Source organism: Paenibacillus arenilitoris, assembly GCF_014705655.1.
GTDB classification, from domain to species: Bacteria; Bacillota; Bacilli; order Paenibacillales; family Paenibacillaceae; genus Pristimantibacillus; species Pristimantibacillus arenilitoris.
In genome coordinates this window covers 1-49,895 of the sequence record NZ_JACXIY010000048.1, presented here as the reverse complement: position 1 = coordinate 49,895, position 49,895 = coordinate 1, and the positions used below count along the sequence as shown (strand labels likewise).

Below are 49,895 nucleotides of genomic sequence, written 5' to 3'. Positions count from 1 at the left end.
TGCTAGCTACGAGGCGGCTTGGCCCCTACCCCGACCGGACTTTCACCGGCTAGTTGTACCCAGCTTTGCTAGGCGCGCACGGACCCGGAAGCCGTTATTTGACCGACAATTGCCTTTTTGAGAATGTAACGGACTTGAGCGACCTTATTCCGCCTAATCGAAGCATGGAACAGAAGATTTCGTGCCAATAGCGTCGCTCGGGTCCTTTACAAATAGAAATAGGGCCGTTTCATCGAAACAAGAGCGTCTCGGTCCGTTAGAGGCCACCGGCGGGCGTCCGGAGACCCTCCCCTTCTCTTCCTTCATCCGCGCGGCCCTTATGGTATACTGGGGACAATACGGGGAATGAAGGTGATTTCGATTCAGTTTGTTGCCATGCTGACGATGCTTATCGACCATATCGGCCTCATCTGGTTTCCGGAGGAAACGGCCTGGCGCATCATCGGGCGGCTGGCGATGCCGCTCTACGCCTACGCCATCGTGCTCGGCTATTTCCGAACGAGTAATATAAACCGCTATTTGGCGCGCATCGCGGTGCTTGCCCTAATCTCGCAGCTGCCGTATCAATTCGCCTTTCACCTGATCGAAGTCAACACCGTCGGCTCGTTGTTCATGTGTCTGCTGCTTCTGCGCCTTCTCGACAAATATAAAGAAAAGCGCGCCGTCCCGTATTTGATCGCGGCGGCTTTCGTCGTCCTGCTTGAGGCGCTGCCGTTCAGCTACGGCGCCTATCTGGTCCTGCTCGTCCTGATCTACCGATACGCCGGCTCGCAATGGATGACGCCGCTTCACTTCATCCTGAACGTCGCGAGTGTGTTCGCCAAAGGCTGGCTTTTGCAAATTTTCAGCGTGTTCGCGACCGTGCTCCTCGTCTATGCGCCCGATTTCATGCGGAGCATCGACAGGATCCGCGTTCCGCGGATCGTCTGGCGAAGCTTCTACCCGCTTCACCTGGCGATTCTGGCCGTCGTCTCGTTCTATACGGGCAACTTGGGCTTCCTCGACCTGCTCGACCGCGTTTATTGAAGCTCGGCCATAAGCCTATCCAGCTCTTGCAGGCACTGATCGGCCGATTGCCAGCCCGGCTCTTCCAGCTCGAGCAGCCGCCGCACGAACAAGACGACTGGGCGCGGAAGCGCAAGCTCCTCCTCCCAGCTGCGCTCCGCCTGCCCTTCTTCCGGCTCGTAGCCGGCATACATGATGAACAAGAACAGGTGGCCGAGCCCATACAGGTCGCTGGAAGGAAGCGGCCGCCTCATCTTCCGCTTAAAGGCGGACCAGCTGTCGCTGCCGGCCGCAGCCCCCGGGGCCGCCATGTCCGGATCCGGCTCGTTCAGTCCTAAGCGCAGCGGCTCCGGGAGCTGTTCGCCGATCCGGCAAGCAAGTCCGTAGTCGATCAAATAAATGGCTCCGTCCTTCGCCATGACGTTCGGAATTCGGACGTCCCGGTGCACGAAGCCCGCTCCGTGCAAATAACCGAGCGTCCGCAGCAGCTCCTTCGCAATGCAGAGCGCCTCCCGCAGCGTAAGCGCGCGTCCCTGCGCCATCAAGCGACTCTCCAGATCGTCGCCCTCTACGAGCTCCATAATAAGCGCTTCGTCGCGGCCTCGCGTCTCGTAGCCGATCCATTTCGGAATCCGCGGATGCCGCAGCTCCCGCAAGATTCGGCTCTCCCGCCGAAGCAGCAGCCTGCCGATTTCCTTCTTGCTCGGCTTATTCCGTTTGAGCAGCACCGTCCGGCCCGACCCTGTATCCGTGCACGCATAGGCTTGCCCGTAGCTGCCCATGCCGAGAAACCGGTCAATGCGGTACCGGCCCATCCAGACGATCCCGTTCCGGAGCGGATAGTCCCGCCACCGGCGGATCATTGCCGAGCATTTTCCAGACACAACCTTCCACATATTCGCTCTCTCCCGGCACCGTTTTTGCCGCGACTGAGACGGCTTCTCCCGCGGAGTCCGGCAAACGCCTAGAAACCTTAACGGCAAAACGGCGTACTAATTACTATATGAAAGCTTACGCTTTCGCAGCCCGCTTTGCTTCACAAAACTTATGAGCATGCATTCGAAGCGAAGTTTTGCTTCACAAAATTTTTCGGCGTATGCTTTCGAAGCGAAGTTTTGCTTCACAAAACTTTTTAGCGTATGCTTTCGAAGCGAAGTTTTGCTTCACAAAATTTTTCGGCGTATGCTTTCGAAGCGAAGTTTTGCTTCACAAAACTTTTTAGGAGGTCAAATTCATGCTTAAACAACTGCTTAACCGTTTACTGCACTCCGTCACAGGCCATAAGAACCACCACGGTCATCACCATTATAGCAGCAGCGATTACAAGAAGGGCTACCATCATCCGCAGAACCGTCCGCCTCATTACCCGCCTAAGGGACACGGATATTATAAGAAAAAATACAGCAGCTTTTCCAGTTAATCGAAGGCAGTTCCCGAATCGTGTCGAATTTTGTTGATTGTTAGGAATTTATGAAATTAATAAACAAAATTCTTACGACCGTTTCATAAGGGGCTAAAAGGTTTAAGTTAGAATGGGGGAAATCGATCGGAGGTGCAGCAGCAATGATGAAAGTCATAACCTTCAAACGTCGTTCCGTCCCTGTCTACTACCCTAACGAACAATCCGCATCCGTAGATCTGCTTTCTCATAAATTGTACGAAATGGAACTAGACTTTGATTTCCGCAAAAAATGGAGACGCATCAAATCCGTGGAAATGGTACGCGACGTCGCTATTTTTCAGTATAACGACGGCACGAAGCTCTACCTTGAAGTATCCTGACCGCATGGCCAAGTGCAAACGGCTGACTCCGTCTTTTGGCGGAATAAGTTCGTTTTGCGATGAAATATACGCTGTCTATAAGTACAAAACTTATAAATTGTTATATTTCAAGTAAATAAGACCTGTCGACACGCCGCGCGTGCCGGGACAGGTCTTTTTTTGCGCGCCGCCCCGGTCCTGTACAGGAGGTGCCGGAGCAGGCGGCGAATCAGTACAGTGCCTGACAACCATTCCATTCAGGGAGGCTTTCGAGATGATGAACGATCGCAGCAATCCGTTAAAGCCCGAAGTACGCGCCTATCTCGAGAGGATTGGGTACAAAGGCCCAATCGACACGAGCGCCGCGGCGCTGGCCGAATTGCAGGAACGCCATTTGCACGCCGTGCCTTACGAGAACTTCGATATTTTGCGGCGTCAGCCGCTCTCGCTCGATATCAACGATCTGGTCGACAAAATCGTCGTCCGCCGCCGCGGCGGCTACTGCTTCGAGCTGAACGCCCTATTCGGCTGGCTGCTGAGGGAGCTCGGGTATCCCGTGACCGACCTCGTCGCCCGCTTCTGGCGCGACGAGCCGAATCCGCCGCCCAAGCAGCGGCATCAGGTGCTAAAGGTCGAAGCGGACGGACAGAGCTATCTGTGCGACGTGGGCGTAGGAGGGATCGTGCCCCGGCGGCCGATCGAGCTGACGCCGGGTCTGATCCAGCAGCAAGGAGACGAGCGCTACCGGATGGAGAGAGACGAGCAGTACGGCTGGGTGCTGTGCGAACACCATCGCGACGACTGGCGGTGGCTGTATTCCTTCACCGAGGAGCCCAAGCTTCCGAAAGATTTCGTGATGGCTTCCTATTGGTGCGAGAATGCGCCCGACTCGATCTTCGTAAGCAATCCCATGGCCGCCATCCGTACCGCCGAGGGGCGCAACACGATCGCCGGGGAGGAGTTCCGCATCTTTAACGCCGAAGGCGTGAAGACGATCGCCCCGCGGTCGGAGGAAGAATATAACGAAGCGCTGCGTTTATATTTCGGCATCGTGCTGTAACGGTCCGCGCCGCTCGCGCCGGCTAGCTGCGGCGGATGACGGACAGGTCGAGGGCGCCTAACTCCATCGGCTTGCTGAGCAGATAGCCCTGCACGTAATCGCAGCCCCATTCCCGAAGACGCGAATATTGCTCTTCGAATTCGACGCCCTCGGCCAGAACCTCGAGCCCAAGCTTATGGACGAGCTGAATGATGCCTTCGACAAGAATTCGTTCCGCGCTGTCCGCGTCGATTTTGCCGATAAACGATTTGTCGATTTTCAAGCATTGCACGGGGAGCTGAAGCAGGTTCGCGAGCGAGGAGCTGCCCGTGCCGAAATCGTCCAGCGCGACGCGCACGCCGGCGGCGCGAAGCCAGCTGAGCGCCGTAATCGCCGCATCGGAGGCGTAAAGGCTCGAATGCTCCGTTATTTCGAGCTCGAGCGCCTCGGGAGGCAGGCCGTACTCTTTGAGCGTATGCAGGACGGTCCTCGAGAAGGTCGGATCCTTCAGCTGATGCGGCGAGACGTTGATGCCCATGATCAGGCTGTCCGCTCCATTCGCGTTCAGGGACGCAAGCATGCGGCACGCTTCCCGCAGCACCCACTCGCCGATCGGGATAATGAGCCCGTTGTGCTCGGCAATCGGGATGAATTCCGACGGCTCGACCGTCCCAAGCTCGGGATGAACCCAGCGGATGAGCGCTTCGAAGCCGCGAAGCCCCCCGTCCGCCGTTCGGTAGACCGGCTGATAGCTAAGATGGAACTGACGCAAATACAGGGCAGGCCGAAGCGCGGCTTCGATATCGATCCGCCGATTCAGATGCCGCGTATCCTCCGTATTGTAAAACCTCGCCCGATTGCCGCCCATCTCCTTCGACTGATGCAAGGCGAGTTCGGCCCGGCATATGAGCTGCTCGCTCGTCCGCCCGTCCTGCGGGTACAGCGTCGCGCCGATGCTCGAAGTGACGTACAGCTCCGTACCGTCGACCTCGATGGGGCGCTCGACCGCGTTTTTGATTACTTCGACCGCCCGCAGGCTTTGCGTTTCGTCTTGCCCGACGGGCATCGCCACGAGGAACGTATTGCCTCCGATCCGGTTAACGGTGGACGATCCCCTCGCTTCCGACAGCCTCTTGCCGATCATGCTGAGCACGTAGTTGCCGAACTCCGTGCCCTTCGTTTCATTCAAGCCATGAAACCGGTCCAAGTCGATAAGCGCCACGACCATCCGCTTCCCCGCCGCTCGCACGGCATTCACCGCCACTTCAAGCTGCGCGAAAGCTTCCTTCCGGCCTGGCAAACCGGTCAACGCATCCATTATTCCATTCACCGCCCGTTTACATTAATTAATCCCATATTGGCATGAAAATATTAGAAAAATGCACGGGCCGCCTTTAGGAGATTGTTAAAGTTTTTAACAGCCGTCCGGCCCGCGTTCCTACCATGCAGTTGTTAGGAAAGCGTGAGCTTGGGCGGCGCCTGCGCGCCTCCGATCGCGGTAAAAGAAAACGCCCCGGCGTCCCGGAGCGGTCCTGATCCATATATTCAGCTCGGGCTCAAACTGGAATGCTGGGCCGTATACTTGTAGCCGAAGCCCCATACCGTCCGGATCAACCTGGGCTCCTTCGGATTCTGTTCGATTTTTTTGCGCAGATTGACGATATGTACATCAATGGCACGATCCGTCACGAATGAATCGAAGCCGCGTATCGCATTAATAAGCTCCTCCCGGCTGAACACTTTGCCGGGGTGGGCCAGAAAGAGCTTCATCAGCTCGTATTCCGAAAAAGTCGTCTCCACCAGCTGGCCCCTCACAAGCAGCAGCCTTCGCTCGAAATCAAGCTGGATCGGATTGGCATCGTCCGCAGCTTCCGTTGCGGCAGCCGTCTGCTGGGCGGTCTCGGCCTGCACCGAATTCGAGCGGCGGATCAGCGCCTCGACCCGGGCGGTCATCTCATGCATGCTGAACGGCTTGCACATATAGTCGTCCGCGCCGGCTTTCAATGCCTGCACCCGTTCGGACACTTCGCTCTTCATCGATAGAATCATAATGGGAACGTTCGAACGCTTCCGAATTTGCGCGCAAACCTCCATTCCGTCCAGATCGGGCAATATCAAATCAAGCAGCACCAGATCGGGGGCGAATTCCTCGGCCAGGCGCAGCCCTTCGTCCGCGCGGTAAGCCTGCTTCACGGAATAGCCCTCTTCCGATAAATACATAGACAGCATATCGCTCATCATGACGTCATCTTCGATAACTAGAACCTTATACATCGTCGTCACCCTTTTTGAGGATTGCAGATTTCTGTCAATTATGATTGTAACTCTACTATACAATACCCTCAATAATGGGACAACAATTTGTTAGAAAATTGTTAGGCATTTTTGTCGAACTGCTCCAGCGCGCCGTTCAGTCCTGCCAGCAGCCGCTTAAGCGCCGCCTCCAGAGCGTCGATCGCCGTCGTCAGCTGCTTCCTGACCGGCTTCGGCTGCCTGACGATCCGCTCCACCTCGAGTACCGCCTCCTGCAGCTCGTATGCGGACAAATAGCCAGCCGCGCCCTTCAGCGTATGAATCATCCGCTTCATATTCGTAAGCTCCGGCTGATGAAGCATGATGCGCAGCTGGTCGGCGAACAGCGCGTAGTCGATCGCGAACTGCTCCATCATGTGCAGCAGGATCGGCAGCTTGCCGTTCACCCTGGCCAGCGCGCTGTCCACGTCCATGCCGGCTACCGCCGGCAGCGCGCGCTCTTCCTCCCGCGCCGCGGCCGCCTGGCTGGCGGCCGCTTCCGTATCATGCTGCGTCATGGGCCTCTGAATCAGCTTGCAGCCCTCCTTCAGCCAATACGAAATGACGGTATGGAGCCGCTCGGAGGCGACCGGCTTCGTCACGACGTCGTTCATGCCGAGCTTCAAGTAGCGCTCGTGATCGTTGCGCAGCACGTTCGCCGTCACCGCAACGATCGGAATCTCGTCATATTCCGATTGGGCGCGGATTTTGCGCACCGCCTCCGCCCCGTCCATCAGGGGCATATGGATATCCATCAGAATAAGATCCCACCTCTCTTCCTTCAGCTTCTGGAGCACCTCCAGCCCGTTCTCGGCGAGGCCGACCTCGTAGCCCTGCTCCTTCAATATTTCGATCGCGACGAGCTGATTGATTTTATTATCCTCCGCGAGCAATATCCGCGTGCGTTCCCCTTCCCCGTAGGACGGCGCCGGCGGGACCTCGCCTTCCTGCCCGTTCCCGTCGATCGATTTCTGATCGATGGCGTTGTCGATCGCCCGCAGCATCGAAGTCCGGAGAATCGGCTTGATGAGCAGCGTCAGCGGCCGTTGCTCGCTCGGCAGCTGCATCATTTCGTCGCGGCCGTAGGAGGTCGTCATCGCGATCGTCTTCACGCCGACCGCTTCCGCTTCCCGGTGGAATTCGAGCCACGTCTCCGCCCCGTACATATCCGGCATTTCCATATCGAGCACGATCAGCTTCGGCAGGGCGCCCGCCCCGATCCGGCGCAGACGGTTCCTTGCCGTCTTCCAGGAATGGAAGACGATCGGCGTTAAGCCGAACGCTTCGACGATGCCGCTCCAATGCTCGGCCATCTCCTTGTTGTCTTCGACAATCCAGAGCGGCTGCTCCCGCATCTCGTCGCATATTTGCCTGCGCGGCTCGCTGTACTTGTGCGTAACGGCGAACGGCGCCGTAAAATAAAATTTGCTGCCGACGCGCGCCTCGCTGACGACCTTGAGCGTCCCGCCCATCAATTCGACCAAGGAATTGGAAATGACGAGGCCAAGGCCCGTGCCGCCGAATTTGCGGGTCGTCGAACCGTCCGCCTGCGTGAACGGCTTGAACAGCTTCTCGACCTGCGCCTCGCTCATGCCGATGCCCGTGTCCTCGATAATAAACCGGATCTTCACGAGCTCCTCCGATTCCTCCGCGATGTCCAGCTTCAGCTTCACCCGGCCTCTATTCGTAAATTTAATCGCGTTCATGCACAGGTTCAGCAGCACCTGCTCGAGGCGCAGCATGTCCCCGATCACCGTCTGCGGCAAGTTCTCCGGCAGGTCGATCATAAATTCGAACTGCTCCTTGCCGCCCATGAAGACGCTCAGCTGATCGGTCAACCGGTTCATGAGCTCTTCCGGCTGAAACGGCAGCCGCTCGAGATCGACCTTGCCCGCCTCGATTTTGGAGAAATCGAGAATGTCGTTAATGATCCGCAGCAGCGTCTCGGAGGAGGTGTTCATCTTGTCCACGTAATCCTTCTGCGACGCGGACAGGCCGGTCTTGCGCATCAGCTGCGCAAGTCCGATGATCCCGTTCAGCGGCGTCCGGATTTCGTGGCTCATCAGCGCAAGGAAGCGGCCTTTGGCCTGACTCGCCTCTTCCGCTTCGAGACGCGCCCGGACCAGCTCTTCCTGAACGGCCTTCTGCTCGGTGATGTCGCGCGCGATGCAGGAGAAGTACAGCTCTCCCGTATGCTCGTTATGATGGGCGACGACGACCATGGACACGTGCAGCGGTTCGCCGTTTGCCTTCAGCAGCTGGACGCCGCTCTCCCAATAGCCGTGCTCCCGGGCCTGATTCGCTCCCTTGACGAGCTCGACGAACATTTGCCGGTGCATATAATCCGCAACCTTATATTCTTTGCCTACGACGCTGTCGATCCCGATCATCTCGCGGCCGGCGCGGTTCATATAGATGACCTTGCCGTCCGTATCCGCCGACGCGATCAAATCCTTCGCCGACTCGACGATATCGAGCAGCCGGTTGCGGGCGAGCTCGACATGCTTGCGGTCGGAAATATCGAGCACCATGCCGACGACGCCGGAGAACTTGCCGTTCCTATCCCGCAGCCCGTTCGAGCTGTGCAGCGTCGGAATCCGGGTGCCGTCCTTGTGGATGAACGTCCATTCCCGCTCGTAGGAGAAGCTTTCCTTGCGAAGCTCGCGGAACACGTCCAGCCCCGGCTTCACCTCGCGCCCGAGCCTGGCCGACAGCATCTCCGCCTCGGCGTAGACTTCGTCCATATCCATGAACAGGAGCGGCGTCGCAACGCCCGCAAGCTCCCCCGTCTTGTAGCCGAGCATCTCTTCGGCGGTCCGGTTCAAATACGTCACCTTGTATTGATCGTCCAGCACGATAAACGCGTACTGATTCTGGTTTATGATCGCTTCCAGACGATCGAACATTTCCTGCAGATGCACCATCATGCCGTTGACGGAATGGGCCAGCTGGCCGACCTCGTCATGCGGCTCCACCGCCAGATGCTCCGCTTCGAACTTCCCCGCGGCCGCCTGCTCCGTGACGCTCAAAATATGTTCGAGCCGCTTGACGATCCGCTCGAAGTAGAGGAAGAAGAAGATGACGACGATGATTTCCGCCACGGCGATCATCGAGAAGATGCGCCAGAAGATCGGGGTTACGATCTCTTCCAGCTTGGACATCGGCTCCTGCAGCGCGATCCGCCAAGGCGTCCCGTGCACCTTCGTATGGAAGACGGCGAACGAATGGCCGTCGATCTTCGTCTTCGTCATCCCCTCCCCGGAGCTCAGCATGCTCCGGTTAATCTCGTTATACGCGCTCCCTTCGCCGACAAGCTGACGGACGTCTTCCGTCTCCGATCCCGTCCGGTAGAGCAGGTCCCCGTCGTCATTGAACATCCGGGTGACCGTGCCCTCCCCTTCATCTTCAATGTAGGACCTCAGCTTCGAGAACGAAATCGCAACGTACACGACGCCGTTCACCGCATAGTCGTCCCCGTAGACGGGAACGGCGATGATCGACTGGGCTTCGTTCGAGAAGCCCGGTTCGTACGGGTCGGTCAGCATGGTCTTGCCTCCCATCGCAACCCGGTAGAAGGTCTCCCCGCTCATGTCCCGCGACTCGCCGTCCGTTCTCACGCTTACTCCGTTCGCGTCTATGTAACCGATCGCATGATACTTGAAGCCGCTGCGGACAAGCTCGCGGCCGAAATAGTCGAGCCGTTCCCGGTCCGTACCGGAGCGGACCACCTCGGTGCGGCTCATTACCTGCGCCTCGGCCTTGCGCACTTCCATCCAGGACGCCAAGTCGTTCGCGCGGCTGCCGAGCCTGCTGGTCGTCTTCTCGATTTCCGATTGAAGCATCGCCCGCTTCACCGCCGTATAATTGCCGATGCCGGCCATAAGCAGCGGAATGAAAGAAATAAGGACGATTAGAATCAAGCCCTTGGTCCGTAACGACATCCCGTTCAAGCTGCTGTCCCCCCCTGCGCCCGTCCTTCTTGCCCCATGCTGTCCCTATTATACCTTCCGGCGGCGGTTTGGAGAAGAAAAAACGCCGGAACGAGAGCGGCGCTTCTCGCGCAGGCACGTTCCGGCGTTCCATCTATCGGATGAAACTTCTATCTGCTTCCTCTTGCCTATTTCTCCGCGAGAATCGCTTCGATCCGGCCCAGCTCTTCTTCGCTAAAATCCGGCTTGTTCAGCGCCTCGACATTATCGTCGATTTGCTCGGGCCTGCTCGCGCCGATCAGGGCGGAGGTGACCTTGCCGCCTCTCAGCACCCAGACGAGCGCCATCTGGGCAAGCGATTGTCCCCGCTCCCGGGCGAGCGCATCAAGCTGCTTCACCTTGTTCAGCTTGCTCTCCGTAAGCGCGTCCGCATTCAGGAACACGCTCGGGCCCGCCGCCCGGGAATCGGACGGCACGCCGTTCAAGTAACGGTTCGTGAGCACGCCGCCGGCCAGCGGCGAGAACACGATCGAGCCGATGCCCTCCCGCTCCAGCACGTCCTGCAGCCCGTCTTCGATCCATCGGTTCAGCATGGAGTAGGAAGGCTGATGGATGAGGCAAGGCGTGCCGAGCTCCTTCAGGATGGCGGAGGCGCGCGCCGTCTGCTCGGCGCTGTAATTCGAGAGGCCGACGTACAGCGCCTTGCCCTGGCGGACGACGTGGTCGAGCGCCATCATGGTTTCTTCGAGCGGCGTGTCCGGATCGGGGCGGTGGTGATAAAAAATATCGACGTAATCGAGCTTCATCCGCTTAAGGCTCTGATCCAGGCTGGAGACCAAATATTTGCGCGATCCCCAGTCGCCGTACGGGCCCTGCCACATATAGTAGCCCGCCTTCGTCGAGACGATCAGCTCGTCGCGGTAAGCCGCGAGATCCTGCTTCAAAATAAGTCCGAACGTCTCCTCGGCCGAGCCCGGCGGCGGGCCGTAATTGTTCGCCAGATCGAAGTGGGTAATGCCAAGGTCGAAAGCCCGGCGGACCATCGCCCGTCCGTTCTCCAGCCGGTCGACGCCGCCGAAGTTATGCCACAGCCCAAGCGAAATCGCCGGCAGCTTGAGGCCGCTCCGTCCCGTTCGGTTGTACTTCATCCCCTCGTACCGGTTGTTAGCCGCCAAATACGTCATGTTCATCTCTCCTTTGTACTTGTTCGTATCGATCGCTTTAGGTTCTCACCTTGCGCTCCAGCTTCAAATGCGGGCTGTTCCGCACCGTTTGCTCGAAGAAAGCGGGCTGCTCCTGGACAAGTCTCTCCCAGGCTTCCACGCAGCGGGGGTCGAAATGTCTCCCGCTCTCCTTGACGATGATTTCCATCGCCGCTTCATGCGACATCGCTTTGCGGTACGATCTCGACGAGGTCAGAGCGTCATAGACGTCCGCCACCGCCGTTACGCGGGCCAGCAGCGGGATTTGCTCTCCCGCCAGCTTGTCCGGATAACCCGTGCCGTCCCACTTCTCGTGATGCGAACGGATGACGGACAGCTCCTCCGGCATGAACCCGAGCCGCTTGCACAGATCGTAGCCGGATACGGGATGGACCTCGATCACCTGCCTCTCTTCCGGGGTAAGCTTCCCGGGCTTGTTCAGGATCAGATCGGGAATGCGCAGCTTCCCGACGTCGTGGACGAGGCCGCCCTGCGCGATCGCCCGCAATTCGCCGGAGGTCAATGCCATCTCCTCGCCCAGCTTCAAGGCGTACAAAGCGACGCGGTAATTGTGGCCGGCCGTGTAGGAGTCGCGCGCTTCCGTCGTCATGACGAGCTCCCTCACGCTCGTAGACATGTACGTGTTGATCCAGTCGCGCGGATTGGCCCGAAACATCAATTTGACCGAGGCCGAAATCGAGCGCGAGCTGACGTATTGGCAGACGATGCCGGTCACCATGACGATGACCGAGGCCAGCAGCAGAAAGTGGTAAAGCCACCAGCTTGCATACCACATCTTCCCCGTCACGATAATGAGCTGGGCGACGACCAGCCAGCCCGAGCTGTACACGACGGCGAGCTGCAACGGAAACCGGGAGGATAAGTAGGTTTTCAAATAACGAAGCATCGTCCATCCGTTCATTCCCGCAATAAAGATCGTCGCGACCCACATCATAGGCTTTTCCTTCAGATGAAAATAATGCGTCACTTCGGGAAAAGCCCATAGAAACGAGCATGCCGCCAGCAGCAGTAGCGTCCAAACGGGAAGCAGCCAGCGCTGCCATTCCGCGAACCACTTAATCAATGGCTTGTCGGCGGACATCGATGACAGCCACAGCCAGACGACCGCCAGCATGATGCTTAGCTGGGCCGCATTGCCGGACATGCCGGAATGGTGCATGAGGAAGCCTGGGGTGGACAAGCCGTGAAGCGTGAACATGGCCGCCAGCGACACATAGGAAAGCGATAGAAAGCTGATCTTGATATTGCGCAGCTGCGTCGCCACGATTCCGACCGCGATCGCAAGGGCAAGCGCAATGAAAGAAACGAGGCTGACGATATAAAAATGCTCCTGCGGCGCGTTAAAGCTTCTGTCCGCCGCCGACGCCTGGAACAGAAAGTAGCCGGCAAGCGGCAAGAGCATCGCGAGAGCCAGCCGTGCGAATACCGTCGTATTGTTATGCAAGCCCTTATCCTCCTACATATGTACGTTGTTAGCGTTAGATCATCTATCGCCGGACGGCGCGTGCAGCGATTGTTGCCAAGGCCGGGAAGCGTGCTTGCAAAGTCGAACGCCATTGCATAATCGCGGCGGAAAAACAAAGTCGATACTTGTTGAATAATCGCTTACATAATAATACCATTCCTTATGCATCCTATACACTACAATTAATATGAATCGACATATTGTGCAAGTCCTATTTTTTATTTTATTTTCGTTTAAGGTTTTTTTATTTACGTTTTGTTATAGTATTGAAATAGTATTGAAACCTGACAAACCGAAGGGAGTTTAAGGAATGAATAACAACGAGTCGCAGTCCAACAAAGACGCAGAAAAAGATTTGGCTGCGAATGAAGATCGCCAGGAAAAAGAAGAACGCTACGCGTACGACAACGACGAGCAGCGGGACGACTCTTTGAAGGAGGAGAACGCGGCCATCGAGAAGGAGCTCGAAGCCGAGGCCGGCGGCGCTCTGCCGGAGGATGCCAACGAGGAAATTCGCGCGGTCTCCGGGGAAGGTCGGAACGAGGCGCCCAAGAGTGGCGCCAACAAGGCATGGATCGCCGTCTCCGCCGTGCTGGCCGTCCTGCTCGTCGTCGTGCTGATCAAGCCTCCGTTCGGCGGCACCAACGAGGCGGTCGCGACCGTTAACGGCGTTGAGATTACGAAGGACAAGCTGTACAGCAAGCTGGTCGAAGCCGGCGGACCCCAGACGCTGGAGAACGTCATTACGGAAGAGCTGATCAATCAGGAGGCCAAGGCGAATAACGTCACGGTTACCGATGCGGACGTCGATGCCGAAATCGAGCTTATCAAGAAAAACTTCGGCGACGACGAGACGTTCAACAGCACGCTCGCCCAGTACGGCATGACGCTGGAGAGCCTCCGGAACGATACGAAGATCAACTTGACGATCCGCAAAATTTTGGAGCCGAAGACGGAAGTGACCGACGAGGAAATCCAGCAGTTCTACGACGAGAACAAGGAAACGCTCGGCACGCCGGAGCAAATTCAGGCTTCGCATATTTTGGTCGCGACGAAGGAAGAGGCGGAGGCGATTCTGGCCGAGCTGAAGCAAGGCGGCGACTTCGCGGCGATCGCGAAGGAGAAATCGACCGATCCCGGCTCCAAAGATAACGGCGGCGATCTCGGCTTCTTCGGAAAAGGCAAGATGGTTCCCGAATTCGAGGAAGCGGCATTCGCTTTGAAGGTGAACGAGCTTAGCGGCGTCGTGCAATCCGAGCACGGCTTCCATATCATTAAGAAAACGGCCGAGAAGGCGGCTGTCGTGCCGACCCTCGAAGAGAAGAAGGAAGAAATCCGGAATCAGCTGGTCGCATCGGAAGCGAACGGGCTCTCCGAAGCTTGGCTGACCGAAATTCGCGACAAAGCGAAAATCACGAACACGCTCTCGCCGGAGACGACCGAAGAGCCGGCTGCAGGCGACGACGCAGCCGCAACGGACGCGGCGGAATAACAAACGCAAAAGGGACCGTGCTCTATGCGATCGAATCGATCGCGTAAGACGCGGTCCCTTTGTCTTCGCCGGCCGCCCCTCGCCTGGAGGGGAAGCGGGGAGCGCCGCCGAAGATACGATATTCTATTCTATGAATCTCGAAAGTTGACGTTATTTGATAGACGGGATTCGGCCATTTTGAAAGAGGCAAGCTGCCTGATCCGCCCTCTCCGGCTATTGCCGGGGAGCGCAAAACGACGCCGAGGGCGCATGTGCCGAAGTCGGCCGCGAATGGCGCGCCGCTTGCGGGACGGATCGCTTGTGGTATGATGTTGGAAGAAAAAGTTCATCTTATCCAGTCGATTTGGAGGGAATGTTAGTGAGCCAGTATGGAGTTAGAAGCTACCAAGAGGCCTACGAGATGTATGAATTAACGGAACCGGGTACGAACTCGCGCGTGCTCGTCTGCCCGGAGCGCGGCGGGATCGTCACCTCGTGCCGACTGCGCGGAATCGAGCTGTTCTATTTGGATCAAGCGACCTTCGAGCATCCTGCCGCGAACATCCGCGGCGGCAACCCGATCCTGTTCCCGATCTGCGGGCAGCTGGACGGGCAGTCCTACGAGTGGAACGGCCGATCGTACAAGATGGCGAACCACGGAGTGGCGCGCACCTCCGCCTGGGAGGTCGTCGGCACGTCGGCAGACGGGGAAGCTTCCGTTACGATCCGCCTGACAAGCGACGAGCGGACGCTTGAGTCATTCCCGTTCGCGTTCGAGCTGCTGTTCACCTACGCGCTGAAGGACGGCGAGCTGCATACGCGCCAGACGTACCGCAATTTGAGCGAATCCGGGGCGATGCCGTTCTACGCCGGCTTCCACCCTTATTTCGCCATCGACGGAGACAAAAAAATCGCATACGAATCGGATGCGACCAAGTATCTCGACTATAACGACAACGTCGTAAAACCGTTCGAGGGGAGCGTCGATCTGGAGGAACTCGTGGAGTCCGTCTGCCTGCTCGATCCGAAGAAGGCCGAAATTTCGTTCCCCGGCGCGGCCGGCGCGCGCGTGCGGATGACGTACGACGGCATTTTCAAATACGTGGTGCTCTGGTCGGTGAAGGACCGCCCGTTCGTGTGCGTCGAGCCTTGGATGGCCATGACCGGCGAGCTTAACCGCCAGGAAGAGCTCGTCATGCTCGAAGCCGGCGGCGAGCTTCGCGCGAATCTGACGATCGGCTGCGACAAATAAGGCAAGGAACGCCGGCGGGCCGCCTCTCCTGCCCTGCGCAGCGACAGGCGGCCCGCCGCCGCTTAATACCCTTCGCCTTGCCCGCCCGTCACGATCGCGATGCCGGAGCTCGCGCCGATCCGGTTCGCTCCGGCGGCGATCATTTGCAGCGCCGTCTCGCGGTCGCGCACGCCGCCCGACGCCTTCACGCCGAGCTCCGGCCCGACGATCCGGCGCATAAGCGCGATATCCTCGACCGTCGCGCCGCCCTTGCCGAAGCCCGTCGACGTCTTCACGAAGTCGGCTCCGGCTTTTTTGCACAGCTCGCATGCCGTCTCCTTCTCCTCGTCCGTCAGGAGGCCCGTTTCCAGGATGACCTTCAGCACCGCTTGTCCCTTCACCGCCGCGGCCACGCCTTCCACGTCGCGACGCACCCCTTCGGGATCGCCCGACTTCAGCAGTCCGATGTTGAGCACCATATCGACCTCGGTCGCGCCGTCCTTGACCGCGAATTCGGCCTCCGCCGCCTTCGCCGCCGTCGTCGTCGCGCCTAGCGGGAAGCCGACCACCGTCGTAATGCCGACGCCAGAGCCTGCCAGCTCTTCGGCCGCCGTCTTCACCCACCCCGCGTTCACGCATACGGTCGCGAATTTGTACTGCTTCGCTTCGCGGCAAATTTGCAGCACCTCGTCCTTCGTCGCGTCCGCCTTCAATATCGTATGGTCGATCATCGCCGCCAGCTCCGCAGGCGAATAATTCGTGCTATAGCTCATATCCCATTCCTCCGCTTCGTCGCTTGCCGGTTCGTATCGTCTTCCCTATCCTGTCCAATTCGGGAATCGGGATACGCCCATTCCCTAACATTATACGAAGCTTTGACAGAAACGACAACGCCGCCTCCCGGCAGCCGCGGCCGTTTTACTTTTGCGCTTTCGTTACGCTATGATGGATATGCCAATCGATAACAGGAGGGACATCCGGCATGGAAAATATGTTAAGCAAAATAAACGAAGCCGCGGCTTACATACGCTCGCGGCTGCAGGCGCAGCCGCAAATCGGCCTCATCCTAGGCTCCGGACTCGGCGTCATGGCGGACGAGGTCGCGGACCCGGTCGTCATCCCTTACGGGGACATCCCCCACTTCCCCGTCTCTACCGTGGAAGGCCACTCCGGCGAGCTCGTCGTCGGCCGGCTTGAGGGCAAGACCGTGCTCGTCATGAAAGGCCGTTTTCATTATTATGAAGGGTACTCGATGAAGGAGGTCGTCTTCCCCGTCTACGTCATGAAGAAGCTCGGCATCGGAACGCTGCTCGTCACGAACGCGGCCGGCGGCATGAACCGCTCCTTCGCGGCCGGCGACCTGATGCTCATCCGAGACCATATCAACAACACGGGCAGCAATCCGCTCATGGGCGCCAATCTCCCCGAGCTCGGGCCGCGCTTCCCCGACATGTCGCAGGCGTACGACCGCGAGCTTCGCTCCATTGTGGCCGCCCGGGCGGAGGAGCTCGGCATCAAGCTGCAGCAGGGCGTCTACGTCAGCATATCCGGGCCGACCTACTGCACGCCGGCCGAGCTGACGATGATGGCCGGCTGGGGCGCCGACGCCGTCGGCATGTCGACCGTGCCAGAAGTGATCGCGGCCAACTATGCCGGCATGCGCGTCGTCGGCATTACGTGCATTACCGATATGGCGATCGGCGACGAGCTGGAGCCGCTGACGCACGAGCAGGTCGTCCGGGTAGCCGAAGAAGCCCGGCCGAAGTTCATCGCCCTGGTGAAGGCTTCCGTACGTACGATGCCCGCCTGATCCGTGAAATTTGTCGAACGCCTCCCCGCCCCGCGGCGGGAGGCGTATTTTTTTGGCGTTTACAATAAATTTGAAAATTCAAAAAGGTTTTCCATGGGAAAATGTAGAATAAATAACGTCGGCTTGACGCAAAACAAATGGAGAGAGGAATGGCACTCATGCGAAACAAACGACAGTGGATCACCTCGGCGCTGCTGGCGCCCGCCCTGCTGCTAGGCTCCTTAAGCAACGCGGCTGCCGCGACCGACGCGGAGGCGCCGGCCGGCAAGCACTTCACCCTGCTGCATACGAACGACATCCACGCGCGGGCCGTGGAATCGACGAGCGGCGAGATGGGGCTCGCGAAAGTGGCCGGCATCATCGACAGCTACAAAAGCAAAAATCCGAACACCCTCGTGCTCGACGGCGGCGACGCCGTGCACGGCACGACCTTCGCGACGCTCGTGAACGGCGAGAGCATCACGGAAGTCATGAACGAAATGGGCTACGACGCGATCGCTCCCGGCAATCATGAATTCAATTACGGCTCCGCCCGGCTGCTCGAGCTGGCGGACATGCTGAAGTTCCCGATGATCAGCGCGAACGTGCATGGCGAAGGCGGAAGCCGCTTGTTCGATCCGTATCTCATCAAGGAGATCGACGGGGTAAAAATCGGCATTTTCGGCTTAACGACGCCGGAGACCGCCTATAAGACCCATCCGAAAAACGTCGAAGGCATTACCTTCGCCGATCCGGCGGAGGAAGCGCAGCTTATCGTGGACGAACTGGAGGATAAAACCGACGTCATTATCGCGCTCGGCCATATCGGCCAGGACAAGTCGAGCGTCGATACGAGCCTCGGCATCGTCAAGGAAGTGGCCGGCATCGACATCTTCGTCGACGGGCACAGCCATACCGTGCTGGAGGACGGCCTTCTCGCGGATAACGATACGCTCATCGTCAGCGCGGGCGAATATACGAAGTACGTCGGCGTCGTCGACTTCTGGGTGGACGGCGGCAAGGTCGTGAAGAAGCAAGCGACGCTGATCAATCAGGAGGAAGCGAAGGATATCGCGCCGAATGCGGACGTTGCCGCGCTTGTCGGATCGATTCAGAAGAGCCAGGAGGCGATTCTGGCCGAGGAAGTCGGCGAATCGGCCGTCCTGCTCGAAGGAGCCCGCGAGAAGGTTCGCGCCGGCGAGACGAATCTCGGCAACCTGCTGGCCGACGCGCTGCTCGACGTGACCGGCGCCGACGTCGCGCTGACGAACGGCGGGGGCATCCGCGATTCGATCGACGAAGGCGTCATTACGAAGGGCGAAGTCATTACGGTGCTGCCGTTCGGCAACCAGATCGTGACCGTGGAAGTAACCGGAGCGAATATTAAGGCCGCGCTGGAGAACGGCGTCTCCGATTACCCGAACGCGAAGGGCGCCTTCCCTCAAGTCGCCGGCATCGCCTTCAAGATCGATCCGTCCGCCCCTGCGGGAGAGCGGGTACACTCCGTGCTCGTCGGCGGCAAAGCGCTCGAGCCGGACGCCAAGTACATGCTCGCGACTAACGACTTCCTGGCGGCGGGCGGCGACGAATATACGATGTTCGGCCAATATCCTCAAGCCGGCATGTACGGCTCGCTCGACGAGGCGCTCATCGCGTACATTCAAAAGCTCGGCAAGGCCGACGCGAAGGTCGAAGGACGCATTACGGAGGGAGCGAAGCCCGAGACTCCCGTGACGGAGCCGCAGCCGGAGCCCGAGCCGCAGCCTCAACCTGAACCGAAACCGGAACCAAAGCCGGAGCCGAAGCCTTCTCCGAAGCCGGAACCCGCCCCTGCCGTCCATATCGTGAAGAAGGGCGACACGCTGTGGGGCATCGCGAAGAAATACGGAACGACGTGGCAGAAGCTTCGCGACCTTAATCAATTGAAAAATCCCGACCTGATCTTCCCGGGTCAAAAGATCAAGCTATCGGCCTAGACCGTCTTAGGCGAAGCAAGAAGAGCAGTCTCATGGGGGTGCCATCCCCCCTTCGGACTGCTCTTCTTTCCGTTTCGATAGAAGGTTGAGCGGATGATTCACGTTGCACAAAAGAAGGGACATCCGTCCTCCTGTTATCCTTTGATAGGGAAACGAACTTACCTGCAAATGTGCATCTTCTTCTCTTGCTATCGATCTCAAAGTGGAATACATGCAAAAGCGCACCTATTCTTCCCATCATTTTCGCTAAAGTCACAACAAGCGGACATTCCCTGCAGTTTTGCAGGCCTTCACTAACCAACCAACCTTTTTAATTGAATAAGCCTGCACATTTGCACGCTTCCCCTCTGCTCGCGCATCCAAATCAGCTCGGGCGCGGCCATTGAAGGTCGCACCCGTGCGATTCCCGAGCAGGGACGCTAAGATCGGCAAGCCCGCCCGTCAACCGCGCGGCGCCGGCCGCTTAGCGCTCGATCAGCTTGAAATCGTCGTAATGGAAGCCCGGCGCGACGACGCACGACACGAGCACCGGCTCGTCTCCGAGCGGTCGGGCCATCTGCCATTCGTTCGCCGGAACCAGTGCCTGCGGCCGATGGCCGGCCTGCACGTCCGGCCCGACGACGATTTCCTTCCTCGTGTCCGGCGCAGAATCCGTGCCGCCCAGCGTCAGCAGCAGCGGACTGCCGGAATGCCACAGCCAGAGCTCGTCCGAATAGACGGTATGCCAGTCCGAGAACTCCTCCGGGTGAAGGAGAAAATAAATCGATGAGGCGGCGAATCGCGGTCCCGAGTACGGGGCTCCCAGCACCTCCCGCGGAATTTCAAACCCCGCCTTCCAAATTTCCTTGTACCACCCGCCCTCGACATGCGGCTTCAGATCAAGCGCGTGCACGAGCGGAGACAGCTGCTTCTGCAAAACTCCCATCCCGTTAACCTTCTTTCTCTCTTTTATGCGAGCATAGAATAAATAAAAAGAATGACTTATTTTATAACGCTTTTCAAGGGACGTCAATTCAGTAAACAGGTGGGAATAGCCGGGAAATTAACCGACAGGGCTTACGCCATTCACAATTATAAGTTATACTTATATTATCAAACGGAATGGAGGTGGACGGATGAATCTTAACGCATGCGCGCAAGGCCGGCAGTGCCGCAGCCGATTTATGAACCTGCTCGTTATCGTTCCGCTGCTGCTCGCGGCGCTGTTCGCCTACCAGGCGGGCAATTCGTTCGAGCAGACGGCCGGCGCCAGCCGGTTCCATGCCGCCGTCCGGTCGGCGTACTCCTATTCGGATCGGCGCAATGCCAAGCGCAAGACGCCGCTGCCCGATAATGCGATAATTCACGCGTTCGTTCATGCGCTCTATCTGCGCCGTTTGTTCGCCACCTCGCTGCTGCAAGCTTTGCGCACAACCGTCCCGCAGAGACTGCGCGAGCAGGTCATGGCCCCCATTAAGTTCACCTCCCGGTTCGTGGCATAAGTCCCTTCATTTGTACGAATAATACAACAAATGAGGAGGCCTGACCCCATGAATATCAGAGAATCCGATTTGCCCGGCATCGGCCGCAAATATCAAGTCATGACAAGAAGCGGCGAGAAATTCGTCATCGTCATCCACGACGACGGCCGCCGCGAAATGTACCACTTCGACTACGACGATCCCGACGACAGCATCTCCATGGTATCGCTTGAGGACGACGAAGCCAGACAGGTGGCCGCCATCATCGGCGGCATGACCTATAAGCCGAAAGCGCTCGAAACGATCGAGGTGGCGCTCGACGATTTGACGATCGAATGGTACAAGATCGAGCCGAACGCCGCGTGCATCGGCAAGACGATCGGCCAGGCGGATATCCGCCAGACGACCGGCACGACGATCATCGCCGCGGTCGAGAAGGAAGCCAAGCATATCAATCCCGGACCCGACTACGTGTTCAAGGCGGACACGACGCTAATCGTTGCAGGCGAACGCCGGCACCTGAAGCTGCTTAAGCTCATGCTTCAAAACGGGAGACAATAACGATGGATCACCTGGTGCTGGAAATCGGTCTCGCCGTCATTCTCATCGCCCTTGTCGGGCTGCTGGCAGCAAAAATTCGTTTCTCCGTCATCCCGTTCTACATCTTGATCGGCATGGCCGTCGGCCCTCATGCGCTGCATGTCGGCATCCTGGACTTCCGGTTCATTCACAGCTCGGAGCTGATCGAGTTCATGGGACGGCTCGGCGTGCTGTTCCTGCTCTTCTATCTGGGCCTGGAATTCTCGGTCGGCCGGCTGATCAAGTCGGGCCGCAATATCGCGGTAGGCGGAACGATCTATATTCTCATTAATTTTACGCTAGGCTTGCTATTCGGCTTCGCGAACGGCTTCCCCGTTGCGGAAACGCTCGTCATGGCCGGCATTACGACCATCTCGTCGAGCGCGATCGTCGCGAAGGTGCTCGTCGATCTGAAGCGGACCGCGAATCCGGAGACGGAGATGATACTCGGCATTATTATGTACGAGGATATTTTCCTCGCCGTCTATTTATCCGTCCTGTCCGGTCTCGTGCTAAGCGACTCGTCCTCCGTGGGCGGCGTCCTTCTATCCGCTTCCTACTCGCTCGGCTTCATGCTCCTGTTCCTTATCGTCGGCCGCAAGGCCGCCCCCCTCCTGAATAAGCTGTTCGACATCCGTTCGAACGAGCTGTTCCTGCTGCTAGTATTCGGTCTGCTGTTCTTCGTGGCGGGCTTCTCGGAGACGCTCCATGTCGCGGAGGCGATCGGGGCGCTGCTGTTCGGGCTCGTGCTTGCCGAGACGAACCATATGAAGCGAATCGAGCATATGATTTTGCCGTTCCGGGATTTCTTCGGTGCGCTGTTCTTCTTCAGCTTCGGGCTGACGATCGACCCGTTCGCCCTCGGCGGAGCCGTCTGGCTGGCGATCGGAGCCGTCGCCTTGACGCTGGTCGGCAACTTCGTCGCCGGGATGCTCGCCGGAAAGAGCGCGGGCCTTGCGCCCAAGTCGTCCTCGAATATCGGGCTGACGATCGTCTCGAGGGGCGAGTTCTCGATCATCGTGGCGAATCTCGGCGCGGCGGCCGCGCTGGAGGCCATCCTGCAGCCGTTCGCCGCCCTGTACGTGCTCATCCTCGCCATACTCGGGCCGCTGCTGACGAAGGAGTCGAAGCTGATCTTTAAGGGCCTTAACAAAGTGTTCCGCTGGGAGAAGCCGAAGCTTCCCAAAGAGCCCGTTCCGGCGAAGGAATCGGCGGGCAGCTGACGCGGATTCAACTAATACAGCTGTTTCATTCCGCCTGCCGCCAAGCGGCAGCCATCCAGCCTGACGCGGTCTCCTGCCCGGAGCCGCGCCGGGCTTTTTTTATGCCCGCGCACGCTCCTGCCGGCTTTGCCGACGCGCAAGCGGTCGCTTATAATCGAACCAAGACGAAACAAAGACGGAAAGGAAGCATTCATTTATGGGTGTAAAGCTGTTATACATCGAAGACGACAAGGAAATCGGGAGCTTCGTGAGAAGCCATTTGGAACGGCACGGATACGAGGTCGAGTGGCTGACGAGCGGCGAGACCGCGGTCCAAGCCGCAGCGGGCTGCAGGCTGGCCATCCTCGACGTCATGCTGCCGGGACTCGACGGCTTCACCGTCGGCCAGCGGCTGAAGAGGTCGGAGCCGTCGCTCCCGATCCTCATGCTGTCCGCGCGCGCTTCCATCGACGACAAGCTGCAGGGGCTGCAGTTCGCGGACGATTATTTGACCAAACCCTTCCATCCGGACGAGCTGACGGCCCGCATCGAGGTGCTGCTGCGCCGAACGGCCGCCGCCGGCACGGAGCCGGTCGCGATCAAGCATTTGCTCGTCTACGAGCAGGAGAACCGCGTCGTTGTCCGCGATTCGGGCGAAGAGATTACGCTGACCGGGAAGCAATTTCATATTTTCAGCTATATGCTGCGCCATCTGGGGCAGATTTTGACGAAGGAGCAAATTTATGAAGCGGTCTGGGGCGAATCGTACATCGAAGGAGACAAGACGCTGATGGTCCATATTCGTTATTTGCGCGAGAAAATCGAGCGGGATCCGTCGTCGCCGGAAGTCGTCGAGACGGTGCGCGGCATCGGCTACCGGGTGCGGCCGTGAAGAAGCTGCTCGGCCGCTCGCGCGTCGTCCGCTTCCGCCAGACGCTGCTTTCCCGCTACATGCTCATCATTTTGTTCGCGTTCCTGTTCATCCCGATCATCTTCCCCCTTGCTTCCGTCGTGTACATGGTCATAGAGGAGCAATCGGGCAACGGAAACGACGATTATTTAAAATACGGCAATTCCGCCGCGCTCGAATCGATGTGGCACCGGGAAGCGTCCCTGCTTGACGAGGGCGCGCCCGAGCAAGTCGACCGGAAGCTGCGGGAGATGAAGGGGCGCTACCCCGAAGGCTCCTTCTTCTGGGTGGACATGGCGGGCGCTACGCGGCTTCAGCTCCCCCCGCAGGAAGGGCTGCCCGATCGCTGGACCCACACGGACGCGATCCGGTATATGAAGGCGAACATCGACGGCGATCCGTTCACGGTCGTCGCCTTCCTCGGCCCGGACGATGCCGGATCGGGCTTCATGGTCATGCAGCTTCCGCGCTCGCTGCTGCAGCTGTCCACGCCGATCGGTTCGGGGACGCCCTACTACATCGGCTTCCTCTTCGTGATGTTCGCCTTCTTCATCCTGCTGTCGCTGCTCTTCTTCCGGCATATCCGCCGCCGGCTTCTCCGGCTGCAAAGCGCCATGACCATGCGCGGCAACGACGGGCTGCCGATGCCGATCGTGCTGACGAAGTACGATGAAATCGGCCAGCTCGAGGCCGCCTTCAACGAAATGACGGAGCAGCTGCGCGGCAGCAAGGAACGGGAGCGCGCCGAGGAGGAGCTGCGCAAACGGCTCATCGCGAACCTGTCGCATGATCTGCGGACCCCGCTTACCGTCATGAACAGTCATGTCTACTCGCTGCGCGGCGAGCCGCTAAGCGCCCAAGGACAATCGTCCGTGAAGCAGCTGGAGCAAAAAATCGGCAGCCTCGGCAGCCTGATCGACAATTTGCTGACCTACACCTTGATGACGAGCGGCAAGTATCCGCTGAGGCTGGATCGGCTCGACGTGCTGCGGCTCGTCAGAGAAAGCGCCGCCGCCTGGTACCCGCTGTGGGAGCAGGAAGGCATCGAACCGGACATCAACCTGCCTGACGAGCCGCTGTTCTGGCGCGTAGATAAGGAAGGCTTCCGGCGCGTGCTCGACAATCTGTACCAGAACATCGTCCGGCATGCCCGCAGCGGCCAATATATCGGCATCTCCGTCGAACAAGGCGCTAGAGGCCGAACAATTGTCATCAGCGACCGAGGCGCGGGCATGACCGGCGAGTCGGCAGGCAAAGGCGCCGGGATCGGCCTTGCCATCGTCGACTACCTGCTCTCCGAAATGAAGCTAGAGCGGCGGACGGAAAGCACCGAGGGCGGTACGCGCATCCTTATCGGCTCGCGCGCGGAGGAGCAGCATTTTTTAAACGAAATTTAAACTTGGTCCGACTTCGCTTTAACCTTCGCCCGTTAAAGTAGACGTTGAGGTGATCAACGTGAGTGAATGGGTTATCGAAACGAAGGGGCTGAGCAAGCGCTACAGAGGGCGCTACGCCGTCAGCAACCTGAATTTGAAAATCGCAAAAGGAGACATTTACGGCTTCCTCGGACCGAACGGCGCCGGCAAAACGACGACGATCCGGATGCTGCTCGGCCTGATCAAGCCGACGAACGGCTCCGTTCATGTTTTCGGGCGGCCGCTGCATAAGGAACGGCTGAAGGTGCTGCGCAAGGTGGGCTCGCTGGTCGAGTATCCGTCGTATTACGGCCACCTGAGCGCGATCGACAACCTTGAGGCGATCCGCCGCATTCTGGACGCGCCCGCCGCCAGAATCGGCGAGGTGCTGGATATCGTCGGCCTCGCCAAGGAGGCCCGCCGGCCGGTCAAGGGCTACTCCCTCGGCATGAAGCAGCGGCTTGGCATCGCGAGCGCGCTGCTCGGCAATCCGGAGCTGCTCGTGCTGGACGAACCGACGAACGGGCTCGACCCTTCCGGCATTCAGGAAATCCGGGAGCTGATCAAGCAAATGCCGAAGCAGCACGGCATTACGGTGCTCATCTCCAGCCACCTGCTGAACGAGGTCGAGCTGACGGCCGGCACGGTCGGCATTATCCGCCACGGGGAGCTGGTGTTCCAGGATACGATCGAGCGGCTGCAGCGGCAGGCCAAAAGCCAAATCTCGCTCGTCGTATCCGAGCCGGAGCAGGCGGCGGCGATGATGCGGGAGCAAGGCTTGAACGTCCGGCTGTCGGAGCCCGGCATCCTGCTCGAGGATGCCTCCGATCCCGCGATCGCCGGCGTCGTCAAGCGGCTGGTCGAGCGCAGCCATGGCGTCTACCGGGTCGAGGAGAAGCGCAAATCGCTGGAGCAGCTCTATCTGCAGATCGTCGGGGAAGGTGGCCGGCCATGATGCTCAAAGCGCTTTCCGCCGATTTGCTCAAAATCCGGGGCAAAGGCATCTGGTTTCTCGTCGCGCTCGGCCCCGTCGGGGTCATCGCGATGCAGGCGCTCAATTACGGACTCCGCTACGATTATTTGACGAAGCAGTACGCGGGGCGGCTGTGGGAAACGCTGCTCGATAATATCCTGATGTTCGTGCCGATCGCGCTTTATCTCGGCGTGACGCTCGTCTCCTCCCTGCTGGCGAACGTAGAGCACGGGACGAACGCCTGGAAGCAGCTGCTGGCGCTTCCGATTTCGCGAAACGCCGTATTCGGCGCCAAATTCGCGCTCAGCGTTCTGCTGCTCGCCGTCTCCTGCTGTCTGCTGGCCGTCGGTACGATAGCGCTCGGGTTGCTGCTCAAGTTCGGCACGGACATTCCGTATCTGGCGATTTTGCGGCTCAGCTTCCTGCCGTTCCTCGCCTCCTTCCCGGCGCTGGCGCTGATGCTGTGGCTGTGCATGACGATGAAGAACCAGGCGCTGCCCGTCACGCTCGGCGTCATGGCGGGCGTCGTCTCCGTCTTTTCCCCCAATCTGTCCGAATGGTTTCCGCTCAACTGGCCGATATTCGGCTACGAGGGACCGCGCCAGGAGCTGTTCGCGGGGGCCGGCTTGCTGTGCGGCGCGCTGATTCTGCTCGTCGGAGCGATTCATTTCAACAAGAAGGATGTGGATTAAGATGACAGGCTTCCTTCGGCTCCTCGCTGCGGAGAGACTGAAACTGTCCAAGTCGTTCATTTGGCTCCTCGTGCCGATCAGCCCGCTGGTGTCGCTCGCGATCGGCCTGCTCGTCTCGCTGGACAACGTCGACGGGACTTGGAAATACGGGAGCTACGCCATTCTGGCTTCGTCGATGGCCTCGTTTCACGCGATGCTGTTTCTGCCGATCCTGACCGGCATCTTCACCGCTTTCGTCTGCCGGTACGAGCATGGCGGCGGCGGGTGGAAAATGCTGCTCGCCCTGCCGGTCTCGCGTACCGCTTTGTTCTTCGCGAAATTCACGGTCGTTGCGTCTCTGATCCTGGTTACGCAGCTGCTCTTTCTGGCGGCCGTCGTCTATTCGGCGCATTACCAAGGCATCGATGGGGCCATCCCTTGGCGGATGCTGCTCACCGGAGTCGGCGGCGGCTTCCTCGCCTGCCTGCCGCTGGCCGCGCTCCAGCTGCTCGTCTCCGTCGGCTGGAGCAGCTTCGCGGCTCCGCTCGCGATCAACGTCGCCCTGACGGTGCCGAACATGCTCGTCATTAACTCGGCGACGTACGGCCCGTTCTATCCGTGGGCGCAGCCGATGCTCGCCATGCTCTGGTACAGCGACCAGGATTTCGGCGGCTTCTCGCTGCCGCTCGAGAATATCTTCATGACCGTGGCGGGAAGCTTCGCGCTCTTCCTCGCGGCCGGACTGATTTATTTCAACCGCAAGGAGATATAAGGTAACAAAAAAGGACGGTCCCCAAGTCGTTGATGCGACTTGGGGACCGTCCCGCCGGTTTCGGCGCTTTGGAGCCCGGAACGGGCGCTGTTGTTGGCATCAGGTCTGAATTTTAGATCTGATTGGGGGTTTGGCGCCGGTTATGGCGGATCAGGTCTAGTTTTTAGACCTGATCGGGTCTTGGCGGCGCTTGCGCGCCCGGGACGGGCGCTCCCCCGCTACCGCCCGCCGAACTGCGCATGGTGCAGACGGCTGTATACGCCGCCCGCCCCGACCAATTCCTCGTGGCGGCCTTCCTCCGTAATGCCGTTCTCGGTAACGACAACGATGCGGTCGGCGTTCTTGATCGTCGCGAGCCGGTGCGCGATAACAAGCGTCGTCCGTCCGACGGACAGCTCGGCGAGCGATTGCTGGATCGCCGCTTCCGTCTCGGTGTCCAGCGCGGACGTCGCCTCGTCGAGAATGAGGATCGGCGGGTTCTTCAGGAACATCCGCGCGATCGCAAGCCGCTGCTTCTGCCCGCCGGACAGCTTCACGCCGCGCTCGCCGACGACCGTCTCGAGCCCGTCCGGCTGCGCGAGGATGAACTCCTCGAGCCGCGCGCGGCGGGCCGCGGCCCAAATATCGTCATCCGACGCGCCGAGCTTGCCGTAGACGATATTTTCCCGGATCGTCCCCGCGAACAGGAATACGTCCTGCTGCACGATGCCGATCTGCTTTCGCAGCGATTCGAGCTTCAGGTCGCGGATATCGTAGCCGTCGACCGAAATGCTGCCGCCCTCGATTTCGTAGAACCTCGGCAGCAGGCTGCACAGCGTCGTCTTGCCGGCGCCGGAAGGTCCGACGAAGGCGATGGTCTCCCCCGCCCGAATCGTCAGGTCGATGTTCTGCAATACTTTCGCTTCGCCTTCGTAGCCGAACGAAACGTCCCGGTACCGAATATCGCCGCGAAGACGGTCGACGGCGACCGCGCCCGGCGAATCCGCAACGTCGGGCTCCGTCTCCATCAGCTGCACATAGCGCTTGAAGCCGGCGATTCCTTTCGGATAGCTTTCGATAACGGCGTTAATTTTCTCGATCGGCTTGAAGAAAATGTTCGTCAGCAGCACGAAAGCGACGAACTGGCCGTAATCGAGCTCGCCCTTGATGACGAACCAGGTGCCCGCGATGAGCACGAACACGGATACAAGCCGCATCAGCATGTACGTAATCGACGAGTTAAGGCCGATCAGCTTGTACGAGTATACTTTCGCGTCACGAAACCGAAGGTTGTCTGCCTTGAACAGCTTCCGCTCGTGATTCTCGTTCGAGAACGCCTGCACGACGCGGATGCCGCCGACCGTATCCTCGACGCGGGCGTTGAAGTTCGCCATGTGCGAGAACAGCGTATCGACCGCCTTGGTCATTCGACCGTTAAAGTACAGGACGAGCCAAATAATAATCGGCACGATGATGAACGTCAGCACGGCCAGCTCCAAATTAATGTAAGCCATAATGCCGAAGGCGCCAACCAGCGTCATCGCCGCGATGAACATATCTTCGGGCCCGTGGTGGGCGACCTCTCCGATCTCGAACAGATCGTTCGTCAGGCGCGAGATCAGGTGGCCGGTCTTCGTGTTGTCGAAGAAACGGAAGCTGAGCTTCTGGACGTGATCGAACAGCTTTTTGCGCATATCCGTCTCGATGTTGATGCCAAGCATGTGCCCCCAGTAGGTCACGATAAACTGCAAAAACGTATTGATGACGTAAATGACAAGCAGCACCGCGCAGGCCGTCAGAATGAGCCCCCAATCCCCGCCCGGCAGCAGCGTGTCAATGACGTAGCTCACCGCAAGCGGAAAGCCCAGCTCGAGAATCGCGAGCAGCACCGCGCAGCAGAAATCAAGAAGAAACAGCTTTTTGTACGGCCTATAATACGAAAAAAATCGACGAAGCATCGGAAACTCCTTTTCTCTCTTTAGTTGATAACCATTATCAATTTCATCTTATAAAATCGCCCCCTGACTGTCAATCCATGTTTACCGTTCAAAATCGATCCGTTCGTGGTGCGTGTATACGTTCATTTCGCCGCCTCGGATGAATCCGACGCACGTAATGCCGAGGTCTTCCGCGAGCCGCAGCGCGAGATCCGTCGGCGCCGACTTGCTGAGCAGGATGCCGCAGCCGATCTTGGCCGCCTTCAGCACGACCTCCGAAGAGAGGCGGCCGCTGAACGCGATCGCCTTGTCCGAGACGCGCAGGTTGTTCAGAAGACAGTAGCCGAACAGCTTGTCGAGCGCGTTATGGCGCCCGATGTCCGTCCGCGCCGCCAGCAGGCCGCCTTCCGAGCCGATCGCCGCGTTATGCACGCCGCCCGTGCTGCGGAAATCGTCCGAGCCTTCCTGCAGCTGCCGCATCAGGCGGATGCACGAGGCAGCCGGCATGCGGGTCCGGGTCATGACGGTTCGCGCGGTCAGCATGTCGTTATGGAAATAAAACTGCCTGCTCTTGCCGCAGCAGGAACCGATAAAACGCTTCGAATAATCGCTCCGGTTCGCGGTCAGGCTCCCCTTCAGCTCGACGTAGGCAAAGCCCGTGTCCTCATGAATATCGAGCGATGCGATTTGTCCGGGGGAACGAATGACGCCTTCGGAAGCCAGGAAGCCAATCACCAGCTCCCTCAGGTCGGACGGGGAGCAGACGATCGTCGCAAACTCCTCTCCGCCGACCTTCAGCGTAAGCGGAAGCTCCGTCGCGATCGTATCCCACATCTCCCTCGGCCCGTCGCCGTCGTATTTGATGATTTTCCGAGTCGTCGTGTTTGAAAGCTCCATCTTGCCTACCCTCCTTCTACCGCAGGGAAAATACGCCGTTAGGGCGCATTGGCACTCGAATGCCGGCACCGCTGCCGCAAGCTGCGACGCTGCCTGATCCGATGACCGCTGACTTGAGTGGATTTACGACGCGAACGGCGCCTGCGCCGGATTAAGCGGCACGGACAGACCGCGCCTCCCCGCGCCGCTCTACCGCCCGGCCGCCGCCACCCTACGCCGGAGGCTCCGACTCCAGCTCGTCGATCCGCTTCTCCACGTATCGCGTATCCTTCAAGGCGTGGTACGTGTCGGCCCGCTCCACCACGACCGGGGAATTATACTCGGGTATGCCCGCATACGGCTCATACACCCCTTTGGCGAACAAGCCGTTTCCTTCCGGCCAAAAGACGCCGATGTTGCCCTTCGCCATTTCGCCGACCTTCACCCTGCCGTGAAAAACGCCGCTCCGGTTATAGACGATGACGGCGTCGCCCTCGGCGAGCCGCAGTCCCTCCGCGTCTTCCCCGTTCATCAGCACGTCGTAGCGCCCGGCTCCGTTGAACGCGTCCCGCTCGCCGTATATCATCGAATTGAACTGCTTGCCCCTGCGCGTCGTCGCGTAAAAATGCCCTTCCGGCTTGCGCAGCTCCGGCAGCTCGACCGCGATCAGTTGGCCTCGCCCGTCGCTCGTCGGACAGACGCCGCCTTCGCAAAGCCAAGCCCCGCCCCATTGGAAGACGTCGCCTTGGTTTTGCAGCAGCTCGATGCCGTCGTAGTAGGGCGCCGCGCGGGCAATCTCCCTCCGGACGGCCGCTGCATCCTCGAAGGCGATCGCTTCCCGCAGCTCCGGCCTCACGCGCGCCGCAAGGTCCGCATAGATTTGCCACTCCGCCCTTGCTTCCTCGATCCGCGGCCCGTCTATCGCGGGCGAGAAGTAAACCATCCGCTCGGTGGACGTCGACGTCCCGCCGCCGGGCTGCTCGTAGCGCGTCATGGCGGGCAGGACGATCACCTCCTCCTTCGCGTCGAGCAGCGTCGAGCTGTTCAGAATAATGTCCTGATGCACCCGTAGCTCGACGGCCTCCAAGCAGCCTTTTACGAACTCCGGCTCCGGCATCGTCTCCAGGAAGTTGCCGCCCGACGTGTAGAACAGCTTCAGCTTCCGTTCATGGCGGGCCGGAAGAAGCGCGTTCTCGAGCGACACGCCGACAATGTCGCCCTGCCACTCCGGCAGCTTGAAGCCCCACTCCCGCTCGATCCGCTTCACGTCCGCTCCCTTGAATTCGCCGCCCGGCAAGCTGAACGGATCCGCCCCCATCTCGCCCGAGCCCTGTACGCCGCTATGCCCGCGAATCGGCATCAAGCCGCAATGCTCGCGTCCGAGGAAGCCCCTCATCAGGGCGAGATTCGCGACCTGGGAAATGTTGTCCGTGCCGAAGCGGTGCTGCGTTAGCCCCATGCTCCAGACGAATACGCCGGACCGCGCGGCGGCCAGCAGCTCCGCGAACGCCCTCATCCGGGCTTGCGTCAGCCCCGACGACCGCTCGAGCAGCTCCCAGCTCTGCTTGGCCGCATGCGCTTTCAGCTCTTCGTAGCCGTTCACGTGCTCCCTTACAAAAGCGTGGTCGATCGCCGAGCCCGGCCGGACTTCCTCCATCTCGAACCAGTGCTTCATGACGCCGTGCATGAAGGCGATGTCGCCGCCGATGTTCACCTGGTAGAAGTCGTCGGCCAGCTTCGTGCCGAACAGCGCCGATTCCGGGATCGACGGAATCCAGTACCCTTCCATCGCGGGCTCGCGGTAAGGATTAATGACGATAATTTTCGTCCCTTGGCGCTTCGCCGCGTACATGTATTTGGTCGAGACGGGCTGATTGTTCGCCGCCACGCTTCCCCAGAACACGAGCACGTCCGTGCCGATCCAGTCCTTGTAGCTGCATGTCGACGCGCCGACGCCGATCGACCGCTTCAGGGCCGTTTTGGAAGGGGAATGGCAAATCCGGGAAGCGTTGTCGATGTTGTTCGTCCCGATCAGCCGCGCCGCCTTCGCCGCCACGTAATAGGACTCGTTCGTGATGCCGCGGGCGGTCAGGTAGAACGCCAGCTGCTTCGGATCGATCGACCGCGCTTTAGCCGCAATGCGCTCCATCGCTTCTTCCCAGGACAGCCTCCGGAAGCTGCGCTCCCCTTTGCCGCGGATGAGCGGATAAGGGATGCGGCCGAGCTTGCGCAGCGCCGAGCTATCCAGCTTGCGGAGCTCGTCGATGTCGTCGTGAAGAACGGAAGACTGAATGGCGGGCATCGTGTTGAGGCGCAGCACATTGAGCCGCGTCGTGCACAGGTGCGGCCCTTCAAGTGTGCGGTCGTACAGCCCGGACACGCCGAGGGCGCAGCCGTCGCACACGCCCTGCGTCAATATCCGGTAAGCGTAGGGCAGATTGTCGCGATTGGTCCAGACCGTCTTCAGCGTATCGCGAATATGATGCGGCTTGATCCGTCCGAGCCCGAACGGCGCTTTGCTTACCCACAGCTTCGGGTCCGGCCGCTTCGGCAGCTTGATCGGTCCGCTATGCTTTGTTCTCGTCATGAATCGTTCACCCCGTTAATCGTCATGATTAATCACAAAAGGCCTCATGCCGTAAATAGTCTATGAGGCTGCCTCATCATCCGCCTTTCGCGCCGTCTAAGCTTTTCCTCGACCCGCTCGCAGCCGATTCGGGTAAGCGCATACATAGTAACCTATTCAAAAAATCGCTGTGCAATCCTAATTTGGCCGAGACCAAAAAGCATGGAGAGCCCGCCACGATTAGGCGAGCCTAGCTCCCGGCTTCCAGCTTCGGTGAGCGGCGAAGACGGAGCTTCGACCGCCTGCGCGACCTGTCACCCGTTCGCGGGCCGGGTCAACTCGCGCCGTCAAGCCTTACACCTGCAGCACCTGCAGCTCCTGGACCGCCGCCTGCGCGCCCCTGTCTCCCATTCGCGAGTCAGGTCATCGCTTGCCGCCTACCTATACCGGCAGCACCTGCACCGCCGCCTGCTTGCCGCTGAGCTGGATGCCCGACTGCTTCTTCCCGCTTCCCGCCAAGTCTCCGAGCATCCGCTCCAGCAGCGCCTTCGCCTGCTGTCCTTCTTTCCCTTGGATTCGAACGACCAGCTGCACGCCGTTCCCGGAGGCCAGAAGCTTCGCAGCCTGACGGAGCTTCGTATCGTAATCATGCTCTTCGATATGCGGCGTCAACCGAAGCTCCTTCACTTTCGCCGGCTGCTCCTTCGCTCGCTCGTCACGCTTCTCCCTGCTCGCCTGCTGCTTGGCCTGCCCTCTGCCGACCAGCCTGCACGGCGGCGGGCTGCTCATGAGCGAAGTGCAGACAAGATCCGCCTTCAGCTCGCGCGCGAACGCAAGCGCCTCCTCCCGGGAGACGATCCCGAGGTCCTCGCCGTTCAAGCCGGTCAGCCTCACCTCCGACGCGCGTATCTTCTCGTTCATGACGATCATGCTTCCGTCTTCCCGCCTCTCATGCGAACGGGCAGCAGCCTGCCCATCGCAGACCGCCGCCGTCCCTTTTTTCCTCTATTATACTCTTTCTTCACGCATCCAGCGCGGTTTGATTGCGAACAGCCGATCCGCATCCCTCCGGAAGCCCCGCCTCTCCGGCCCGCTCCGCCTTGCGCAGAAGCTTCCGCCTCCGCCAGCGCAGCAGCGACAGCACCCCTCGCAAATACTCATCCAGAATCATGCAGGCTTGAACTACCCCTTTTTAAAATCAATATTGATTTTAAAAAGGGGATTCCTAAGAACTTCACCCTAACGGGCAAATCGTGGATTAGGCTATCCCCGTAGTCCCTACGGTTAGAAGCCGGATGGCTTCGTTTCTCAGATTGATGCTTGCGTTCAGATCGCGATGGTGATGACTGCCGCAGCTTGGACACTCCCACTCACGCAAGTTGAGATTCTTCACGTCTTTGTTCTTCGTTCCGCAACAGGAGCATAATTGACTGCTCGCAAAGCTGCGTGCTACGGCAATCACCTGTTTGCCATACCAGCTTGCTTTGTACGCAAGCATCGCTCGAAATTGCGACCACGATACTTCACGGATCGCTTGGGCAAGGTTTGCGTTTTTCAAAAGGTTTTTTACCGCTAAATCCTCGATCCCGATGATGTCGTGGTTTTTGACGATCCCGGTAGAGATTTTATGCAAGTAGTCGTTTCGTGCGTTAGCGATGCGCTCATGAATTCGGGCAATCCGAATCCGCTGCTTATGCCAATTGGAAGAACCTTTTGTTCGTCTGGCAAGCCTTCGCTGTTCGTTTGCTAACTTCTGTTCTAATCGCTTAAACCACTTCGGATTCTGATGGACGGTTCCGTCACTGACAACAGCAAAATCCTTTAACCCAACATCAATTCCGCATGCGGATCGGGTTTCAGGCAAAGCTTGCACTTCGGTTTCTGCCAACAGTGAAACGAAGTATTTACCGCTTGGATGAAGGCGAACCGTAGCATTCAGGATTCTTCCCTCAACCTCACGACTTTTGGAAAAACGAACCAAACCGAGCTTCGGCAGCTTGATATGGTTGCCCGACACCGCGATATTGCCATTCGTTTGTTTGGTCGTATACGATTGCACAGCATTCTTTTTGCTTTTGAAGCGTGGTTTGCCCGTTTGCTTCTTATAGTAGCGGGTATAGGAATCATTTAGATTTTCAATCGACTTTTGCAAGGCTATGCTATCCGCTTCTTTAAGAAAAGGATAATGCCGTTTTAACTCCCGAACGCCTTTGATGGCTTCATATTTGTTAAAAAACTCATCCGTGTTGCTTGTGCTTTGTTCGGATAGATACGAAACTTGTAGGCTTTATGGACGAGCATTGGTATCACCTCCTCACCAAAATTATAGCACATATGTTCGCATTCATATACCAAAAAGATATCGATTCATCTCCCGCTTACTTCGTTGAAGAGGGAGTCTTCTCGACTAAGATGATAAATGTCGACCAAGCCCCAATCCAGCTCAATATCGGCGTAATAGGCAAGCCCGGTCGCGATCAGCCACATCGAGAACACGGAGATCCACATCGTGAACCAGGTGTCTCCGACCGCGTTCAACGCGTTGCTAAGCGCCATATTGACCATTTTGCCCGGCTGCAGCAGCAGATTGAGGCCCAGCAGGGATACGTCAAGTGAGACGATGTCCGCATTGTCCGCGAACAAGCCGAGCAGCTGCCGGCCGAATGCGAAGATGAGCAGCGCATTGACAGTAACAACGGCCAGACCGATCCACATCGCCCGGTACGCCGTACCGTACGCCTCCTTCGCCCTTCCCGCCCCGAACAGATGCGCGATCTGGATTTGCACCGCGAGCGCAACCGAATAACCGAGTAGGAAGCAGAACGATTCGAGCGTGTTCATGTAAGTCCGGGCTGCCAGCTCGCCCGTGCCGATCATGGCGATCCAGGTGAAGATGAGCAGCTGCGTGAATACCCAGCAGGACATATTGACGCCGAGCGACCAGCCGATCCGCAAAATTTCTCCGAACAGCTTCCGGTTGAACAGCTTCAAGTCGCCAAGGCCGATCGCCCGCTCGAACGAACCGAGATACATAATGAACAGCACGATCGTCGCGAGAAGACGGCAGATGACTGTCGAGACGGCAACGCCCATGAGACCCATTTCGGAAACCCGAACGCCCCTCCCGCATTAGCCACGCTATGCGGCCATTTCCGAAATAAGAAGTTCAATCGTCTTTTCAAATTATGAATACTCCCACCACTTACCGAAGCTGTCGCTTCGGCTGAAGTGTGGGATTCTGATGTATCATCCTAACTTCATGAACCAATGTCGATTATACGTGATAGCCGCAGCTTTTGACCGCAGCAATTTATTTCCTATGGGCTTGCATGCATACGATTGAAACAAAAAATCCCCGACCGCAAAGGTCAGGGATCCGCTCATGCCCATCATTATGGAATTCGGGTTTCAGGTTCGTTCGCATTCGGGAATTCCGCCTGAAACGCGGCTAACGCTCGCTTATCCGAACGCTTAGATACGGTAAACAAACATAGGAACCACACGACAATGACTAAATATAAGCTCGAAATAATCCAAAGCATGGCTTAACCTCCATCGGCAAATCGTTGACTAGCATCAACATTGCCATTTCTCGTTCGATTTATGCGTCTGTCTATATTATACAGATTTCGACATATTTTCACAACGATTAGTTCTATGAATCTAATCTTTTTTTATACCTATTGACTCACCTGACTGTGACTGTCGAACTGCAATCGAACGCAAAGAATCCCCGGTCTTGTTGGACCAGGGATTCATTCTTCTCGATATATTAAGTCTTTATAACCATTCGCTATTCGGAGGGCAAACCCCCGCCCTTTCTCCCTCGCGTTTTCCATAGTCTCATAAGCCCGAGCACAACCAGGCAGACCAGCAGCCCCACGCATCCTCCCGCAAAATCGAGCACGACATCCGTCGCGTTCCCCGTCCGGTTCGCGGAGCTGAGCTGGTTCCATTCGTCCAAAGCGGGCACGGCCGTCGCAACAAGCAAAGTGACGAAGACGGCAGCCAAGACGCGGCGCGGAAACAACGAACGTATGAACATGAACAAGAGGCCGGCAAACGTCGCATACACGAATAAATGAGCCCCCTTGCGGAACAGAAATTCAACGAACAGATACGGCGACGTATGGGCATGTATCGTAGTCCACCGGTAGGTTATCGTGATGTCCGGCAGCAGCCTGACGAGATCGTGGTAACCAATACGGGTTATTAATAGCGGCAAAATGGTCTGCTGCTCGTATGACTGCGACGATAGCGCAAAGATAAGGATGAGCCAGGCCGCGAGCAATATTCCCCAGATCAGGGTAGATAACCGAACAACCGATTGTTTCAAGACCGGGAACACCTCCTTCGGAAACCCTGCCCTTCTATCATACTTGAAAATACAAGGGCGGACAAAATGAGGAAGTCCTATAAAATGAAAACACCAGCCCTCCGCATTTGGATTGGCTGGTGATTTCCTTCGATTAGCAGATCGACTAACGGCTAAGGAGAGTTATAAATCTTGCGACATCCGTATCATATCAACGACTTGGATCCCGTTTTCGAATATCGGCTCGTTGTAGTGCCTAATGAAAAAGTCCCGATCGACGCCCGTAATTCGGAAGCCGCATTTCTGATATAGCGCGAGCTGGCCAATGCCCGAATTGCCGGTCCCGACTTCGATCGTTTTGAAGCCGAGCGACTTGGCTTCCAGTACCGCATGATTCACCATCCGCTTGCCGATTCCTTGGCCTTGCCGGCTTTCCTCGACCGCTACATTGACTAATTCTACCGTTCCGGGCCTTGTCGGCAGCAATACGTAAACGCCAACGATGTGCCCGTCCTCTTCGGCGATGAAGCAATGACCTCTATTTATATATTCTTCGACTAGCTCGCGGGAAGGGTCGGCCAATAACAGCAGCTCCATCGGCGGTTGTTCGCCGGAATTCAGCTTCCTTATATCCATCCTTACCTCCTACAACAACGTCCTCCGAAGCTCCGCGCCGGATTTCGGCGACAGATAGGCGAACGGGATGTCGAATACCGTCTTCGCGCCGGACTGTCCTTCGCGGGCGAGCTTGTAGGCCGCGCGCGCATAAGCGACGAGTACGCTGGCCGTGAACTCGGGGTTGCTGTCGAGCTTCAGGCCGAATTCGATGATTTGCGTGCTGCTCTCGCCCGTTCTGCCGCTGCGCAGCACCAAGCCGCCGTGCGGCATCGCCCGATGCTCCGCCTTCATCGTCGCTTCGTCGATGAAATGAACGGTCGTGTCGTAATCGGCAAAATAGTTCGGCATCGTGCGGATCTCTTCCGCGATCGCCGCCTGGTCGGCGCCTTCCTCCGCAACGACGTAGCATTCGCGGATATGCTTCTCGCGCGTCGATAGCTCCGGATTTTCCCCGTTACGGACGCGCTCGACCGCTTGGTCGCTCGGAATCGTATACTGCACGCCATGCTTCACGCCGCTTACGCGGCGGATCGCGTCGGAGTGGCCTTGGCTTACGCCCTTGCCCCAGAACGTATACTCCTTCCCTTCCGGAAGGATCGATTCCGCCAGCAGCCGGTTCAACGAGAACAAGCCCGGGTCCCAGCCCGTCGAAATGACGCTCACCTTGCCGTTGCCGCTCGCCGCTTGATCCACCTGATCGAAATATTCGGGAATGCGCGCGTGCGTATCGAAGCTGTCCACCGTATGAAACATCCTCGCGAACGCCGGTCCCTGATCCGGCAAATCCGTCGCCGAGCCCCCGCACAAAATCATAACGTCGATATCGTTCGCGAAGCGCTCCGCGTCTTCGATCGAATACGCCTTCGTCTCGGAAGGAATCGCAGACGGTTCCCTGCGAGTAAATATGGCGTCAAGCCTCATATCCGGATTTTGCCTAATCGCGAGCTCTACGCCGCGTCCTAAATTGCCGTAACCTACGATACCGATGCGAATCTGTTCCGTCATGCTGCCGCCACCTTTTTCCTATAAATTAATCGTTCCGTTAGATCCAGCCTCTTGCTTCCATTGCGGCCGCAATCCGCTTGATCGAGATCATGTACGCCGCCGTGCGCAGGTCCGTCTTATGCTCCTTGGCCAGGTCGCGAACCGCCACATAGGATTGGATCATGTTCGTCTCCAGCTTCTCCAGCACCTCGGCCTCGCTCCAGTAGTAATTCATCAGGTTCTGCACCCATTCAAAATAAGACACCGTCACGCCGCCGGCATTCGCGAGCACGTCCGGAATGACGGTCACGCCTTTCTTCGCCAGCACGCGGTCCGCCTCCGGCGTCGTCGGACCGTTGGCCGCTTCCGCGACGATCCTCGCTTTGACGCGATCCGCGTTAGCGGCCGTAATGACGTTCTCGAGCGCAGCCGGAACGAGCACGTCCACGTCCAGTTCAAGCAAAGCTTCGTTCGTAATCGCGCAGGACTCGCCGTATTCGCGAATCGAGCCCGAATCCTTCAGTGCCGATACCCGCTCGATGTCGAGGCCGTTCGGATCGTAGATGCCGCCCTTCGAATCGCTGACCGCCACGATTTTGCAGCCCGCTTCGCTTAGCAGCCTCGCCGCGATTCGGCCCGCGTTGCCGAAGCCCTGAATGGCCGCGGTCGCGTTCAGAACCGGCAGATTCAAATCATTAAGAGCGGCCAAAATCGTATAAACGCATCCTTGCGCCGTCGCCTCGTTGCGCCCCTTCGACCCGCCGATGATGAGCGGCTTGCCCGTAATGACGCCCGGCGAGTTCGCGCCCTTCAGCCGGCTGAATGTATCCATCATCCAGCCCATGATCTGCGGCGTCGTATAGACGTCCGGGGCCGGGATATCTTTGTCCGGACCTACGAAATCCGAGATCGCTTCCATGAACGCGCGGCTGATGCGCTCGATCTCCCCTTTGCTGTGCCGGCGCGGATCGCAAATGACGCCGCCCTTGCCGCCGCCGTAAGGAAGCCCGACGACCCCGCACTTAAAGCTCATCCACATCGAGAGCGCCTTCACCTCGTCGAGCGTCACGTCGGGATGGAAGCGAATGCCGCCCTTCGTCGGGCCGATCGCGTCGTTGTGCTGGGAGCGGTAGCCTTCGAACACGCGGAACGAGCCGTCGTCCATGCGAACGGAGAAGCTGACCGACAGCACGCGTTTCGGCGTCTTCAATATTTGCGTAACATGCTCCGGAAGCTGCAGGCGCGCCGCCGCGGCGTCAACCTGCTGCTGGGCGATTTTGTACGGATTTAACGTTTCTTCGACTACACTGACCGACATCTTACCTTCATTCCTTCACCATAGAGTCCGACTCTCTCTATTTCCAAAAAGCCGCTTTCATGATTTTACCTGTTTCATTGCGAGATTAAAAGAATTATTTCGCTATAAAATGCAAATTTTTATCGTCATAATCCATTGTCATGTTAGGTTTCATTTGTTTGTAGGTAGTATGACGTCCGAGGTGAATAAAGGTGCCGCATTTATGCGGATTGCACAAAACAAGTGTAAACGGCTGACGCTACGCACGAACCGCTAGCTGCATCTTGTGCAGCTCGGTTCTGTGCCGTCCTTTGGCGGCATAAGCTCGTTTCGCGATGAAATATAAACTCATTTATAAGTGCAAAACTTATAAACGAAAAAGGAACCCGGCCGTCTCGGATCAAGACGCGGATTCCTATTGTGCTGCGTTGCATTTTGTGCAGAATGGCGGCGCTACGCCTGCAGCTGAGGCTGTGCCTGCTTGCGCTCGACGCTGATCCACACCAGGCCCGCGGCCATGCAAGCCGCGCCGCACAGCTGCAGCAGCGTGATCGTCTCGTCGAACATGAAGTAGCCGGCCGCGACCGCGGCCGCCGGAACGGCATAGCGGAAAAAGTTCGAACGGGTCGCGCCGACCTTGAACATGCTGGCATTCCATACGAGGAAAGCGACCACCGTGCAGATCAGCACGTTGTAAGCAATCGAGGCGTACTGCCCCGCGCCGAGCCCCGCCCAATCCGTCTGGCCCCATGCGCCTCCGGCCGTCAGCGGCAGCATGAACAGCGAGCCGAAGGCGATCGTCCAGGTGCTTACCCGGAGCGCCGAATATTGCTTCATCAGCGACATCGTGCTCAGGTTGAACAACGCGCCGATGATGCTTACGCCGAGCGCCATCGCGTTGCCCAGCATATTCTCGGGCGACAGATTGAAGCCCTCCTGCCCGCCGAGAATGACGAAGCATACGCCGACCATGGACACCGCCCCGCCGACCACGAGCCGGACCGTAATCGATTCGCGAAGGAACAGCGGCGCGAACAAGGCGGCGAAGATCGGCCAAGGCGCCACGTTCAGCAGCGATGCGTTCGCGAGCGTCGTAAATTTGATGGAGTACATGACTGTAATTTCAAGCAGCGTGATGCCGACAAGCCCGATCAGCGCTAGCCTCGGAACAAGCCGCCACGGAATGCCGACGCTCCCTTCCTTGCGCCACAGCAGCAAGAAGAAGAACGGGACGGCCAGCCCGAACCTCAGCACCGAAAATACGATCGGATGAAAAGATTCCATCGCGAGGCGCGAAATGCCGAAATTCGCACCCCAAATAACGGCAACCAAAACAAGGCCGCCGTAGTTCAACCATTTGCCGTTCATTTTCTCCGCTCCATCCTGTCCGTTTCTCTATTCAATACGTCCCGTCCATCATATCATGATCGCCGATGCCATGTAATCGCATTTTTTGGCTAAAATGCTGGCAACAGCCTTCATGACGCAACCTGCTTTTCAATTGATTGAATATGAAAGCGCTGTACATTACGATTAATTCAGTTGCCGGGAACGAATACTAAAATCCGGCAAACCTTGCATTGGGGGTACGAACATGAGCAAACTGGCATCAGAACAGGCGTCGCCCGGCGGCGTCAAAGTATCTGTCCAACGTTTCGGTCGGTTCCTCAGCGGAATGGTCATGCCGAATATCGGCGCTTTCATCGCTTGGGGACTTATTACGGCTTTATTCATTCCAACCGGCTGGATTCCGAATGAAAGTCTCGCATCGCTCGTAGGTCCGATGATCACCTACCTGCTGCCGATTCTGATCGGCTACACCGGCGGTCAAATGATTCACGGCGTGCGGGGCGGCGTTATCGGCGCGGTCGTGACGATCGGCGTTATCGTCGGCTCGGACATTCCGATGTTCCTCGGCGCGATGATCGTCGGACCGTTCTCCGCGTGGGTGCTGAAGAAGTTCGACAAATCGTTAGAAGGCAAAATTCCGGCCGGCTTCGAAATGTTGATCAACAACTTCTCTTCGGGCATCATCGGCGGCGCGCTGGCGCTTCTCGCTTTCAAAGGGGTCGGCCCGGTCGTCGAAACGTTCAGCAAGCTGCTGGCGGACGGCGTGCAATTCCTGATCGACAGCGGCCTGCTGCCGCTCGCGCACATTCTGATCGAGCCCGCGAAGGTGCTGTTCCTGAACAACGCGATCAACCACGGCATTCTCGGACCGCTCGCGCTCGATCAAGCCTCGAAAGCCGGGCAATCGATTATTTACATGCTCGAATCGAACCCCGGTCCTGGCCTGGGCATTTTGCTGGCCTACTGGCTGGTAGGCAAAGGTTCGGTCAAACAATCGGCGCCCGGCGCGGTGGTCATCCACTTCTTCGGCGGGATCCATGAAATTTATTTCCCGTACATCCTGATGAACCCGCGGCTCATTCTGGCCGCGATCGCGGGCGGCATCGCCGGTACGTTCACCTTCTCGATCTTCGGAGCGGGCCTTGTGGCCGCGCCGTCGCCGGGCAGCATTATCGCCTACATTACTATGACGCCGAAAGGCGGTCTGCTTCCGATGCTGGCCGGCGTGGCGGTCGCGGCGATCGTATCGTTCCTCGTCGCCGCGCTACAGCTCAAAACGAGCAAGCAGGCCGAAGGCGAAGGCGACGAGCTCGAGCGCGCTTCGCAGAAGATGCAGCAAATGAAGGCCGAAGCCAAAGGCACGGCGCCGCAGCCGATCGCGCAGGCTGCCCAAAAAACAAAAGACCAAGTGAACAAAATCGTGTTCTCCTGCGACGCGGGCATGGGCTCGAGCGCGATGGGCGCTTCCATCATGCGCAAGAAGATCAATGCCGCCGGGCTTCCGATCACGGTCGTCAATACGGCGATCAACGATATTCCGGGCGACGCCGACATCGTCATCACCCACAAGACGCTGACCGACCGTGCCCGCCGGAAGGCGCCGGACGCGGAACATATTTCGATCGACAATTTCCTGAAGAGCCCCGAGTACGATACGCTCGTGGACAGACTGAAGGACTAATCCGTTAACGCCCTGCTTAACGCTGACAGAGCTCTGTCGGCGTTACGTTCATTCCATCGGCAAGGAGGTTGGTCGCCATCGCGATCAGAGCGTCAACCAGGCAGCGCCGCATTATGGAATTGCTGCTCGACCGGAAGCGGGAAATTACCGCGGCCGACATCGCCGAAGTCGTCGGCGCGAGCGCGAGAACGGTCCACCGCGAGCTGCGGGACATCGAGCGGATGCTCGAGGCCGGCGGCATCAAGCTCCGCAAAACCGCCGGCCTCGGCATCAAGGTCGAGGCGGCGCCCGAGACGCTGGAGCGGTTCAGGGCGGAGATCCGCCGCAACGACCCGCTCGAATATACGGCGGAGGAACGCAAGGTGCTCATATTGTGCCGTCTGCTCGAATACGGGGAGCCCGCGAAGCTGTTCGCCCTCGCCAGCGAGCTGCGCGTCACAATGCCTACGATCGGCCACGATCTGGATGAGCTCGAGGAGATCATCGCGAAGCAAGGCCTGGTTCTTATCCGCAGAAGAGGCTACGGCGTCGAAATCGACGGCCCCGAGACCGCCAAACGCGGCATGATCAGCCTGCTCGCCTACAGCCATTTGGACGACTCCGACGTGTTCGGGCAGTACAAGGACCAGGCGATCGTCCATCCGGTAACGGCGCGGCTGCTCGGCATGGTCGGCAAAGAAAGCTTCATGAAGCTCGAGCAAGCGATGTGGGAGCTGGGCGACGAATGGCAAACCGGCCTATCCGAAACCGCCTATACGAGGCTGCTCGTCAAGCTGTCGGTAGCGTTCACGCGCATCGCGCAAGGTCATCTCATTCCGCAAGGCGGCACGGATGCGGAGGCCGGGAGAAGTGACGACGCCTTTTTGAACCGGCTGCTCGCCGCATTGGATATGCAGCTCCCCGCCGCAGAGAAACGCTATGTCGCGGACCTGCTCGCCCAGGCGGAGAAGCCCGAGGAAGCGCTGCTCGCATCGCAGGACGATCGCGGCGCGATCGAGACCGTGACGGAGCTGATCCGCTACGTGCAGAACGGTCTTCATATGCCGCTGCTGCAGGACCGGTCGCTCGCCGAAGGCTTGATCAGGCATATCAAGCCCGCCTTCCGGCGGATCAGGGACGGCATCGCGATACGCAATCCGATGCTGGCGCCGATCAAGAAGGATTACGGCGCGCTATTCGCCCTCGTCCGCCGAGGCGTGAACGAGCTCGTGCGCGACATGAAGGTGCCGGACGAGGAAATCGGCTATATCGTCATGCATTTCGGCGCCTCCTTGGAACGATTGGGGCAATATCCGAGAAAAATAAAGGCGGTTCTCGTCTGCACGAGCGGCATCGGCTCCTCCAAGCTGCTGGCGGTCCGCATCGCGAAGGAGCTCCCCCAGATCGAGCTGATCGGCCATTACTCCTGGTACGAAGCGGCGAGGATGCCCGCCAGCCGATACGATCTGATTATCTCGACGGTCGACCTGCCGCTCGGGCCGGATCAATATGTAAAGCTGAGTCCGCTTCTTACCCGGGAGGAGACGAACACGCTTCGCTCCTTCATCGAAAGCACGACGCTCAAGAAGCTTAGGTCCGCCGATGATGCCGGAGCCGACCGCGACGGAGAATCGCCGATGAACCGTTTGATGCAGCTGCAGCTTTACAGCGCGGACGTGCTGCGGCTGCTCGATGGATTCCGCGCGCATGATTTGACGGTCGGCGTTGGCGAAGCTGCTAGGCTTGAGAGCCTGCTTCCGCGAATGATCGGCTTGCTCGGCCGGCCGGATGCCGACGAGAACGGCGGCAAAATCGCCTCTCAGCTCATCGCCCGGGAAAGACAAGGCAGCCTGGTCATTCCGGATTCGGAGCTGGCGCTTATTCATTCCCGCAGCGAATGGATCCGGGAACCGCTTCTTGCGCTATACCGGTTCGACGTACCTGTTAGCCTTAGCGAGGACGAATCCGCCAAAGCGAGACAGGTGCTCATGATGCTGGGACCGGCGAAGCCGGGCAAGTACAGCCTTGAAATTTTGAGCGAAATCAGCGCAATGCTGCTGCTTCCGGACATGATCGAAGTGCTTTCGAACGGAGACGAAGCCGGCATGAAGACGTTCATCTCGCGCAAGCTGGAGCACTATATAAAAACAAAACTGGACTGGAGAGGTTAAACCATGTCGATTTTGGCCAAAGAGAAAATCAAGCTGAACGTAAAAGTGAACGATAAATACGAAGCGATCCGCATGGCCGGACAGCTGCTCGTCGACGCGGGCCACGTACCTGCGGAATACATCGGCAAAATGATCGAGCGCGAGGACGCCCTGTCCACCTATATCGGCGGAGGCCTTGCGATGCCGCACGGCACGAACGATTCCAAAGCGATGATCCGCTCGACCGGACTCGCGATTCTGATCGTCCCGGACGGCGTCGACTTCGGCGGCGACGAGCCGGCCAAGCTGATTATCGGACTCGCCGCGGTCGGCGACGATCATTTGAACATTTTGACGAACGTGGCGATGCTCGTATCCGAAGAGGAGGACATGCAGCGCATCCTGAACGCCGCCTCGGAGGAAGAGCTTATTTCTATCTTCGAAGCGGGGATGCGGGAATGAAGGCCGTTCACTTCGGGGCTGGCAATATCGGCCGCGGCTTTATCGGGCTGCTTCTGCACAACGCCGGCTACGACATCACATTCGTCGACGTGAATGACGCGCTCGTCTCGCAGCTGCGCGCCAAGGGGCAATACACCGTCAAGCTTGCGAACGAACAAGCCGACACGTTCCTCGTCGACCGCGTCACCGCGATCGACGGCAAGAACATTGAGCTCGTCGCCGAGGCCATCGCCGAAGCCGATCTCGTCACGACCGCGGTCGGCGTGAACGTCTTGAAGTCTATCGCGGGCGCCATCGCCAAAGGAATCGGGCTGCGGGCGTCCGGCAGCAGGCAGCCGCTCCATGTCATCGCGTGCGAGAACGCCATCGGCGGCAGCACGATGCTGAAGCGGCATGTCTGGGAGCATCTGTCCCCGGACGTCCAGGCGCAAGTGGAAAAAACGGTCGCCTTCCCGGACGCCGCGGTCGATCGCATCGTCCCGCTGCAGCAGCATGAAGACCCGCTGCTCGTGACGGTCGAGCCGTTCTACGAATGGACCGTAGACCGCTCCGCCGTCCTGCCGGGGCACTTCGAAATCGAAGGCGTTCATTACGTCGAGCAACTCGAGCCGTACATCGAGCGGAAGCTGTTCACCGTCAATACGGGCCACTGCTGCGCCGCTTACCACGGCTACTTGAAGGGCTGCGCGACCATTCAGGAAGCGATGAAGGATCCGGATATCGTCGCCGAGGTCAGGGGCGCGCTGAAGGAGTCGGGCGCCGCGCTGATCGCGGCCTATCGATTCGATGAAGCCGGGCACGCGCATTACATCAAAACGATTTTGGATCGGTTCGTCAACCCTTACCTGACCGATGAAGTCGTTCGCGTCGGACGGTCGCCGATCCGCAAGCTGTCGCCGAACGACCGCCTCGTCCGGCCGGCCTTGCTGGCGCAGAAGTTCGGGGCGGAAGTTACGCATCTCGCCGCCGCCATGGCCGCGGCCCTCCGCTTCGATCCCGCGGACGATCCGGAAGCCGCCGAGCTTCAGCAAGCGATCCGGGAGCTCGGCGTCGACTGGGCGATTACGAAATATACGGGCTTGGACGGGCAAAGCGCTCTCCATAAGCAAGTCGCGGAGCAGTACGAGAAGCTGGGCAGGCTTCACCCGCAGGGAAAGGAATGATCGAACGATGACACGAACATTGACAGGCATAGGCGCATCCCCGGGCATCGCCATCGCGCGCGCCTTCACCCTCTCCTCCGAGCGCTATCTCCCGGAGAAGACGGCGATTGCCGACGCCAAGCGGGAGATCGGGCGATTCCGCGAAGCGGTCGCCGTCGCGGGGAGTGAAATCGAAGCGATCCGGGCTTCGGCGGAGGCGAAGCTTGGCGCCGGGAAGGCGGAAATTTTCGAGGGGCATCTGATGATTCTCGAGGATCCGGACTTCATCGACGCGATCGAGGACAAAATCGGAGAGGAAGCGATCAACGCCGAATTCGCGCTGCACGAGGTGTCGCAATCCTTTGTAGAGCTGCTGCAGTCGATGGAAGACGAGCTGCTTCGCGGACGTGCGGTCGACATCGAGGATGTATCGAGCCGAATCATGAGCCGTTTGCGCGGCGTACCGCATTCGGATCTGGCGAACCTGACCGAGGAATGCGTCATCATCGCTCGGGATTTGACCCCGTCGGACACGGCGCAGCTCAATCTGGACGTCGTGCGCGGCTTTATTACGGAAGTCGGCAGCCGCACGTCCCATTCCGCGATTATGGCCCGTTCGCTCGAAATTCCGGCCATCGTCGGGGCGGGCGCTTCCGTTCGCGATATTCCGGGGCGTACGCTCGTCGTCATGGACGCAAACGAGGGCCTTATTCTATTTAATCCGAACGACGAACAGCTCGAAGCTTACCGGGAGAAAAAGAGGACGGACGACCTTCGCAGAGCCGAGCTTGCGCAGCTGAAGGACCGGCCTACCGTATCGCGGGACGGCAAGCGGGTCGAGCTGGCGGCCAATATCGGCAAGCTGGAGGACATCCAGCGCGCGCTGGACAGCGGCGCCGAAGGGATCGGCCTGTTCCGCACGGAGTTTCTGTATATGGGGCGCGGCACCCTGCCGTCCGAAGAGGAGCAGTTCGCCAGCTATAAATACGCGCTTGAAAAAATGAACCCGAAGCCGGTCGTCATCCGGACGCTCGACATCGGCGGCGACAAAGAGCTCCCGTACATGGAGCTCCCGAAGGAGGCGAACCCGTTCCTCGGCCAGCGCGCGCTGCGCCTATGCCTGGACCGGCCGGACCTGTTCCGCACGCAGCTGCGGGCGCTGCTGCGCGCCAGCGCGTACGGCAATTTAAAAATCATGTTCCCGATGATCGCGGTGCTCGAGGAGCTGCTCGATGCGAAGAAGCTGCTGGAAGAAGAGCGCGCGAAGCTGCTGGCCGAAGGGGTCCGGGTATCGGATAAAATCGAGATCGGCATGATGGTCGAAGTTCCGTCCGCCGCCGTGTCCGCCGACCTGTTCGCCCCGGAAGTCGATTTTTTCAGCATCGGTACTAACGATCTCATCCAATACACGATGGCGGCCGACCGTATGAACGAGACCGTCTCCTATTTGTATCAGCCTTGGCACCCTTCCCTGCTGCGCCTCATCCGGCTCGTGATCCAGGCGGCGGAGAAGGAAGGCAAGTGGGTCGGCATGTGCGGCGAGATGGCGGGCGATCCGAACGCGATTCCGCTCCTGCTTGGCCTCGGCCTCCACGAATTCAGCATGAGCGCGGGCTCGATCCTCTCCTCGCGGGAGCTGATCGGCCAATTGAACCGGGCGGAATGGTCCGATCACGCAATCCGGGCGCTCGGCATGCGCGGCACGCGGGAAATTACGCAATACGTACAATCCATCAGAAACGGAGTGACCGGCTAATGGTTAGTCAAACGTTCACCATCCTTAATCCGACGGGCTTTCACGTCCGTCCGACCAAAACGTTCGTCCAGACGGCCAGCGCCTTCCCTTGCAAGATTAACGTCATTAACAAAGGCAAGAAGGTGAACGGCAAAAGCTCCCTCAGCATGCTGACGCTCGGCATCGCCGCAAACGAGGAAGTGACGCTCGAGATCGACGGCGAGCAGGAGCAGCAGGCGCTAGAGACGCTCGGCAAATTGCTGACGGAAATTCACGAATAAGCTGATACGCGGAAAAACCCTCCAGCCTGCCGCTAAGGCAGACTTGGAGGGTTTTTGCTTTTAGACCGCCGGCACGGCAGACGTTTCTTCGCCGCGGCCCTTCTCTCTGCGATGAGAAACCGCGAAGTAGACGTACGAAAGAACGGCGAACAAAATCGCGATTCCCGCGAGCACCGCCATATAGCCGCCTACCCGTCCGAAGTCCCCGCCCGATATGATGTCTCGCAGACCGGCGACCGCATACGTCATCGGCAGGAGAGGCGACAGCTTCTGCAGCCAGCCCGGCACGAGCTCGATCGGGAATGTGCCGGCGGAGCTTGTCAGCTGAAGAATAAGCAGGATGACCGCGATAAACCGTCCCGGATTGTTCATCGATGCGACGAGAAATTGAATGATCATCATGAACGTGATGCTGACGAGAATCGAAAAGGCGATGAACAGACCTACGCTGCGCACCTCAAGCTTCAACAGATACAAGAGCGCCGCGTCCGCGATCAAGGCCTGGATCGTGCCGATGAGCGCGAGCGTGAGCGCCTTGCTCCAGAACCAGCTCCAGCCGCTGGACGGCCGGACGGCCGGCTCGCGGACCGAGTAGATGATCGTCAGCAGCATCGCCCCGACATAGAGGCCGAGCGACAGGAAGTACGGGGCGAGACCCGTGCCGTAGTTGACGACCTCCGTCACCTTCTCCACGTCCAGCCGGACCGGATCGGCGAACATGTCGATCATCGCGTCGGTCGGCTTCAATCCGGACGTCTGCTCCGATGCTGCCCCGAGCTTGCCGGACAGCTCCTGCGAGCCGTCTTCCAGCTTAAGCAGCCCGGTCGCCACTTCCCGCGCGCCGTCCTCCAGCTTCGCCGAGCCGTCCGCGAACGAGCCCGCGCTTGCGGACAGCCGCGTCAGCCCGGACGACAACCTGCCGGCGCCGTCGTCCACCTGCTTGGCCCCTTCCGCGAGCTTCGCTCCGCCCGCGCCGGCTTCCGCTAATTTCGCGCCGAACTGCTCCATGCCGTCCGCAAACGCCGTCGCCCCGGCCGTCAGCCGCTCGCCGCCTTCGCCGAGCTTCCGGGCGCCTGCCGCCGCTTCCCGCAGCTTGGCGTCAAATGCCGCCACGCCGTCCGACACCTTCGTCAGGCCGCCGTTCAACTCGGCGGCTCCGCCGCTCAGCTTCTCCTGGCCGGCCGCCGATTGCGCAGCGCCCGCGGCAAGCTCCTCGCTCGCCTTCAGCATGGCGGCGAATTGCTCGCTCTGCGCCAGCTGCGGATTCGCCTCCGCCAGCTGGGCCAGGCCGCTCGCCAGCCGCGCGGCCCCTTGCTCCAGCCGCGCCTCGCCCGCGGCCGACTGCGCGAGCCCGTCCGCGAGCTGCCCCGCGGCCTGCCT

The 49,895-nt window shown here is 58.9% G+C and carries 43 protein-coding genes and 1 pseudogene; 22 read left to right on the top strand and 22 right to left on the bottom strand.

Features of this window, described 5'->3' with window-relative positions; genetic code table 11:
• The first annotated feature begins 345 nt into the window (after positions 1-345).
• Positions 346-1,026, top strand: a complete 681-nt coding sequence (locus tag IDH41_RS28170; RefSeq protein WP_223830137.1) for a TraX family protein — start codon at positions 346-348, stop codon at positions 1,024-1,026.
• On the opposite strand, the gene IDH41_RS28165 is transcribed toward IDH41_RS28170, so the two are convergent.
• On the bottom strand, positions 1,020-1,901 hold the full coding sequence (locus IDH41_RS28165) for a serine/threonine protein kinase (RefSeq protein WP_223830136.1): 882 nt from the start codon (positions 1,899-1,901) through the stop codon (positions 1,020-1,022). The two genes, IDH41_RS28170 and IDH41_RS28165, sit on opposite strands and share 7 nt — an antisense overlap.
• A 338-nt stretch (positions 1,902-2,239) precedes the next feature.
• Here IDH41_RS28165 and IDH41_RS28160 point away from each other — a divergent pair, with 338 nt between their 5' ends.
• The 3 genes from IDH41_RS28160 to IDH41_RS28150 all read left to right on the top strand — a co-directional run bounded on the left by IDH41_RS28160 (position 2,240) and on the right by IDH41_RS28150 (position 3,826).
• Positions 2,240-2,425, top strand: a complete 186-nt coding sequence (locus tag IDH41_RS28160) for a hypothetical protein (protein WP_190867152.1) — start codon at positions 2,240-2,242, stop codon at positions 2,423-2,425.
• Between the two features lie 143 nt (positions 2,426-2,568).
• Positions 2,569-2,787 carry a hypothetical protein gene (locus tag IDH41_RS28155; protein ID WP_190867150.1) on the top strand — a complete coding sequence of 73 codons (219 nt, stop codon included), beginning with the start codon at positions 2,569-2,571 and terminating at the stop codon, positions 2,785-2,787.
• Positions 2,788-3,043: 256 nt separating this feature from the next.
• On the top strand, positions 3,044-3,826 hold the full coding sequence (locus IDH41_RS28150) for an arylamine N-acetyltransferase family protein (protein ID WP_190867161.1): 783 nt from the start codon (positions 3,044-3,046) through the stop codon (positions 3,824-3,826).
• Between the two features lie 22 nt (positions 3,827-3,848).
• Here IDH41_RS28150 and IDH41_RS28145 read toward each other — a convergent pair whose 3' ends face one another.
• From IDH41_RS28145 to IDH41_RS28125, 5 genes are all read right to left on the bottom strand, one after another.
• Positions 3,849-5,123 (bottom strand): putative bifunctional diguanylate cyclase/phosphodiesterase, encoded by a 1,275-nt coding sequence (locus tag IDH41_RS28145; RefSeq protein ID WP_190867148.1) that lies wholly within the window; start codon positions 5,121-5,123, stop codon positions 3,849-3,851.
• Between the two features lie 227 nt (positions 5,124-5,350).
• A complete protein-coding gene (locus IDH41_RS28140) occupies positions 5,351-6,079 on the bottom strand; it encodes a response regulator transcription factor (protein WP_190867146.1) in 729 nt (242 codons plus the stop codon).
• A gap of 101 nt (positions 6,080-6,180) precedes the next feature.
• Positions 6,181-10,038, bottom strand: coding sequence for a response regulator (locus IDH41_RS28135; protein WP_223830139.1), 3,858 nt, complete (start codon positions 10,036-10,038; stop codon positions 6,181-6,183).
• 176 nt (positions 10,039-10,214) lie between these two features.
• Positions 10,215-11,210: an L-glyceraldehyde 3-phosphate reductase gene (gene mgrA, locus IDH41_RS28130; protein WP_190867141.1), complete on the bottom strand. Its 996-nt coding sequence runs from the start codon at positions 11,208-11,210 to the stop codon at positions 10,215-10,217.
• A 37-nt stretch (positions 11,211-11,247) separates the two neighbouring features.
• Entirely contained in the window at positions 11,248-12,693 is a 1,446-nt protein-coding gene (locus IDH41_RS28125) for an HD-GYP domain-containing protein (RefSeq protein ID WP_223830135.1), read from the bottom strand.
• A 331-nt stretch (positions 12,694-13,024) separates the two neighbouring features.
• Between IDH41_RS28125 and IDH41_RS28120 the strand changes: the two genes are divergently transcribed.
• Positions 13,025-14,206: a foldase protein PrsA gene (locus IDH41_RS28120; RefSeq protein ID WP_190867139.1), complete on the top strand. Its 1,182-nt coding sequence runs from the start codon at positions 13,025-13,027 to the stop codon at positions 14,204-14,206.
• Positions 14,207-14,606: 400 nt separating this feature from the next.
• Positions 14,607-15,437: an aldose epimerase family protein gene (locus IDH41_RS28115; protein ID WP_223830134.1), complete on the top strand. Its 831-nt coding sequence runs from the start codon at positions 14,607-14,609 to the stop codon at positions 15,435-15,437.
• A 62-nt stretch (positions 15,438-15,499) separates the two neighbouring features.
• On the opposite strand, the gene deoC is transcribed toward IDH41_RS28115, so the two are convergent.
• On the bottom strand, positions 15,500-16,189 hold the full coding sequence (gene deoC / locus IDH41_RS28110; RefSeq protein ID WP_190867135.1) for a deoxyribose-phosphate aldolase: 690 nt from the start codon (positions 16,187-16,189) through the stop codon (positions 15,500-15,502).
• 209 nt (positions 16,190-16,398) lie between these two features.
• Between deoC and IDH41_RS28105 the strand changes: the two genes are divergently transcribed.
• Positions 16,399-17,226, top strand: coding sequence for a purine-nucleoside phosphorylase (locus IDH41_RS28105; protein WP_190867133.1), 828 nt, complete (start codon positions 16,399-16,401; stop codon positions 17,224-17,226).
• Between the two features lie 158 nt (positions 17,227-17,384).
• Positions 17,385-19,181, top strand: a complete 1,797-nt coding sequence (locus IDH41_RS28100) for a 5'-nucleotidase C-terminal domain-containing protein (protein WP_397328714.1) — start codon at positions 17,385-17,387, stop codon at positions 19,179-19,181.
• A 463-nt stretch (positions 19,182-19,644) separates the two neighbouring features.
• Here the strand turns inward: IDH41_RS28100 and IDH41_RS28095 are convergent, their stop codons facing one another.
• Positions 19,645-20,097, bottom strand: coding sequence for a cupin domain-containing protein (locus tag IDH41_RS28095; RefSeq protein ID WP_190867158.1), 453 nt, complete (start codon positions 20,095-20,097; stop codon positions 19,645-19,647).
• A gap of 199 nt (positions 20,098-20,296) precedes the next feature.
• Between IDH41_RS28095 and IDH41_RS28090 the strand changes: the two genes are divergently transcribed.
• The 8 genes from IDH41_RS28090 (at position 20,297) to IDH41_RS28055 (ending at position 27,163) form a co-directional block, all read left to right on the top strand.
• Positions 20,297-20,662: a hypothetical protein gene (locus IDH41_RS28090; protein WP_190867129.1), complete on the top strand. Its 366-nt coding sequence runs from the start codon at positions 20,297-20,299 to the stop codon at positions 20,660-20,662.
• A gap of 48 nt (positions 20,663-20,710) precedes the next feature.
• Complete coding sequence (locus IDH41_RS28085) at positions 20,711-21,202, top strand: cation:proton antiporter regulatory subunit (RefSeq protein WP_190867127.1); 492 nt, start codon at positions 20,711-20,713, stop codon at positions 21,200-21,202.
• Between the two features lie 2 nt (positions 21,203-21,204).
• Positions 21,205-22,443 carry a cation:proton antiporter gene (locus IDH41_RS28080; RefSeq protein WP_190867125.1) on the top strand — a complete coding sequence of 413 codons (1,239 nt, stop codon included), beginning with the start codon at positions 21,205-21,207 and terminating at the stop codon, positions 22,441-22,443.
• A gap of 196 nt (positions 22,444-22,639) precedes the next feature.
• A complete protein-coding gene (locus IDH41_RS28075; RefSeq protein ID WP_190867123.1) occupies positions 22,640-23,314 on the top strand; it encodes a response regulator transcription factor in 675 nt (224 codons plus the stop codon).
• Complete coding sequence (locus IDH41_RS28070) at positions 23,311-24,729, top strand: HAMP domain-containing sensor histidine kinase (protein ID WP_317890831.1); 1,419 nt, start codon at positions 23,311-23,313, stop codon at positions 24,727-24,729. The genes IDH41_RS28075 and IDH41_RS28070 overlap by 4 nt, the downstream gene beginning before the upstream one ends.
• Before the next feature lie 58 nt (positions 24,730-24,787).
• Positions 24,788-25,702, top strand: a complete 915-nt coding sequence (locus IDH41_RS28065; protein ID WP_190867121.1) for an ABC transporter ATP-binding protein — start codon at positions 24,788-24,790, stop codon at positions 25,700-25,702.
• Positions 25,699-26,412 carry an ABC transporter permease gene (locus tag IDH41_RS28060; protein ID WP_190867119.1) on the top strand — a complete coding sequence of 238 codons (714 nt, stop codon included), beginning with the start codon at positions 25,699-25,701 and terminating at the stop codon, positions 26,410-26,412. Before IDH41_RS28065 ends, IDH41_RS28060 begins: the two co-directional genes overlap by 4 nt.
• A gap of 1 nt (position 26,413) precedes the next feature.
• Entirely contained in the window at positions 26,414-27,163 is a 750-nt protein-coding gene (locus tag IDH41_RS28055; protein ID WP_190867117.1) for an ABC transporter permease, read from the top strand.
• Between the two features lie 218 nt (positions 27,164-27,381).
• On the opposite strand, the gene IDH41_RS28050 is transcribed toward IDH41_RS28055, so the two are convergent.
• The 13 genes and pseudogenes from IDH41_RS28050 to IDH41_RS27995 form a co-directional block, all read right to left on the bottom strand.
• Positions 27,382-29,100 (bottom strand): ABC transporter ATP-binding protein, encoded by a 1,719-nt coding sequence (locus tag IDH41_RS28050; RefSeq protein WP_190867115.1) that lies wholly within the window; start codon positions 29,098-29,100, stop codon positions 27,382-27,384.
• 81 nt (positions 29,101-29,181) lie between these two features.
• A complete protein-coding gene (gene fdhD, locus IDH41_RS28045) occupies positions 29,182-29,976 on the bottom strand; it encodes a formate dehydrogenase accessory sulfurtransferase FdhD (RefSeq protein ID WP_190867113.1) in 795 nt (264 codons plus the stop codon).
• Positions 29,977-30,187: 211 nt separating this feature from the next.
• A complete protein-coding gene (locus tag IDH41_RS28040) occupies positions 30,188-32,542 on the bottom strand; it encodes an FdhF/YdeP family oxidoreductase (protein WP_190867111.1) in 2,355 nt (784 codons plus the stop codon).
• A gap of 420 nt (positions 32,543-32,962) precedes the next feature.
• Entirely contained in the window at positions 32,963-33,451 is a 489-nt protein-coding gene (infC, locus tag IDH41_RS28035) for a translation initiation factor IF-3 (RefSeq protein WP_190867109.1), read from the bottom strand.
• A gap of 91 nt (positions 33,452-33,542) precedes the next feature.
• On the bottom strand, positions 33,543-33,692 hold the full coding sequence (locus tag IDH41_RS28030; protein WP_190867107.1) for a hypothetical protein: 150 nt from the start codon (positions 33,690-33,692) through the stop codon (positions 33,543-33,545).
• Between the two features lie 87 nt (positions 33,693-33,779).
• Positions 33,780-34,736 (bottom strand): IS200/IS605 family element RNA-guided endonuclease TnpB, encoded by a 957-nt coding sequence (tnpB, locus tag IDH41_RS28025; protein ID WP_397328719.1) that lies wholly within the window; start codon positions 34,734-34,736, stop codon positions 33,780-33,782.
• On the bottom strand, positions 34,715-34,822 hold the full coding sequence (locus tag IDH41_RS32240) for a helix-turn-helix domain-containing protein (RefSeq protein ID WP_397328708.1): 108 nt from the start codon (positions 34,820-34,822) through the stop codon (positions 34,715-34,717). The genes tnpB and IDH41_RS32240 overlap by 22 nt, the downstream gene beginning before the upstream one ends.
• 114 nt (positions 34,823-34,936) lie before the next feature.
• Positions 34,937-35,664 (bottom strand): annotated as a pseudogene (locus IDH41_RS28020) (MATE family efflux transporter); the annotation flags it as partial.
• A 650-nt stretch (positions 35,665-36,314) separates the two neighbouring features.
• Positions 36,315-36,857 carry a VanZ family protein gene (locus tag IDH41_RS28015; RefSeq protein ID WP_190867105.1) on the bottom strand — a complete coding sequence of 181 codons (543 nt, stop codon included), beginning with the start codon at positions 36,855-36,857 and terminating at the stop codon, positions 36,315-36,317.
• Positions 36,858-37,019: 162 nt separating this feature from the next.
• Positions 37,020-37,472: a GNAT family N-acetyltransferase gene (locus tag IDH41_RS28010; RefSeq protein ID WP_190867103.1), complete on the bottom strand. Its 453-nt coding sequence runs from the start codon at positions 37,470-37,472 to the stop codon at positions 37,020-37,022.
• 9 nt (positions 37,473-37,481) lie between these two features.
• Positions 37,482-38,459, bottom strand: a complete 978-nt coding sequence (locus IDH41_RS28005; RefSeq protein WP_190867101.1) for a diaminopimelate dehydrogenase — start codon at positions 38,457-38,459, stop codon at positions 37,482-37,484.
• A 37-nt stretch (positions 38,460-38,496) separates the two neighbouring features.
• Positions 38,497-39,756: a Glu/Leu/Phe/Val family dehydrogenase gene (locus IDH41_RS28000; protein ID WP_190867099.1), complete on the bottom strand. Its 1,260-nt coding sequence runs from the start codon at positions 39,754-39,756 to the stop codon at positions 38,497-38,499.
• 432 nt (positions 39,757-40,188) lie between these two features.
• Positions 40,189-41,103, bottom strand: a complete 915-nt coding sequence (locus IDH41_RS27995; protein ID WP_190867097.1) for a DMT family transporter — start codon at positions 41,101-41,103, stop codon at positions 40,189-40,191.
• Positions 41,104-41,329: 226 nt separating this feature from the next.
• Here IDH41_RS27995 and IDH41_RS27990 point away from each other — a divergent pair, with 226 nt between their 5' ends.
• The 6 genes from IDH41_RS27990 to IDH41_RS27965 all read left to right on the top strand — a co-directional run bounded on the left by IDH41_RS27990 (position 41,330) and on the right by IDH41_RS27965 (position 48,515).
• Positions 41,330-42,766, top strand: coding sequence for a PTS mannitol transporter subunit IICB (locus tag IDH41_RS27990; protein WP_190867094.1), 1,437 nt, complete (start codon positions 41,330-41,332; stop codon positions 42,764-42,766).
• Positions 42,767-42,834: 68 nt separating this feature from the next.
• Complete coding sequence (locus IDH41_RS27985) at positions 42,835-44,916, top strand: BglG family transcription antiterminator (protein ID WP_190867092.1); 2,082 nt, start codon at positions 42,835-42,837, stop codon at positions 44,914-44,916.
• Positions 44,917-44,919: 3 nt separating this feature from the next.
• Entirely contained in the window at positions 44,920-45,357 is a 438-nt protein-coding gene (locus tag IDH41_RS27980) for a PTS sugar transporter subunit IIA (RefSeq protein WP_190867090.1), read from the top strand.
• Positions 45,354-46,520, top strand: coding sequence for a mannitol-1-phosphate 5-dehydrogenase (locus IDH41_RS27975; RefSeq protein WP_190867089.1), 1,167 nt, complete (start codon positions 45,354-45,356; stop codon positions 46,518-46,520). Before IDH41_RS27980 ends, IDH41_RS27975 begins: the two co-directional genes overlap by 4 nt.
• Positions 46,521-46,527: 7 nt before the next feature.
• Positions 46,528-48,255: a phosphoenolpyruvate--protein phosphotransferase gene (gene ptsP / locus IDH41_RS27970; protein WP_190867087.1), complete on the top strand. Its 1,728-nt coding sequence runs from the start codon at positions 46,528-46,530 to the stop codon at positions 48,253-48,255.
• A complete protein-coding gene (locus IDH41_RS27965; protein ID WP_190867085.1) occupies positions 48,255-48,515 on the top strand; it encodes an HPr family phosphocarrier protein in 261 nt (86 codons plus the stop codon). The genes ptsP and IDH41_RS27965 overlap by 1 nt, the downstream gene beginning before the upstream one ends.
• 60 nt (positions 48,516-48,575) lie before the next feature.
• Here IDH41_RS27965 and IDH41_RS27960 read toward each other — a convergent pair.
• Positions 48,576-49,895: YhgE/Pip family protein (locus tag IDH41_RS27960; RefSeq protein WP_190867083.1), on the bottom strand; the 1,320-nt coding region annotated here is incomplete at its 5' end.

What these genes read in the sequence shown, in the direction of transcription:
- IDH41_RS28170 (WP_223830137.1), top strand. Translation starts at nt 346, where the DNA reads ATGAAGGTGATTTCGATTCAGTTTGTTGCCATGCTGACGATGCTTATC.
- IDH41_RS28165 (WP_223830136.1), bottom strand. Translation starts at nt 1,901, where the DNA reads ATGTGGAAGGTTGTGTCTGGAAAATGCTCGGCAATGATCCGCCGGTGG.
- IDH41_RS28160 (WP_190867152.1), top strand. Translation starts at nt 2,240, where the DNA reads ATGCTTAAACAACTGCTTAACCGTTTACTGCACTCCGTCACAGGCCAT.
- IDH41_RS28155 (WP_190867150.1), top strand. Translation starts at nt 2,569, where the DNA reads ATGATGAAAGTCATAACCTTCAAACGTCGTTCCGTCCCTGTCTACTAC.
- IDH41_RS28150 (WP_190867161.1), top strand. Translation starts at nt 3,044, where the DNA reads ATGAACGATCGCAGCAATCCGTTAAAGCCCGAAGTACGCGCCTATCTC.
- IDH41_RS28145 (WP_190867148.1), bottom strand. Translation starts at nt 5,123, where the DNA reads ATGGATGCGTTGACCGGTTTGCCAGGCCGGAAGGAAGCTTTCGCGCAG.
- IDH41_RS28140 (WP_190867146.1), bottom strand. Translation starts at nt 6,079, where the DNA reads ATGTATAAGGTTCTAGTTATCGAAGATGACGTCATGATGAGCGATATG.
- IDH41_RS28135 (WP_223830139.1), bottom strand. Translation starts at nt 10,038, where the DNA reads ATGTCGTTACGGACCAAGGGCTTGATTCTAATCGTCCTTATTTCTTTC.
- mgrA (WP_190867141.1), bottom strand. Translation starts at nt 11,210, where the DNA reads ATGACGTATTTGGCGGCTAACAACCGGTACGAGGGGATGAAGTACAAC.
- IDH41_RS28120 (WP_190867139.1), top strand. Translation starts at nt 13,025, where the DNA reads ATGAATAACAACGAGTCGCAGTCCAACAAAGACGCAGAAAAAGATTTG.
- IDH41_RS28115 (WP_223830134.1), top strand. Translation starts at nt 14,607, where the DNA reads ATGTATGAATTAACGGAACCGGGTACGAACTCGCGCGTGCTCGTCTGC.
- deoC (WP_190867135.1), bottom strand. Translation starts at nt 16,189, where the DNA reads ATGAGCTATAGCACGAATTATTCGCCTGCGGAGCTGGCGGCGATGATC.
- IDH41_RS28105 (WP_190867133.1), top strand. Translation starts at nt 16,399, where the DNA reads ATGGAAAATATGTTAAGCAAAATAAACGAAGCCGCGGCTTACATACGC.
- IDH41_RS28100 (WP_397328714.1), top strand. Translation starts at nt 17,385, where the DNA reads ATGCGAAACAAACGACAGTGGATCACCTCGGCGCTGCTGGCGCCCGCC.
- IDH41_RS28090 (WP_190867129.1), top strand. Translation starts at nt 20,297, where the DNA reads ATGAATCTTAACGCATGCGCGCAAGGCCGGCAGTGCCGCAGCCGATTT.
- IDH41_RS28085 (WP_190867127.1), top strand. Translation starts at nt 20,711, where the DNA reads ATGAATATCAGAGAATCCGATTTGCCCGGCATCGGCCGCAAATATCAA.
- IDH41_RS28080 (WP_190867125.1), top strand. Translation starts at nt 21,205, where the DNA reads ATGGATCACCTGGTGCTGGAAATCGGTCTCGCCGTCATTCTCATCGCC.
- IDH41_RS28075 (WP_190867123.1), top strand. Translation starts at nt 22,640, where the DNA reads ATGGGTGTAAAGCTGTTATACATCGAAGACGACAAGGAAATCGGGAGC.
- IDH41_RS28060 (WP_190867119.1), top strand. Translation starts at nt 25,699, where the DNA reads ATGATGCTCAAAGCGCTTTCCGCCGATTTGCTCAAAATCCGGGGCAAA.
- IDH41_RS28055 (WP_190867117.1), top strand. Translation starts at nt 26,414, where the DNA reads ATGACAGGCTTCCTTCGGCTCCTCGCTGCGGAGAGACTGAAACTGTCC.
- IDH41_RS28050 (WP_190867115.1), bottom strand. Translation starts at nt 29,100, where the DNA reads ATGCTTCGTCGATTTTTTTCGTATTATAGGCCGTACAAAAAGCTGTTT.
- fdhD (WP_190867113.1), bottom strand. Translation starts at nt 29,976, where the DNA reads ATGGAGCTTTCAAACACGACGACTCGGAAAATCATCAAATACGACGGC.
- IDH41_RS28040 (WP_190867111.1), bottom strand. Translation starts at nt 32,542, where the DNA reads ATGACGAGAACAAAGCATAGCGGACCGATCAAGCTGCCGAAGCGGCCG.
- infC (WP_190867109.1), bottom strand. Translation starts at nt 33,451, where the DNA reads ATGATCGTCATGAACGAGAAGATACGCGCGTCGGAGGTGAGGCTGACC.
- IDH41_RS28030 (WP_190867107.1), bottom strand. Translation starts at nt 33,692, where the DNA reads ATGATTCTGGATGAGTATTTGCGAGGGGTGCTGTCGCTGCTGCGCTGG.
- IDH41_RS32240 (WP_397328708.1), bottom strand. Translation starts at nt 34,822, where the DNA reads ATGCTCGTCCATAAAGCCTACAAGTTTCGTATCTATCCGAACAAAGCA.
- IDH41_RS28010 (WP_190867103.1), bottom strand. Translation starts at nt 37,472, where the DNA reads ATGGATATAAGGAAGCTGAATTCCGGCGAACAACCGCCGATGGAGCTG.
- IDH41_RS28005 (WP_190867101.1), bottom strand. Translation starts at nt 38,459, where the DNA reads ATGACGGAACAGATTCGCATCGGTATCGTAGGTTACGGCAATTTAGGA.
- IDH41_RS28000 (WP_190867099.1), bottom strand. Translation starts at nt 39,756, where the DNA reads ATGTCGGTCAGTGTAGTCGAAGAAACGTTAAATCCGTACAAAATCGCC.
- IDH41_RS27995 (WP_190867097.1), bottom strand. Translation starts at nt 41,103, where the DNA reads ATGAACGGCAAATGGTTGAACTACGGCGGCCTTGTTTTGGTTGCCGTT.
- IDH41_RS27990 (WP_190867094.1), top strand. Translation starts at nt 41,330, where the DNA reads ATGAGCAAACTGGCATCAGAACAGGCGTCGCCCGGCGGCGTCAAAGTA.
- IDH41_RS27980 (WP_190867090.1), top strand. Translation starts at nt 44,920, where the DNA reads ATGTCGATTTTGGCCAAAGAGAAAATCAAGCTGAACGTAAAAGTGAAC.
- IDH41_RS27975 (WP_190867089.1), top strand. Translation starts at nt 45,354, where the DNA reads ATGAAGGCCGTTCACTTCGGGGCTGGCAATATCGGCCGCGGCTTTATC.
- ptsP (WP_190867087.1), top strand. Translation starts at nt 46,528, where the DNA reads ATGACACGAACATTGACAGGCATAGGCGCATCCCCGGGCATCGCCATC.
- IDH41_RS27965 (WP_190867085.1), top strand. Translation starts at nt 48,255, where the DNA reads ATGGTTAGTCAAACGTTCACCATCCTTAATCCGACGGGCTTTCACGTC.